Here is a 57671-nt window from a genome sequence, read left to right as displayed (position 1 = left end):
GACACCGACAAAGTCTTACGTAACGTATCGGTTTTAGGGTCGAACGTAGCCTGCTGATTGGGCGTCAACAGCACCGATTTTCGCGGACCAGAGAAGCGCACTTTACCTGTTTTGACCGCTACGTTCACGTTGGCGTCGTATGCCCGTACGTTAAACGATGTACCAAGTACCTGCACTACAGTCGATTGCGCCCTTATTCGAAACGGATGCTCGGCATCAGGTGTTACGTCGAAAAAGGCTTCGCCCGTGAGCGTCACCTCGCGTGTGTCGCCCGTAAAAGCGGTTGGATACCGTAGCGTAGACTGTCGATTAAGTATAATTTGTGTTCCATCCGGCAACGTTTTGCGGACCCGCTTGTCAGCTGCTACCAGCATGCTTATTTGTTCAGCCGGGTATCGCTGACTCATGTAGCGAAGCCGGTAGACTAACCAGCCCAGACTCATAACCAGGACAAATACGGCAGCAATCCGAACCGCTGTTTCACGCCAGTTTACCGACTTTTCCTTTCGGGAAACAGAAAGCGGTTTGATCAGGGGTCCAGACTCATCTAACCGAACACTTTCATTCATTTTATGGCGCACTTTGTTCCATGCGGCATCCGTATCAACCGGTTTGGCAGTAGCGCGCGACGCTTGCCAGATACGTTCGAATTTGTCAAAGTCATCATGCGTAGGCTCCTGCAAACCAGCTTTTTGACTGATAAGCCACTCCCGTACCCGCGCCGATTCGACTGGGTCGGTTTCGCCCGCCAGAAACTTGCCCAGCAAGGCATCGTCAATGGGTTGTTGGTCAGCCATTTAATTAATGAAGAATAGGGGTAACAACCAGGACACATTGTCCATCAGCCATTCTACACGACTCATTAGTAATACAATCGGCAGGTAGTCGCTTAATTCGGTACGTAAAATACGTAATGCTTTTCCAATCTGATTCTCAACGGTTTTTATTGAAATTCCTAATCGCTCCGCTATTTCACCATATTTCAACTCCTCAAACCGACTGAGTGTGAAGGCCAGCCTGCATTGCTCAGGCAATTTCTGAATGGCCCGCTGCAATTGATTCGCCAACTCATCGCCCATTAATTCCTCCACGGGTGAATCGGCGATAGCTTCACCTCTATATTCGACATATTCCCGGTGTTCGTTGCGAACGGCGGCATGTTTCAGTCGATTCAGGCAGCGATTATGTACAGCCCTGAACAGATATGACTTCAGCGAAACGCTAATTATCAATCCGTTACGTTTCTCCCAAAGCGCCAGAAACATAGCCTGCACTTCTTCTTCAGCATCGTCGGCATCGGGCAGCAATTGACGCGCATAGCGGCATAACGACGCATAATATTGTCGGAATACAGCTTCGAAGTCGCGTTCGCTACCTGCCCGGATAGCCTCAATGACGTCCTGCTCGGTTGGGGGCACGAGTTGAATAGTATAGGTGGAAGGAGGTTGCAAAGCTATCATTTTCGCCGAACATCCGCTTGCTCAACTGGATGACAATTCAGGATTGCTTTACCCCTACGGCTGTGAAAATTTATTGTTGATTAGGCCCCGACAGGCTCTGGCCGTCGGAGTCGCGTTAGCGACTGATTGGGTAGTTACAACCCATCCGGCAACTCCGACAGCCGGAGCCTGTTGGGGCCTTTCTACAACGTTAGATGCTGCGATCGAACCGTTTCACCGTAGAATATGGTCGCCTGCCGGTCAAAGGTTTCGGTAGAATCGGTGGTCAGGAAGATGCGCTGACCGTTTTTACTGCACTCCGTTTCTAATTCGGGGTGACGTTGCAGGTAGTCGGCCAGGCTGTCGGCCACGATACGTCCCTGACTTAAGATGGTTATATCGGCTGGAGCCACCTGCTGAATTTTGTCGATCAGTAATGGGTAATGCGTGCAGGCCAGCAGTAATGTATCTATGCTGGGTGATTGCGCCATTAAGTGGTCGATGTGCTGCTTCACAAAATAATCGGCTCCGGGGTGATCGTACTCGCCATTTTCGACCAGCGGCACCCACATCGGGCAAGCTTCCTGAAAGACCTTTACCTCTGGAAAAGCTTTCTCAATCTCAACAAGATAGGATTCGGACGTAACGGTTCCTTTCGTGGCCAGCACCCCCACCTGTTTAGTCTGCGAATAATGCCCAATGACTTCCGCCGTAGGACGTATCACACCTAAAACGCGTCGACTAGGACCATCAATCCGGGCGTCGGTCTGGCCGGGGAAAAGTTTCGGTAAATCGAGTTGCTGAATGTTACGTAACGCTTTCGCCGAAGCCGTATTACAGGCCAGAATTACCAACCGGCAGCCCCGGTCGAATAAATGCTGAACGCATTCGAGGGTGTAATGGTAAACCGTATCGAACGAGCGTGTACCGTAAGGCGTTCGGGCGTTATCGCCTAAATAAATGTAGTCGTATTGCGGAAGTTTTCGGACAATTTCACGTAGCACTGTTAGGCCACCATAGCCCGAATCAAAAACGCCGATGGGCTGTGCAACTGTATCGCTCATTTTTTACTTGCGGTCTTTTTTGCGTCATCCAGCATTGCATCCAGCGCCTTTCGGTCGTAAACCGTACCGCGTAAAATAACAGTATTAATTGCCTGCGTAGCCCGAATATCCTGCAATGGATTTTTAGTAAGCAGTAGGATATCAGCGCTTTTACCAGCGGCTATATCACCAAACAACGCTTCTTTTTTCAGAAACGTCGGCCCCGGCAAAATAGCCGATTGTAAGGCTTGCAAAGGTGTAAGACCTGATTTAACGAACAACTCAAGTTCATGGTGCAGGCCCAGCCCCGGATATACGAAGGAATTCAGAAAACCGGCATCGGTTCCGGCCATAATGGTTACACCAGCTTTATGAAGTAACGGTAATAATGAACTCGATTTTTCATAAACCGCGTGTCGTTCGGCAATGGCGTCGGGCTTATCCTGAGCCGCCCGATTCACGCGCCAGGCGTATGTATTTTTCAAACCCTGACCAATGTATTGCAGATACGTATCGTTCTGGTGATTTTCCTGATCGAGATAAGCAACCGTCCGGCTGATGCTGAGCGTGGGCACAACGAACGTACCGTTTTTCGCCATACGCTGGTAAACGGCAATCGCCGTGGGTTCGTCGAAACTCTGCATAATGATAGGTGTTGCTACGCGATTGGTCAGCGTACCTGATCTGATTTTCCCAGCCACCTCTTTATCGCGGGATGAACCGGCTTTCAGTACGTAACTCATGTGCTCAACCGACCCCAATCCTGCCGCCGAAACCTCGTCCATCGTGAGCGAATACGGTACGTGCCCTGACGTTTTCATACCCCGTTTTTTGGCCTCCTGCAAAATATAGAGATACGTATCAGGCTTGATGGTATTGTCGGTAATCTTCACAAAGTCAACCTTGATCTTTTGCAGTGAATCAAGCATTCTGTCAACCTCGGCGGGTGTACTAACCTCAATATCACCGACCCAACTCGACTTATACCCTTCCAGTTTCGGACCCGACGTAAAGAGTGTGGGACCAGCCAATTCGCCATCAGCGATTTGTTTTCGCCACGTCAAAACCGATGGACTCAGATCGGCAGCGGCATCGCGAATGGCCGTTATACCGTGGGCAATGTAGAGCAGCAGCAGATTTTTATTTTCTTCAATCAATGTATCGCCCCCGCCGAAATGAACGTGCATGTCCCACAGCCCCGGAATGATGTATTTCCCCGAAGCATCTACCACCGTTTTCGCCTGAAAATTTTTCTCCTGCGACGCATCGTACACCCCGATAATGGTCTTCCCACGTGTTGCGATCAGTTTGTTTGTCAGGATTTTACCTGAACGAACGTCGATCAGATTACCCGATTTAATCAATACGTCAACTGACTGCTTTTGCGCATAGGCCGCATGAATCAAAACTGAAAGAAGAAAGCAAGCAAAAACTGGTCGCATGATACGTCTGCTTTAGACCGGGCGAGTTTTAGGTGGCCCCGACAGGCGCCGGCTGTTGGAGTCGCTAATGCGACTAACTATAAACCATCCGGCAAATCTGACAGCCGGAGCCTGTCGGGCCCAAAATCACGGGCCAGGCTTGAGCTTGGCCCAGACAAATCGTTTATTACCCTAGCAACTCTTTCCCCTGCGCCAGAGCCGCGTCCAGACCTGATGAATCAGAGCCACCTGCCGTAGCGAAGAAAGGTTGTCCACCGCCACCGCCTTTTATATTTTTGGCGAGCTCTTTCACTACCTGTCCAGCGTTCAGGTTTTTGCTCTGAATCAACGAATCGGGCAACATGACCGCTAGTTGGGGTTTACCGTTGATATCGGCCCCCAGCACTACAGCCAGATTATCGACTTTGGCTTTCAGGTCGTAAGCCAATTGCTTAAGTGCATCGGCTGTCGGTACGTCTACGCGCTCAACCAGACGCGAATGCCCGTTTACGGTTTCGACTTTCGCTAGAAGCTGGTTTTTCAGTTGCTGAACTTTCTCGTTCTGAAGCGCTTCAACCTGTTTCTGCAACGCGCTACGTTCTTCCAGCAAGGCTTGTACGGCTTTCACTACGTCCTTTGGCGCTTTGAGCAACTCTTTCAATTCGCTCACAACGGCCATTTGCTCATTCACCAACGCTTCTGCACCAGCCGACGTTTTGGCCTCAACCCGACGAACACCCGTCGAGACGGAACCTTCGCCCGTAAATTTGAACAGCCCAATATGCCCCGTTGCCGGTACGTGCGTTCCGCCACAGAGTTCAACCGAATAGTTCGGGTCGAACGTAATGACGCGGACAAAATCGCCGTATTTTTCACCGAACAGAGCTGTTGCACCTAACGCTTTAGCCTCTTCGATTGGTACGTTACGTTTCTCATCGAGTTTGATGTCTTCCCGAATTTTCTCGTTGACGATACGTTCCACTTCGGCCAGTTGCTCGTCGGTCACTTTGCTGAAATGCGAGAAGTCGAAACGTAGCGCATCGGGACCAACGTACGAGCCTTTCTGTGCTACGTGTGTGCCCAGTACGTCACGTAGCGCCGAGTGCAGCAGGTGTGTAGCCGAGTGGTTGCTGGCAATCAGGCCACGACGCGACGTATTGATGACCGCGTATACTTTATCGGCTTCCGTTAGCAAATCGTCAATACCCGTTACGTCCTGCACGATGTGAATGCTCAGGTCGTTTTCTTTTCTGGTATCCAGAACGGTCAACGTACCGATTTGGTCAGAGCCGTTAAACAATTCAAGTACGCCCGTATCACCAATCTGACCGCCTGATTCAGCATAGAAAGGCGTTTTATCAAGCACTACCTGCACCTGCGTCCCCTGTTTGTTCTGAATCTTCCGATACTTTACAATTTGGGCATACGATTCAGGCTGATCGTAGCCAACGAACTCGACTTTATTATCTAACTCAGCCAGTTCAATCCAGTCGCCAGCCGAAGCAGCAGCATCTTTCCGCGAGCGAGCTTTTTGTTCCTGAAGCGCTTTCTGGAAACCAGTTTCGTCAATGCTCAAGCCTTTTTCACGAGCAATCAAAGCCGTTAAGTCAGCCGGGAAGCCGAACGTATCATTGAGTTCAAAAACCGTTTCGCCAGGAATTTCTTTTTTACCATCCGTTGCCAACTGACCGATGATCTGATCGAGACGACCTAAGCCAGAACCCAGCGTGCGCAGGAAGGCAATTTCTTCTTCCCGAATCACCGTAGCCACAAAATCGCGTTGGGCGTTCAGTTCGGGGAATACGTCGGCAAACTGCATGGCCAAAGTAGGCACGAGTTTGGTCATGAACGGATCGGTTAGGCCGAGGTACGAATACCCGTAGCGAATAGCCCGACGCAGAATCCGGCGGATCACGTAGCCAGCTTTGGCGTTGCTCGGCACCAGTCCATCGGCAATGGCGAACGATACGGCCCGGATGTGGTCGGCAATTACGCGCATGGCTACGTCTGCTGAACGGTCCGACGCATCGGCCATGCTGCCGGTATATTTTTTGCCCGAAAGCTCTTCGATTACGTGAATCGTTCCCGAAAAAACGTCGGTGTCGTAGTTCGATTGTTTGCCCTGAATGGCCATGCACAACCGCTCGAAACCCATGCCCGTATCGACGTGACGAGCAGGGAGTTCCTCCAGCGAGCCATCGGCCTTCCGGTTGAACTGCATAAATACGTTGTTCCAGATTTCGACAACCTGCGGGTGATCGGCGTTGACGAGTTCCTTGCCGGGTTTCTGCGCTACGTCTTCCGCCGAACGCAAATCGATATGGATTTCGGAGCAGGGACCGCATGGACCCGTATCGCCCATTTCCCAGAAATTATCCTTTTTATTCCCGAGAATAATCCGCGATTCATCGCCAATGATTTCTTTCCAGAGATCCCAGGATTCCTGATCGAACGGTACGTTGTCTTTTTCGTCGCCTTTGAATACCGATACGTAAATCCGGTCTTTGGGCAATTTATAAACCTCCGTCAGCAGTTCCCACGACCAGTGCAGCGCTTCTTTTTTGAAATAATCGCCAAACGACCAGTTGCCGAGCATTTCGAACATGGTGTGGTGATACGTATCAAAACCCACGTCTTCGAGGTCGTTGTGTTTACCCGACACACGCAGGCATTTCTGCGTATCGGCCACGCGCTTGGCCGGGGGCGTGCCATTGCCCAGAAAAAAATCTTTAAACTGCGCCATCCCTGAGTTGTTGAACATCAGCGTCGGGTCGTTTTTGGCAACGAGCGGAGCCGAAGGCACAATCAGGTGTTGTTTGGAGCGGAAGAAGTCGAGAAAATGCCGACGAATTTCGGAAGAAGTCATTTTTTTCAGTCGTTAGTCATTAGCTGTCAGCCGATAGTCATAAAACGCTTTAACTAACGACTAATGACTATCGACTACTAACTAGTCTTGCAAAATTACGTGAAAACTTGCAGGTTTGGCCGAAGCTAGGGAAGTTTGTACTATGGAAGGTTCGGGTAAACTGTATTACGGGATTAAAGAAGTTGCCGAGAAATTCGGCATCAATGCGTCTAAGCTTCGGTATTACGAAAAAGAATTTCCTACGTTCCAGCCCAAAAAAAATCGCGCCGGTGACCGGGTCTACACACAAGCCGACATCGATCATCTAACCGAAATTCTGGATTTAATCGACCGCCAGAAATTCACGCTTCCGGGTGCCCGCGAATTTCTGAAACAACGCGACGCCCGTCGTCAAGAAGCCGCCCGCTACGTTGGCAAACTCCAGAAAATCAAATCGTTTCTGGAGCAAATGCGCGCCGACCTCGACAAGCCCCAAGAGGATTCCGGGGATGAATCTGAATAAGTTATTTACAGTTTACCACCCCAAGCTTTCCTGTTTTAGTAGGAGTTAATGTAGGCTGACGCGAACCGCTTTTAACTACTTCTCTCTAGAGAACGTAGCGTCAGTTTGTTTCCTGTTAGTTGCTCAGTTTCACTACGATTTCAGATAGGTAAAATCGGCTATTTCAGCCTTTTAGGGGTACGTATCAGAACATCCTACTCCTTACCCTTATGAACCTAAATCTGAAAGCTCAGGCTACTAATACCTTCGACGCCATTGTGGTTGGATCGGGCGTTAGTGGTGGCTGGGCCGCTAAAGAACTTACTGAAAAAGGTCTTCGTGTACTTATGCTCGAAAGGGGCCGTGATCTTCAGCACATTACAGGTTATACCACCACTATGAAAGCGCCCTGGGAATTTCCTCACCGGGGACGTAACATTCTGCCAACAGATAAGGACCCTGTCGATTTCCGGGTTCGGCCGTACAATGAACAGGGCGGTGAATTTTCTTTCGATGATCGGAACGCGCCTTATAAAGAAATTCATCCGTTTGCCTGGTATCGTCCTGACGTACTGGGCGGTAAGTCTATTATGTGGGGGCGTCAGAGCTACCGATTTAGTGAGATGGATTTTGAATCCAACGCTCGCGATGGTTTCGGTACCGACTGGCCGATACGTTATAAAGATCTAGCCCCTTGGTACAGCTATGTCGAGCGTTTTGCGGGAATTTCGGGCGCCAAAGAAGGCCTGGCGCAGTTGCCCGATGGTGAGTTTTTGCCGCCTATGGATTTAAATTGCGTAGAGCAACACGTTCGCAATCAATTGAAAACCAAGATGAATCGTGTACTCACCATTGGCCGTACGGCCAATTTATCGAAAGTAAATCCAGTGCATACGTCCGTTGGTCGGGCTCCGTGTCAGTACCGGAACAAGTGTGCGCAAGGATGTCCCTACGGCGGGTATTTCAGTACGTTATCGGCAACGTTGCCAGCCGCTAGAAAAACCAATCGCCTTACCGTCAGGCCAGATAGCATCGTTTCGGAAGTTTTGTACGATGAGAAAACAAAACGCGCCCTAGGCGTTCGGGTTATCGATTCCAAAACGCATCAAACGACGGAGTACTACGCCCGAATTATCTTCCTGAATGCATCGGCGATGGCTACGAATTTTATTTTGATGAACTCCGTCTCGAACCGTTTTCCAAATGGATTCGGGAACGATAGTGGTACGTTGGGTAAATACATCATGGATCATCATTTTCAGGCGGGTGCCAATGCGCAGGCCGATGGAATGGGTTTCGACGATAAATATTACTACGGACGCCGGGCCAATGGCATTTATATTCCCCGTTACCGCAACATCGGTAACGACAAGCGTGAGTATCTGCGAGGTTTTGGCTATCAGGGTGGTGCGTCGCGTTCGGGTTGGCAGCGGCTCATTGCCGAAGCTGGATTTGGCGCCGATCTAAAAGAAAAAGCGGGTCAACCTGGCCCCTGGAATATGGGGATTATGGGTTTCGCGGAGTGTTTGCCCTATGAGGATAACAAGGTGACTCTCAATCGGGAACGACTCGACAAATGGGGGTTACCGACATTGACATTCGACGTAAAATTCCGCGAAAACGAGCACCTCATGCAGAAAGACATGATGAACGATGCCGCTGAAATGCTTGAAGCGGCCGGTCTGAAAAATATTACTACGTATAACAATCACTCGGTACCTGGTCTGGCCGTTCACGAAACGGGTGGTGCTCGTATGGGTCGCGATCCGAAAACATCGATTCTTAACGCACATAACCAGGTTTGGGGCGCTAAGAATGTATTTGTTACAGACGGAGCTTCGTTTGCGTCGGTGGCCTGCCAGAATCCGTCGCTCACATTTATGGCCCTCACGGCGAGAGCCGCTGATTTTGCCGTGAGCGAGTTGAAAAAACAGAATTTATGAGGCAAGCCTATCCGCTTTGCCTCGTTTTTTGGCTGGTATTTGCGGGTAACGTACTAGCACAAACAAAACCGAACCTTCCAGCAACCAGGCCCAACATTGTGCTAATTGTAGCCGACGACCTGGGTTATACTGATCTGAGTTATTATGGCCATAAACGCCATCGTACACCCTACCTCGATTCGCTGGCTCGGCGGGGGATTCGATTTACGCAAGCCTATACGGCCAGTCCGGTCTGCTCTTCTTCGAATCCCTCTGATTATGCCCTGGCCAAGGCATTTTCCTCAAAACAAAACCTGCAACAGGTAACTCATCAATACAGATTATACCCCTACCCTTCTCGATGTGCTGGGCCAAGCTCATAACGTAGCACCCGACGGATAGAGCTTTCGTCCGCTACTAACAAATCCGGAAACCAACTTCGATCGGGGCGCTATTTTCTGGCATTACCCGCACTTCAGCAACCAGCTTGGCCGTCCGGCGGGCGCTATTCGACTGGGCGATTGGAAATTGGTTGAGCATTATGAAACGAATGCTCTGGAGTTATTCAATCTACGTAATGACCTGGGCGAAACCCGTGACCTAAGCCGCCAAAATCCGTCCAAAACTGCCGAACTGAGTAAATTACTAACGCAGTGGCGCCAACATGTAGGAGCTTCCATGCCCGTACGAAAAAAATCGTAACAGGCAACGTAACGCGGACAGTCGAACTTTCTACTACGTTCTGGTTTACAACTTATTACGCTTTTCGTGTCTACTGAAACCCAGCATCAAATTGCCCTGACCTTGGTTCCGGGTGTCGGGAGTATTCTTATTCGTCAACTGGTAAGTTATTGTGGTTCAGCGGCTGACGTCTTTCGTTCACCCTTATCCCGGCTGGTTAAAATACCAGGTATTGGCGACATAACGGCCCGGGCTATTTTAAAATCCGGTGCGTTATCCGAAGCCGAGCGTGTCATAAAAGAGCTGGAAAAAATAGACGCTACGTCTCTTTTTTATACCGACAAGGCGTATCCGAACCGCCTGAAAACTTTGTACGATGCTCCAGCGCTCCTGTATTTTCGCGGCTCCGGTGACTTAAATGCGAATCGTACGATTGGGCTGGTCGGTACGCGGCAGGCTACTGATTACGGGCGACGTATTACGGAGCAAATTATCGAAGCGCTGATCCCGTTCAACGTAGCAATCATTAGCGGGCTAGCCTATGGCATTGACATTGCTGCGCATCGCGCCAGCCTGACTAACAATTTGCCTACTATCGGGGTGATGGCCAGTGGATTAGACATTATTTACCCAAACATACACCAAAAAACTGCCCAAGAGATGCTTACCATGGGTGGTCTGCTTACGGAAAGTCCTCCGAGCACAAAACCCGACGCTCATCTATTCCCGGCTCGCAACCGCATTATTGCGGGTCTGAGTGACGTAGTGGTCATCGTCGAAGCAGCAGCAAAAGGTGGGGCGCTTATCACGGCTGAGTATGCCAACAATTACCATCGCGATGTATTTGCCGTGCCGGGGAAATTAACGCAGGCTTTTTCTGCGGGTTGCAATAAGCTGATTCGGGAGAACAAAGCGCAGATTTATACAAAACCCGGTGATATAGTTGAAGCCCTCAATTGGGATAAGCCAGAACTGCACTCGCCAAGATCGGCGAATCAGTCTGTCAATCAATTTATTTTGCCAACTGATATTACGGATGAAGAAAGCCAGATTATAGCCATACTACGTAACGTAACGGATTTACATATTGATGAATTGAGTTGGCAAAGTCAGCTTCCAATGGGAAAACTGGCCTCGATCCTGCTCAACCTGGAATTTCGTGGTTTTGTGCGTTCGCTACCCGGAAAGAAATACGCTGTCGTTTACGTTTAATGGTTGCTACCCACTAATTAATATGGTATTTTCGAGGAAAAGTAGTACCATTCTAACCACCAAACTAGACTATTGATATGGGAAAAGGCGACAGAAAATCTCGAAAAGGTAAGATTTCAATGGGTTCCTATGGAAATACACGCCCCCAAAAACCAGTTAAACTAGTAGCGCCTAAATCGAAAACTACTCCGACTGCTACGTCGGGTAAGAAAGTTAAAGCGTAACAAAAAACGGTGCCGAGGCACCGTTTTTTGTTACTACTTAATTTTAAATTAATCGTCAACGTGTTTTAGCCTTCGACGGTTTCGAGGGTGATACGTCCTCAGGTGCAGGCGGTATTACGGGGTCGGGTTCAACTGTTGACTGCTTATTTCTACCACGGCTTTCCTGAAAGATGACGAAACCAATTAACGCAATTAGTAATACGTTGCATATCAGGTCGATTGTGTCGCCTAATCGGGCTAGAGGTGGATCGAACCGGAATTCGATTGTGTGTTTGCCGGCGGGAATACGTAGTGCTCGCAATACGTAGTTAGCGCGGAGGTGAGGAGCTGGTTTTCCATCAATAAACGCCTGCCAGTCTTCGTCACCCCGGTAGTAAATCTCCGAAAAAACGGCCAGCCCGTCGCGCGTAGCATTTGCGGAATAAATCAGTTTGTCGGGTCGGTAACTCGTTAGTTGAATGGTGCTGCCCGTATGATCGAGTTGAGCAGGCAGATTACCTAATTGGGAGACAAATCGCTTATCAACCACAACCGAATCGCGCGGATTCAGTGTTTTCATAGCTGCCATTTCGGCATCGGCATCAGCGACCTGTATTACGTTCCCAACAAACCAGGCCGCTCCCAGGACTTCAGGGTTCGGAATGGGCAACGGCCCCGTCGGTTGCTGCGGATTATTTGGGTCGGGCTGACCAGGCTGAATTACGTATTTCGCGTTCAGCATATTTAAAATATGCAACGTATTAGTTTGGAACGCATAGTTAATCAGCTCGTTATAACGGCGCAAACGGGTAGTATTGTACCCACCAATTGATCGGTGGAAGTACGACGCTCGGTTACTTTCCATAAACGAGCCCGTCTGGTCGAAAACCCGATAACCAAGCGTCTTATCCTGAAGAATCTGTTCGTCAGCAGGCGTTGGTTCAAAAATGGTTGTAACCTGCGATTTAGGGACAAAATCGGCGCTGTTGAGGAAACGTTTATCGACGGCAAACAAATCGAAAACAACGATGGCAAACACCACCGGATAAAAAATCACCGTTTTAATTTTGTTGGTAATAAACAGATAAACAGCGCCTGCCGCTAATAAAATCAGAATAATTGACCGGAATGCGTCGTAACGCATCAGGCTCTGGCGGTCGCTGATGAGGGGCGCCAGAAAATCTTTGGCTGCTTCGCCAAGCCCTGTACGAGCCAGCATATCAACATCGTTTGGCCGCTGAAACGCCAAGAAGGCGCTGCCCATAACGGCAATTATCAAGGCTAAACCTGCCGTTGCTCCTACGCTAATCAACAGTGGCTGCTTGAGTTGGGCGAAGGTCAATTTCTGATCGACAATTGCCTGAATTCCCATCGCTGCGCCAGCGGCCAGAAATAACTGAGCCAGACAGAGCGCCATAGTCATCGCTCTGAATTTGTTTAGATATGGTAGGTAATCGAATAACAGCTCATTGAAAAACATGAAATTCTTACCCCAGGCAAGCACAATCATCAGCACGGCTGCACCTAGCAACCACCACTTAATATTTCCACGAATGACAAACATGCCCAGCACAAACAGGAAAAGCAACGCAGCTCCTGCGTAGGCAGGCCCGCCCAGAATTGGCTGATCTCCCCAGTAAGTTGGAGCGCCTTCCTCAGCAAATTGTTTAGCCGCCGACGGGTCGATGCCCCGATTTACCAACGCTTTGTAAAATTCAGAATCCGTACCTAATCCACCGATAGAGCCACCACCGTATACGTTTGGAACCAGTAGTGTCAGGGTTTCGGCCTTGCCGTAGCTGTAGAGAAATGCATAATCTTTATCCAGTCCCCCTTTTGATTCACTCGAGGGGTTTCTACCATCGGGATTCGTTGTTTTGGCAGTTAGTTCCGATTTACCACGTATTGATTCTTTGGTATACTGATTTAAAACCAGGAGTCGTTTACTGAAACTACCAGCAGCCAGCGCTCCGGCCAGCAATAACGTAGCGAGTCCAAAAAGCAGTTGTCGGGCCTTACCTTCTCTCATTAACGTAACACCTTCAACAACGACGTATATGCCTACCGTCATGAACAAATAGTACGTTATCTGAATATGGTTGGCACCAAGTTCCATGCACATAAAGAAGCCGGTCAGGGCGGCCCCCAGCAGATACCGACCACGTAGCGCCAGAACAACACCGGCCAACATACCGGCTCCATAACCTAGGGCAAACAGTTTTGATACGTGCCCCGCTTCCAGACTGACTACACTAAACGTACCTAGCGCATACGCAGCTGCCCCCATTGCCGAAAGCCATGGATTACAACCCAACACAACCAGCAGTATATACATGCTCAACATTACCACAAACAGTATGCTGGCCGTATTGGGCAGTACGTTAACGAAGCCAGTAAAAGCCTTATAGACAAGTATATATGGATAGTGAAAGTCAATCATATAGCCCGGCATACCACTAAAAACCGCGTCCGTCCAGAGGGGTTTTTCGCCAGTTTCACGGGCAAATTCCCGGATTTCATGAGCTGCAGCCGAGGCCTCCTGCACATCGTGCATCGACAACGTTTTGCCCGACATTACTGGCAGAAAATAAATTATAGCCAGCACAAACAGCCCGAACACAGCAAATAAATGTGGGCGTATTCTTTGAACTAGGGTTGGATGATTCATAGAAAGTTAATAGCAACGCAGGCCAAAGATAAGGCTTTGTGTTGAAACGGATAGACCAGTCGGCTGATTGTTCCAAAAGTGGCTCCATAGTGACTAAAATGGTTTTAAACATAAATCCCACCGACTAAGTCACTCTTTATGACGATTTGTGCATAACCCTCTCAAATCTGTATTAATTTATAACTTTTCCGGGATTCGATTGCTGAATGAACATACTATATTTTGAATATTATTTAGTTGAATAAAGTAAAACACTTACTCGATATTACTTGTAAACTGAGCCTATTGATCAAATTTGCCCCAGAAAATAAGTACTATTATTTATAAATATATGACTACAAAACCAGAACATTTTATGTAAAATAAAGCTAAAAAAGGAGTTTTCTATAGTTACTTAAATGAATTTTTATTAAATATATCGTTTACAGAAAATATATATAATGTCAAATTAATATAAACATCAGTCAGTACAATGTACCCCGAGTTAAGCTGATCGACTAGTCTTTATTTACTATTTGGTAGGTTGATTTCCTTGTGTATTATCACTTTTACAACCTACCGTTTAATCAATTTTGCATTTTACCTAGTTCGCTACTTTTTTAAAGTTGAGTTCAGTGCAGCAACTTTTCATATGTAGAATATCATAATACAATACTTTGAATTTCAGAGTTTTAATTTAAAATCCACTTATTTTCTGCCAATAAACTGTTTAAATAAGGGCAGTATACATGAAAACATAATCATCATGCCAATCATATGTTTTTTTAAAGTGAATTGTAACCTGGGAATGTTAGCGTAGTCTAAATTTTCAGAATCTAACCCATAAATGATTTTAAACAGGCATCATGAATACCAAACACAACCTACTCATAGTGGATGAAAATCCCTACGTGGTTGACATCCTCGCTCAGAATCTACGAAATGAATTTACCATCACAGTAGCAACGACAGGCCAGGAAGCAGCACGGTTATTAATTCAGGGAAATCGATTTGATTGCGTACTCACCGAACTGAACATACCCTTTTTTAGTGGTATTGAACTAACAAAATTCATTCGTACGAGTCGCCTATTGCATCATCTACCAGTAGTTATCCTTTCTAATGCACCCGATAGCAGTACACGCATCGAATGTTTAGAACAAGGCGTTGATGATTTTATTTCGAAACCATTCAATCCGCTGGAAGTAAAAGCTAAATTGAATGCCCTCCTACGTCGGGCTGTCGCCACGGAAGAAGGTCAGAAGAGTCCATCAAGCCCGCAGACCGCGCCAGTCAATAAACCGCTGTGGCAGCAACGCTCACGTATTTTATCGATGCTTTTAGGTGATTATTCGCTCTCACAAAGCGCATGATCGACTGCACCAATTACACTATCTCCCTACATAGCACCACCAATTACCTGAATTCCGGTATCCTGATACGTTAGGAATCCGCAAGTCATTGATGTTTAGCTAGGCAGTGGACATTGACGCAGCCTATCAATAACTGCTTAGTTAAGCATCAACCCTTTAGTACCGAAGTATCCCGTAGTCCCATAAGTGTAGAATTTTATCGACAACTACAACCTGAACGCAACAATGCCTGGGTTAAGTGTTTTGCTGGTGGTCGAAGATGAACTAATTGCCAACCGAATTATCAATATGGTCGGCCCGGCTTGCCATATAATTCGATTTAGTTACGCAGCAGAGGTAAAATCCTGGTTCATCGGAAACCCCGGCATCAGTTTGGTCATTGCCGATAAGCTTAATGAAAACAGCACAGTAACCATGGTGCGTAGTAATCCAGCTTACGGACTCACGCCCATTTTGGTTACCTGTCTTTCTAAGGAAACTCAAATACCAAAAACTACAATTATGGACGGCGTAACGGATATGCTGGTTATCAACGAAGATAACTACGCGATACAATCGAAACTCAGCTATTACCTCAAATTAACCAATCGGATGCAAGCGTACGGAGTAAGTAATTACATCTATACCGTTAATCAGTTTAAGCTCCCCTGGTGGAAACGGATGATTGACATTTTGGCGTCGTCGCTTATCCTGCTTATTCTCTCGCCGATTCTGCTGGTGGTAGCCATTCTAATCAAGCTGGATTCAAGAGGGCCTGTTTTTTATAAGTCGAAACGGGCGGGGGCCAATTACTACGTATTTAATATGTATAAGTTCAGAACGATGGGCGTGGCTGCAGATCAGCTCATCAACAACATGGCTTCGCATAATATATACGCTACCGAATCTGAATCTACCCCTATCTATCAAACCACAGAATTTTTGTGCAGTGCCTGCCGGGCACAGGGCATTGGTTGTCAGACCTTACTTTTCGACAAAGATCAACCCATCTGTGAGAAACAATATTTGCAGGACAACGAAAAGTCGGCCAAGTTCATGAAGTTCCGCAACGACCCGCGTATTACACGTTTCGGTACGTTCTTACGGAACAGCAGCATTGACGAATTGCCGCAACTTTTCAACATCCTGCTTGGGCACATGTCGCTGGTCGGTAATCGGCCGCTCCCTCTCTACGAAGCCGAAAAACTCACCTCCGACGAATTTGCCCGTCGCTTCGCTGGACCCGCCGGACTTACGGGTTTATGGCAGGTTAAAAAGCGCGCCAAAGGTCAGGCTGCCATGTCGGACCGGGAACGGACTTTCCTCGATATTGAATACGCTAATACGTTCTCGTTCAAGACCGACGTATACATCATGTGGCGAACGATTTTCAGTTTATGGCAAAAGGAGAACGTATAAGCGAAGGAGTGGTTCCGGCGCTGGTATCGATCATCACGATCAACTATAACCAGGCCGAAATAACCCGCCAGTTTCTGGAATCGACCAGACGACTGACGTACCCGAATTACGAAATCATTATCGTGGATAATGCGTCGGCTGAGCCGCTCAGTTCCAGCATTGATCTGGGCTCCTATCCAAAAGTCCGGCTGATACGTAGCGAAACCAATCTAGGTTTCACGGGGGGTAATAATCTGGGGATGGCCGAAGCAGAGGGAGATTATTTCTTCATTGTCAATAACGATACAGAGGTCTCTGCTACGTTGCTTGAAGAACTTCTGAAGCCATTCGAAACTGATGAGACGATTGGTGTTACGTGTCCGAAAATCAAATTTCACGCAACGCCAAAAGTATTGCAGTTCGCGGGTTATAACCCGATGAATATGCTCACCGGTACGGCAACTGCCATCGGCTACAACCAACCCGACGAAGGGCAATACGATCTGCCGCACCAGACGTACTTTGCACACGGTTGCGCCATGATGATACGTCGGTCGGTGGTGGAGCAGGTGGGGCGTTTTGCCGAGCGTTTTTTTCTGTATTACGAAGAACTCGACTGGTCGCAACGGATACGTAACGCGGGTTATCAGATTTATTATCAACCTACTGCTACCATTCTGCACAAAGAATCAGCTTCGGTTGGTCAGCAAAGCACGCTGAAGACGTATTACCTGACCCGCAACCGAATTCTGTTTATGCGCCGTCATTGTTCGCCCTTCCAGCGGCTGGTCTTTTATCTTTACTTCACTACGTGCGTGTTTCCCAAACACATCATTTCGTATCTTGTCAAAGGGAAAATTGAACACGCCCGGGCTTTTGTCAACGGAACTCTCTGGAATCTGAGGTCCCCCAGTGTATCGCCCGTTTAGCATCTTTAAGCATACATCACATGACGCTTTTCTATCAATTGGTTGGGTGGACGTTTTTTCTCCTGGCCTTTCTGGTTTTCTATACGTATCTGGGTTACGGAATCGTGGCCTGGCTGCTGGTCAAGCTGAAAGGTAAGCAGGTAACTGCTCCTGCTACGTCGGAGTCGACATATCCCGACGTAACGATGATTGTGCCCGCCTACAACGAACTCGATTACCTACCGGCTAAATTGCAAAATTGCCTGAATCAGGATTACCCCGCCGAACACCTGCATCTGTTGTTCGTGATTGAAGGCTCAACCGACGATTCGGCTGCTTATCTGGCTGAACGGCAAAAGGACATTCCTAATCTGAAAATTATTTCAGGAACGCAGCGGCTCGGCAAAATTGTGGCTATGAACCGCGCTATGCAGCAGGTCAGCACACCCATCACCATTTTTACGGATGCCAATACGCAGTTGAATCGCGAAGCGGTGAGCCGCATTGTGAAGCGTTTCGAACCCGCCGACATCGGTGCCGTAACGGGTGAAAAACGGATTCAACTGGAAGGCGAGGAAGCGGCTGCTGGCAGTGGCGAAGGGCTTTACTGGAAATATGAGTCGTTCCTGAAAAAGCTGGATGCTCAACTTCATACCATTGTTGGAGCTGCCGGCGAATTATTCGCCATCCGGACAAGTTTATACGAACCAGTTGAAGCTGATACGTTACTGGATGATTTTATGATTTCACTACGTATCGCCGGTCGTGGATACCGGGTCGATTACGCGCCGGATGCTTATGCGCTGGAGCGGCCTTCGCACTCGGTCAGCGAAGAACGTAAACGAAAAGTACGGATTGCTACGGGCGGTTTTCAGTCGATAAAACGATTGGCTTATCTGCTGAATATTTTTTCGTACGGCTGGCTCAGCTTTCAATACGTATCGCACCGGGTGCTACGTTGGGCTGTCACTCCGTTCTGTCTGCCGCTTTTGTTGTTGCTGAATGTAATCATGCTGACGCAACCTGTTACGTCCGAAAGTATGCTGACACCATCATTCTGGCAATGGCTTTTTGTCGGACAACTTGTTTTTTACGGTATAGCCATTATCGGTTACGTATTAGAGAACAGGCAAACTCGATTTAAGCTCACCTTTGTACCTTTCTATTTTGTCTTCATGAATTGGTGTGTGTTGGCCGGTTTTGTGCGCTTTTGCAATGGTAACCTATCGGGTGTGTGGGAAAAAGCAAAGAGGGCATCTTAATTCCCACTTATTACGTAAGTATATTTACTGATCAGGCTCCTTAAATTCACTCAAATCCTATTAAATTTGACTGTGAATTTATTTACGCACTCTTCATTTAACAAACTTCAAGTTTCCAAGTTGACAATAAATCATGCACCAGCTTGATCAACCTATTTCCCTAGCTGAGCAATGGCGCGAAAAGCCGTGGTTTCTGACGGTGGTAGGTGTCTTGCTGGCTTTACTAGCCGGCTGGGTAATTGGTGCCTGGGGTATTTTAGGGGCGATGGCTACAATTGGTATACCTGTAGCCTTGGCAGTCGGTATCAGCGTTTTGCTAGAGCCCCGAATAGGGTTGTATATTTATTTACACCTCAGCTTTCTGATTGGGTTTACCCGTTTCTTACCACCCAACTTATCTCCAGGCACAGCCCTTGATACAGTGCTGGTACTCACCTTGTTGAGTACGTTTCTGAATGGCAAACGGATGACTTGGAAACGGCTTCGCGAACCAATATTTTGGCTGGTCATCGTCTGGACATCGTTCACTATTCTCGAATATTTTAACCCTGAACACCCCTACCCAGCGGCCTGGTTTTATCATGCCCGCTCCTTTTCGCTAAGCTGGTTTATCGTGGCTATCATTGTGCTCGTAAACCCGATCACCAAATCCGATATCCTATGGTTTTGCGGCACCTGGCTCGTCTGGTCTTTTCTCGGGGCTTTGTGGGGCTTCAAGCAACAGTACATAGGACTCGAATCGGCCGAAATCCGTTGGCTGGCTGAGGGTGCCGACCGTCAGCATATTCTTTGGGGGCAGCTTCGTAGCTTTTCGTTTTACTCCGACGCCGGGCAATTTGGCTCTGAAATGGCCGGGGTTACGCTCCTGGCTATTATTTTCTTTTTTGAAACAAAATCGTGGTTACTCAAAGCCATTTTCGCGCTTCTGGCGGTCATTCTCTTCTGGGGATTTGCGCTTTCCGGAACGCGGGGAGCTCTCTTTGTCATTATTGGTGGCTACCCGGCGTATTTGGTTTTGAAACGTAACATCGCCCAAATTATTCGTGGCGTAGTCATTGCTTTGCCCGTACTTGGCATACTTATGTTCACGTACATTGGCGATTCAAATTACCAGATATACCGGATTCGCACGGCACTACGTCCTACTAAAGATGCTTCGTTTCAGGTACGACTCGACAATCAACAGAAATTACGTAATTATCTGAAAGATAAGCCTTTTGGGGCGGGCATTGGTACGTCATCGGGAGCGGGGCAGCGTTTTTCGCCAAATCACTTTGCTGCTCAGATTCCAACGGATAGCTGGTACGTTCAAATCTGGATTGAAACGGGCATCGTTGGCCTAACGATTTACCTGACTTACCTCGCCAGTATCATATTGCTGGGAACGTATAAGGTCTGGCAATTGAAAGACCCGTGGACCATTAGTATAATGGTGGCCCTTCTGGCTGAATTTATCGGCATCTGCGTCGTAAGTTATACAAACCCAATTTTGGGGCAGTATCCGACCAGTACGTTGCTTTTCATTACGTCAATTTTGTTCACCACCTGCGAACGCTGGGACACTCAAAAGCAAACAGCATGAGAATCGGGATTGAAGCACAACGGCTTTTGAGGCCCCACCGGCATGGAATGGACATTGTAGCGCTGGAAACCATACGGGCGCTGGCCGATTTTCCGGAACACGAATTTGTGGTTTTCGCAAAACCCGATTCCAATCACGACGGGCTTCCCAACGTACCAAATATTCAATTCGTCGAGCTAGATGGCGGGCCGTACCCGGTCTGGGAACAGTATGCGCTTCCGAAAGCAGTAAAGCAATATGGCGTTGATCTACTGCATTGCACTGCCAATACGGCGCCACTACGTTGTTCGGTGCCGCTGGTGCTGACGCTTCATGACATTATTTTCCTCGAAAATCAACCGCTACTACGTGGCAGTTGGTATCAGCGTTTTGGCAATCAGTATCGACGCTGGAACGTACCGCGTGTAGTAAAATCCAGTGATCGTGTCATAACGGTATCCAACTTCGAGCGGCAACGTATCATCGACCATATGCACCTGAATCCCGCGCAGGTGGTCGCTATCTGGAATGCCGTTAGCCGACAATTTCGCGTGATTGATGATACCGGTCAACTGGCCGAGGTTCGGAAAAAATATAATTTGCCCGAATCGTTCATCTTTTTCCTGGGCAACACTGATCCAAAGAAAAACGTGGGCGGGGTATTGAAATCGTTGTTGCTGCTTAAACAACGTGGGCAACTTTCGCTGCCGGTCGTGATTTCCAATTTACCCCAATCGTCGCTCGATACGTTACTGAACGAAATCGACGGCCAATCGTTGGCGAAAGATATTGTTCTGTGCGGGTATATTCCCAACAACGTGTTGCCGTTGGTGTATAATGCGGCTACTGTGTTTCTGTGCCCGTCGCTACGTGAAAGTTTCGGCCTGCCCATCCTGGAAGCAATGGCTTGCGGAATACCCGTTCTTACATCTACTACGTCATCGATGCCGGAAGTAGCGGGTGACGCGGCTCTCCTGGCCGACCCAACATCTCCCGAAGACATGGCCAATCAACTGCTACGTTTATTAGCCGATAAAGCGCTACGTGCCGATTTACGAGAAAAAGGTTTGAAGCGAGCCGATTTATTTTCCTGGCATGCAACGGCCAGCCACTTACTCGACGTATATACAGCGTCGTTGGATGCTTCCCGACGTTCATGACTTCTGACGCTAACCGCCGTTTACCTTTTTCTATGAAGGACTTCGACAGTATAATTTGTGTTGGTCAGACCACCTGGGAGGGTGATTATCAGAAGGCTGTAGTACAGTTAATGTCTGAACTGGCCGCCCGCCATAAGGTGCTCTACGTCGATTATCAGTATACAGTTAAAGATTGGGCGATGGGGCTTTTGGGGCGTCAGCCAATGCCCCTACGTGCGCCGGTACGTCTGACCAATCCACTCACCAAAAAAACCCTCGAAGATGGCAACGAAGCGTACGTCTGGGCGCCACCGCTTATGCTGCCTGTGAATTTTCTGCCAGTTAAACCTCACGATTTCCTGCTACGGTTGAATGTTAGCCGCTTGACAGCCGGGCTCCGGCGGGTGATGGATAAACTCGGCATGAAAAAACCACTGGTTATCAACGCCTTTAATCCCGTTTTTGGTTTACCCATGCTGGGAAAGCTAGGGGAGTGCGCTACTATTTATTACTGCTTTGACGAAATAACGGCGGCAAGCTGGATTAGCCGTCATGGTCACCGCTACGAATCGCTTTACCTGCCGCTCGTCGATGCCGTGGTTACTACGTCAGAAACGCTACGTCGATCGAAATCGGTGTTGCAGCCGAATGCGTTCTGTGTGAAAAACGGCGTCAATTTCGATCTATTCAATCAGGCCCATTTTCTGGCGCAGCAAGAGCAGCCAACCAAGCCTATTGTGGGCTACCTGGGCACAGCCGACAATCGTATTGATCTGGAACTGGTCGAGTATTGTGTGCGCAAAATGCCCGATGTTACTTTTCAGTTTGTAGGCGAAGTAAAATCAGTGGCGCTGAAAGATGTACTCTCAGCTTACCCAAACGTGGAGTTTATTCCTCCGCATCAACCGCCCCAGCTACCTGCGCTGCTTGCCCGAATGACGGCAGCTATAATTCCGTTCGTACGGAACGAACATACGTACACCATTTACCCCTTGAAAATCAACGAGTATCTGGCGGCAGGATTGTCGGTTGTGTCAACACCTTTTTCTATTCTGGATGATTTTGAAGGCGTTGTCGAACTGGCCGATAATCCGGAAAATTTCGCTAAGGCGCTACGTCACGCCTTATCGGATAACACTACGTCCCGCATCGACGAACGTATTGCGATGGCCAAAGCGAATTCCTGGGAAAAGCGGGCGGAAGAATTTGAAGCGGTTATTCAGGGAATGTAAGGATTTTGCTACGTAAAGTTGCTGATAACAATTAAAAGCACTTTCGTATAAGCAAAAAAAGCTCCTTAAAACCAGGAGCTTACCGCTTGAGGATCAGGTCGCTTAGCGAGCCCGCATCCGGTAAATAGTACGACCGCGCAGGCCGACTATTGGACCACCTACTTCAATAATACGAGGCCGGGGTGGGCGGTTTATGTGCAAAAAGTTCGTTTTCATTAGTCCAGTTGTTGTTTGTGATTGATGGTACAAAGATGAAGCACAGCTCAATAACTGAACTACTGAATTAGTACTAAGTGTCGGTTTTGATTGATGAAGCAACACAAAATGCCGATAAAGGGCGAAAACAGCTAATTGAACTATTCTAATTTTTTAAGATTAAAATAGGTTAATTTATAATAATAAAAGGAGTTTTGTAACTTTTCGATGTAGGATTTCCAGTAGTCGCTATTAATAACGCGTAAAAAAGAAAGCCAGACAACACGAAGTCACCTGGCTTTTGCTTTCTCTCTGTGTGCAGCTTCTAACTCGCGTTTTGAGTGAGTATAGGCTACTTCGAGCGAAATACACTAGTTAAACTAGGTTGGTAGAAAAATGTTTTGAAATTGTTGTTGATTATCGCTGTAAACAGAAATTTACCATTATTGCAGTATTTACAGAACTTAATACGCTTATTCTATACAGGCAAATCAGCTGATTTCTTGGCACTTACCCACTGTTCAACCTGCGCATCATAATATTTTAATATCCTGGCTGGATTACCCCCAACTATCGTATACGGTGATACGTCGCGCGTAACCACACTGCCGCCAGCCACTACAGCGTGGCGCCCGATGGTTACCCCAGCAGTTATCGTTACGTTGGCACCAATCCAGCAATCATCTTCAACGGTAATCCGGTGCATAGTTACTGGTTGGTCACGAATGGGTAATTTAACGTCTTCATAAACATGATTCAGGCCAGATAGAACGACATGTTGCGCCAGTATTACGTTGTTGCCGATGGTTACCGGTCCAATCACTACGTTCCCAATTCCTACTAACGTATTATTACCAATTTCCACGCTGCCAACGCCATTATTGATGACACTGAAATCGTCAATGATGCTACGTTCACCCAGTCTGAAAGGATTAAAAGGCAGTACGTCCATCCGTACACTCGAACGTACAATTGAGGTTCGATGACGCTGATGCACAAATGGATTTACGAACCAGTTTACCCATCGACGTGGGCGTGCCTCACCCGAAGGAATCAGCAGACGGTGTACGAACTGCTTAAGGGTCGGTCGGTCGTCGATGTATTTTTTCAGCGACATGGTTTGGAGGAGTCAATCCGTACGAGTATTCCGCTTATCGGGTTAATTCTCAGTACGCTTATTTAAATGAAACTGATGAAAATCGAACGCTTTTAATAATTAGCGCTCAGGTAATTGAAAACCTCCTGCGTGTTTTTAGCGTGAAGTATTTTCGCACCCGACAGCGCCGGAAAAATAGTCGCGTATTCGTTAAAATGATGTTCCATGCCTCCGCCTGGATGCGATAGAATGATATTAATTCCTTCAAAGTAACTGGCCAGGGCAGCTGTTCCACCATGCATGGAAATAAACCGATCACTGTTAGCGTATATCATCAGCTGGAGGTGATTAAAGTTCGAAACTTTATCTTTATGCCTCTCATACAAGTCGCTCATTAGCAAAACTTCCGGGTGATTTTTCCGCATCCAGTCATGCTCATTTAAATCCATAATTTCGCTATTATCAACCACAATCTGGGTCGACAAAGGGCGATTATAAATGATCTGGTATCGCGATTTGTAGGTCGAAATAATTCGGTCCAGAGTTGGTACGTCCAGAAAATTAATGGGCGGTTTATCCCATTCAATGTTATACTTATTGGCGATAATCAGAATCGGCTTGTCGTATACGAACAGGTCGTTTTTGTAATGTGCTTTTAAGGGAACCCGCTTCCATTTTGAAAAACTAAACGACGGACTGTGTGTCATGTTTGGCACGTCATAATAACCGTACCCACTCTCCCAGACTCGTTTTTCGTATTTCTCGACGTGGTTTTCGCTGAAAAAATAAAACGGTTTTGTATTTGTACTCGATACCGTTTTTTCCAACGTACCGTTCAGATGATGCCAATAGGCGAAAGGCAGAACATACCGTAATTCCTGGTCGAATTCGCCGTGAAAGTCAATAACCTTATACGGCTTTTTAGCAACATAATCTTTGGCCCAGAATTGAAATTGATTCAACCGACAATAATAGTTGTCACGAATAAAGTAGCGCAAATCGCGTCGTAGCCTAGGATATTTCAACGTAGCAACAACGTAAAGCGCTTTCAGCATGAACTGCTGCATAACGTCAAGAGATCTGTTCGATGGGACAATATCGGCTTGCACTAGGTTTACCATTTACAAATTATGAAACAAATAATATATCCCAAACACCACATTCTTTTCTTTATTTTGACGTATAGTATTCTAAATAGCCACTTGGGATAGTATAAAATTTAGGGAATTTTAATCTCGGGTTATACGCTACTGCTGATAAGTAATCACTATCCGTTGGAAAGCTTAATACAGACCAGTCGATGTTCATTCCTAATACGTCATTTTTCACTGAATGGATGCCTTTTACTGAAGGAATATTCGCAAAATCATCATCCAGCCCTTTACCAGTAGCCTTAATCAAGGCTTCTTTTCGCGTCCATAGCTCATAAAACTGCCGACGGGAATTTTGAGTTTGAGCCAAATATTCCTGCTCCACTCGACTAAAACTCTGCCCACTGATGTCGTGCCACGAGAAAGTCTTGTTAATTATCTCGATATCAACCCCAACGTGCGCCCGCGCAAAGGCAAGCAGCACCCACTGACCCGCGTGCGATACGTTTATATGCCAGCCTGTTTCTCCACTTAATTCCGGTTTTTTCGTAGGACCAAGGCTAAATTGGATGCTTGTTGGCGATTGGTCAGTATACTTTCCGGCTAATACCCTAAGCAGGCTTCTAGCATGTACGAATCGCTGTCGGTCCTGTTCCCAATAGTAACGTTCGGCCCTTAGGCACTCATCAGGCGATAAAATAAACTCCCAAGACCACATTTCAGGCGATTCCTCAGGCAAGCGAAAGCGAAATACTGCTACGTCATCATTAAAGCGACAGTCCGTTTCGTCAAGCCACGATACGTATTCTACTTGCGCGCAAGAGACGGTTGAATACTGCATTATATTTACTTATATTTAAAAGTAATTAATTAAATATTTACTCAATTTATAATTTATTGATAATTAGACAATTCCAATAAGTAACTGGTGACCACTTTAGAGACCGGTAGTCTAAATGCTTATTATGCGTTCTGCTGCCCATAAATTTACTTTAAAGCGTCTTGCATTGCCGGGTCAATTCCGGGTAGCAGCAGGATTATTTGTCTGGCTTTTTATAGGCTGTCGTTTATCCGCATTTTCTCAGCGTTGTGAAGCACCTTCCAGTGACTTAATTATCAATCAGTCATTTGGGTCGATCCAGCAAAACATATCCCTAACTAGTTTAACAGCTTATTCTTACGTATCGTCCGATTGCCCGGAAGACGGTCAATATACCATCTCAAGCACAGTCGACGGCACTTGTTTTAGTTCGTTCTGGCACGCATTACCCGAGGATCATACCCCCGGCGACGTAACCGGAAGGTTGATGATTGTTAACGGAGCATTTGAAGCCGGCGAATTTTATAAACAACCTATTGCGGCTGGTTTGTGTCCGGGTACAAGTTATGAATTATCACTTTGGGCTGTAAACCTAATTAAGCCCGGTGTATGTCAAAATTCTGTGTTACCAAACCTGACCATACGCGTCGAAACAGAGGATGGAACGCTGTTAAAGGCCATTGGTTTAGGAACTATAGCCGAAACGCCGACACCAATCTGGAATCAGTATGCTACCGTTTTTACGGCTCCTATGACAAATGAGCGTGTAGTTATTAAACTATTGAATCAGGAAGGTGGCTGCGGCAACGATCTGGCGATCGACGATATACAGCTTAGGCAGTGTAGCGCCTGTATGCCCGATCCGATATACGTACCAGACGTCTTTACACCTAATAATGATGGTGTAAATGACGCCTTATCTGTATTTCTTAATAACGTTGCTTCGTTCAGTTTGAAAATATACAACCGATGGGGCAGTTTGCTATTTATGAGTTCTGACCCGGAAAATAAATGGGATGGCACCTTCAATGGTAATCCCTGCGCCACTGGCGATTACGCCTGGGTAATTTCCTATAAGTCAGCTCGTTCGGTCGGTACAGAAAGCGATTATGTCCGGACGGGGCGAGTACAGCTCGTACGATAAATTGTTTTTCATCATCCGAAAAATTACCCTTAAATCGGCAACACATTGGTAGGAATTACATACAAAGCATCAGCTAAAGCTAAAAAAGTCCGTCAACCTAGTACTGAAATGAGTAATACCCAGAAAGCAATGAACGGTGGGAAGTGGATTACGCTCTCCACGGCCATTTCAACCTTATTTCAATTTCTACAAGTTGCCGTACTCGCCCGCATTCTGGACCCCGCCGATTTTGGTATTGTGAGTATCAGTAACTTGATCATCTCGTTTTTCCAGCTTTTCTCAAACATGGGGTTTTCTAATTCCATTATCTATAAGCAGGAAAGCGACCGTAATGTACTATCTACACTCTATTATCTGAACCTCATAGTTGGCGTCGCTTTATACGTACTGATGCACCTTAGCTCGCCATTTATTGTAGCTTTCTACCATGAACCAAAGCTTGGACACGTACTGAATATCTCCTCATTTTATTTTTTGGTAGGCTATTTTGGACAGTTATACATGTTTCTGCTTGAAAAAGAACTTCGGTTCCGCTCGGTAGCCTGCATTGATATAGGGGCTAGTGTAATTGGCACGATAACCACAGTTACACTGGCTTATAGTGGCTATCACGAACTATCACTGATTATAGGTACGTTGGTGACTCAATCAATCAAGTCAACCTTACAAATTATCTTCGGTTTTTCGCTGTTCAAACCAGCCTTATATTTTAAGTTAGAGGCCATCAAAGATCACCTTCGGTTTGGTTTGTACAACATGGGAGAAGGTATTCTCAGCTTTATCCAGTTCAATTCAGACAACATTTTTATAGGTGGTATGCTCGGCGTTAAAATGTTGGGTTATTACACCATTGCCTATCAGCTCTCGGTTTTCCCAATTACCAAGCTCAATCCAATTATTTTACAGGTTGCCTACCCGATTCTGGCGAGAATGAAAGACAACAACGCCGAACTCAAAAAATCTTACCTGAAAATTCTGGATTTTATCAGTTACTGCAACATGCCGCTACTGGCCGGTCTGTTCATTACCGCCGACACCGTTGTTCCGATGATCTACGGACCTGGTTGGGAAAAGACAATCGAATTAATTCAGTTTTTCGTATTTGTTGGTCTTTTCGCCTGCCTGAGCCATCCGCTGTATACACTTGCTTTTACGAAAGGAAAGCCCAGCCTGTTGTTTTATCTGAACCTGGGAACGCTGGTAATAAAGATTCCTATGGTTTATTTATTCGGTACGTACTGGGGGGTAACGGGTATTGCCATCGCGTTTGTGCTCTCTACGTTCCTTAACATGGCGGCTAACTTCGCGATTGCTCATTCGTTAATCGGCGAGTTTATGGGCAATTTCCTGAAAAACTTTGCTAAGCCATTCCTTTTCTGCCTGATTATGATTGCGGTTATCTGGGCTTACAAAACGTTGGTTGGTAACCCTGGAACAGTTAATACTATCATAGAAATCTGCCTCGGGGGCGCTACGTATGCCGTTCTTACGCTCCTTTATAAACTTTCGTTCTCCGAATTAAAATCGTATCGACAGGCGCTGTAGGCTTCAAATTGCCTACAGCTTCAAGCAGATTGAAAAGTTCTACTTTAATGATCAGTTGCTATCTTGTACCAAAACAAGCATTACACTATGAAAACCAGCTCATTATTCCTGACTGTTTTATGTCTTAGTGTTATCAGCAGCTTTGCTCAACCGATTCATGGCCATTTTGCGATTAAGAATGTCCAGACGGGGCTTCTGCTTCGGGTGCAGGATGCGAAAAAAGCAGATGGTACGCCCCTTGTCGCTTATTCGCCAGTGAACTGGAAGTGCGTTACCTGGGATTTTGTCCACATTGAAGCCAATACGTATCAACTACGCAATTTATTTACCAGCAAAACATTTCAGCCAGAAACTGGCAAAGCAACTGAGGGCGCCAAGCTAGAACAGCAGCCGCTAGTCAATGCCCAGGTAAATCAGGAATACGAGTTTATTCCCTCTGGTAAAGACACATACCGAATCAAGCTGAAAGGGTCGGATTTATATATTACTCCAGCTGATAGCCAGGGTTCTGTTAACTCCCGAATTATACTGGCTGGCAAATCCTCATCAAAGGCCCAGTTATGGACGATTTATGAGCAAGACCCTCAGATATAGTTTGCTTTTATTAAGCTGGCAACTACATTAACGTAACGATCCAGTTGAATTACGTACTACGTAGTATAACAAATCAGGCTCGCCCAAATGCAGTTAACTTTGGGCGAGCCTGATTTGTCTACTTTCTAATAGCTTACTATAGAGCTACTTCATAGTTTTCACGTAGCACACTAACTGTTATCCAGCGCCTTTTGCAGTGCTTCGGCAAATACCTTATCGTTGGGCGGAAGTAGCATCATTTCGTGGTCGCCGGGAACGCTGTGGACGCGTACTCCTTTTAAGGCGTATTTTTTCCAGCCCAGAAACTTATTATCATCCACAAAGTACACGCGCATCTGCGCCTTAAACAGGTCGACAATACCATCATAAGGGCGCATTTTGTAATTATAGAAAGCAATTTCGTGCTTTTCCATAATCGCATTGAGTTGGTCAAACTCCTTCTCAACCACCGGCGGTTTCTGCAGACCAGTCGCTAGTAAAAGTGCTTTTACCTGCCGCTCTACGTAGTGCTGTTGATACCGAATAGTGAGCATCGGATGACGAAACAGCGACTTCGTAATCCATAACATTTTGGGAAACTGCCGGAATATTTTCCGGCGTATCCAGCTAAACATATCCTGACGGCTATCCGATTCTTGCGCGTTCGTATCGAACATGGCCAACAATTTCACTTCCTTACCCATTTCCTTGAGCTGGCGCGCCATCTCCAAGGCTACGTATCCGCCAAACGAGTAACCCGCAATAGCGTAAGGCCCATCGGGATTCTGCTGCATCACTTCTTCCAGATAAGCCGATGCGATGGCCTCCATATTATCAAGTGGTTCTTCCTTCCCATCCAGCCCACGTGCCTGCAAACCGTATATGGGTTGCTCCGGATTCATGTAATTAACCAATCCACTGAAGTTCAGGAGATTTAGACCAATTCCATGAATAATATAAATAGGAACTTTATTTCCTTGCGGACGGATAGCCACCAGCGATTTCCACGTAGTGGGTTGCTCTTCAGTCTGGACAAGCTGCGCCAGCTTCCGAATGGTTGGGTATGTGAGCAGTGTCGACAAAGGCAGGCGTCGGCCGGTTTCCTTTTCGAGCTGTGTCATCACCTGAACGGCAATCATGGAATGACCACCCAGCTCGAAAAAGTCACTGTCGATACCTACTTTCTCCATCCCAAGCCCTTCGGCCCAGATGCGGGCGATCAACTTTTCGGTGTCCGTAACTGGTTGGGCAAACTCCCCTTTTTCTGAGGTGAACGAATCTGGTTTAGGCAGCGCCTTTCGGTCAATTTTGCCATTTGGCGTAACCGGTAATTGCTCCAGACTGACGAAATCCGATGGAACCATGTACGTCGGCAATACGTCCTGAAGCTTGATACGCCAGGTGGGTACGCGTGCTAAAAAGGCGTCAGCCGTCAGGAAAGGGTCGGTCACCACGTAGGCAACCAGTCGCTGATCACCAGGGCGGTCTTCGCGAGCTATTACCACTACGTCTTTAACACCCGGTTGTGTCACCAGCGCATGCTCAACTTCGCCCAGTTCAACCCGGTAACCGCGAATTTTTACCTGCTGATCGATACGTCCCAGGCAATGGATTTCGCCGTCACCCATGAATTTACCAAGGTCGCCCGTACGATACATCTTCGTCTTTTTCGACGTATCAAATGGGTTCGGCACGAATTTCTCCTGTGTCAGTTCCGGGCGGTTGAGATAGCCACGCGCTACGCCATCTCCAGCTAGATAGATTTCGCCAACGACTCCTTCCGGTAATGGATTCAGTTGTTCGTCCAGAATATAAACCTGCGTATTCTGAATCGGTCGGCCAATGGTAATGATTTCATCAGTAGCCAGGATCCGCTTTCCTGTCGAATAGATGGTTGTTTCAGTAGGGCCATACATGTTCCAGAGCGAATCACAGCGGGCTATAACCTTCTGCGCCAGATCTTTCGACAGTGGCTCTCCGCAGCAAAGAATTTTCAGCGGTAATGGCTCTTCCCAACCAGCCGCCAGCATCATTTTGTAGGTTGCCGGTGTTGCCTGAATGATCGAAATCTGCTGTTCTTCCGACACGGTAAGCAAAGCTCGGCCATCGCGAGTCGTTTCCGAGTCGGCCAGCACCAACGTAGCACCAACCAACAGCGGCAGGTATAATTCCAGACCGGCAATGTCGAACGAGATGGTTGTTACCGCCAGCAGCCTATCGTCTTCCGTGATTCCTGGCCAAGGAATCATGCTGTACAGCAGATTCACCAGATTGCGGTGTTCTATCAATACGCCTTTCGGCTGGCCTGTTGATCCGGATGTATACAGAATATACGCCAGATCGGATGGCGAAACGATACGTTCGGGGAGCTCTTTTGAGTATTCATCGAGCGACTTTAATACGTCGTCGATGAGCAGAACCGTCGTCTGATTCGTCAACCGCCCACCTGCCTGATACGTAGCACCGTTCCCTACATGGTATTTTGTCGACGTAATGAGCATACTCGCCGACGAATCGGCCAGCATAAACGCAATTCGGTCGTGTGGATATTCAGGATCAATCGGTACGTAGGCAGCGCCCGCTTTCATCACCGCCAGCAACGTAATGAGCATTTCGGGCGTCCGATCCAGCACAACGCCAACGACGCGACGTTCTGTACCCGAGCCAACACCATGTTGCTGAATGACATGCGCTACCTGATTGGCGGTCTCATCCAGTTCGCGATACGTTAACGTGGGGCGTTGAACATTTGGATTGGTGAAAACAAGCGCTGTTTTGTCAGGATATTGTTTTGCAGCCTGCGACAGCAATTCGGGCAGGGCACTATCTCGCGGATAGTTAGCTTTGGTATTATTCCACTCCGCTAACTTTTTCAACTGTTCGTGCTGATTGGTCAATTGAATTTGCTCAATCAGTATATCCGGTTTACCGACCAATTCTTTCAAAATATGGACGAATTCGGTCATCATCCGGTCAATCGATTCTTCTTTAAATAGTTGATTATTATAGGCCCACTCAATAATCATGGGTTCGCTGGAGGCACTAGTCGGTACGTTGCCACTGATATTGACAAATAAATCGACAGCGCCAAACTGGCGAGGGTTACTGATGAGCTTATACGTAAGTCCATAGAAATCAACACCATCGTCCAGGCCCATATCTACGTTAAAAATAACGGGAACCAGCGGCACCCGCGACGGATCACGAGCGATGGCCAGTTTGTTGAGCAGGCTGCTGAACGTCAGGCGCTGATGTTCGTACGCGTCCAGTACGGCTTCTTTCCGGGCTTTTAAAAACTGGAGAAAGCTTTGTTCAGGCTGCGGGAAACTACGTAGCGGCAGCAAATTTACGCAATGCCCCACCAAATTTAAATAGCCCGTTGCCGACTGACCAGCGGTAGGAAGCCCCACTACAATATCGCTTTGCCCAGTAAGCCGACATAGGAAAACCTCGAACGCAGCGAGCAACGTTGTGACAAAACTACAACCTGCTTTCAAGCCCATTTGCTTGACTGCCAGTGCCAGCGAGGCATCAAGTGGGTAATCGATGCGGCTGCTGTCGTAGGTACGTAACGCCGGGCGCGCAAAATCGGTGGGCAAATCCAGCACGGGCACACTCCCGCGATATTGATCTAACCAGAATTTCTCAACTTGCCGGTGTTCAGCGCTAGCCATAAACGCCTGCTGTTCAAGGGCATATTCGCTGTAATGGGGCGCTTCGGATAGACTAGGCTGAATTTGCTGAACGTAGGCCGAATAAAACTTACTCAGATCCTGTAAAAGAATACCCAACGACCAGCCATCGCAGACGATGTGATGGCCCGTGAGCGTAAAGTGGTGAACCTTGTCCGATAATTTAATGAGGCTGCCTTTTATGAGCGGTCCATTGATCAGATCGAACAAAAATAGCGCGTCCTGCTGAACGTATTCCTGAATGAGTTTTTCCTGTTCAGCGGTGGTTTTTGAAGAATAATCGGAATAAAGCAGTTTGGAATCGAGCGCGTCAAAAACGCACATCTGCTTTCCATCGGCACTGAAAGCCGAATGGAGTGCTTCATGATGCTGTAACACGGCTTGCCAGGCACGATCAAACACCTGACGGTCTAACGAACCCTTGAATCGTAGCGAAACAGATTCGTTAAATGCTCGGTTTGCGTCGTCGCCCCCAAACAGACAGGTTGTCCATATTTCAATCTGCGGCTCGGTCGACGGGGCCAGGCGTACAATTTCAGGTCCAGCAAAGGGATCAAAATCAACAGCAACAAGATTTACGTTCGTACTATCTTTCACCATTCGTAATCTGCTTTAGTCAACCTGTAAGTACTTACCGGGCTGATCAGGGTTAGGAACAAACCAAGCCGGGTTTCCAGCTCGATCGCGCCCTAATCGGGCACCTAAAACCGGTGGTACGTTATCTACAAAAGTTGAGCCACTTGCTTTTTCTCCATCTGATTTAGCTGAATTTCCGTTGAAGAAACCAGCTTCGATCATTTCGTTGATGCTGTTGGTGAAGTGCTGAATAATTAAATCGATTTCTGAGGTTGTATGGACTTCCGTTAGAAAACATGGGAAGCCATCCCAGATATGTATTCCCTTTTCACGCATTAAAGTAAACAACAACTCACCACAAACCACATCTTCTTTAAACTTTATTTTCCATAAAGAGCCAAATTGGGCTACAAATAAAGGAAGCTGATGGTGTTCAACTACTGTGTTCAGTGCATCGGCCAGTCGTTTCGTTTTTTTCGTAAGCTGTTGCTGTAATTCAGCACCTGCCTCTTTCATATACGTCAACGATGCTTTAGCGGCTGCCAGCGCCAGTGGATGCCGCACAAACGTACCGGCGAAATACGTAACGCCTATTTCCGGCACCGACGTATCACCGAATTGCCAGAAGCCGCCATCAAGCGCATCCATAAATCGCCGTTTACCAGCAATCACGCCAATCGGAATACCCGCGCTGACCACTTTACCATAGGTTCCAAGGTCAGCCTTGATACCAAATAAGGCTTGAGTGCCACCCGGATGGGTCCGAAAACCAGTAATTACTTCATCGAAAATCAGCGCCGTTCCCGATTCTAACGTAATGGTTCTCAACTGCTTTAAAAACTCAATGGGCACAAACTCGGGCCGCCGGCTCTGAACAGGCTCAACTAATACCGCAGCCAGTTCGTGCGCCCGCTCTCGAATAATGGACAGACTTTCCTCGGTGCCGTAATCCAGAATCAGCATGTTCTGCACGGCTTCGGGCATAATGCCCGGGGCTGCTGGAAACGATTTCAACTTTTTGGTACCACGTACCAGCACCTCATCGACAATGCCATGATATGACCCCGAAAAGGCCACAATCAACGAACGGCCAGTAACAGTCCGGGCAATACGCATGGCCCCTAGTACAGCTTCTGATCCCGTATTGCAGAGCGCGGCCCGGTCGGCGCCGGTCAATTCACAAATTAATTCGCTTACCTCGCCTGCCAGTTCGTGTTGTGGCCCCACTTCGTAACCATGCTCGATTTGCGCGTGTAAGGCTTCCTTAATCCAGTCAGGTTGGTAGCCAAACATGTTCGAACCAAAACCATTCAGGGCGTCGATGTACTCGTTTCCGTCGATGTCCCACAATCGACTACCTTTTGAGCGATTGACGACCAGTGGGTAGACCAGCTCTTTGGTTTGCGGCCGAAATCCCGACACTACCCGCGGATCGGCCATCTGCGAACGGTGTTTCTGGGCGTAGGCTTTGCTGCTAGCCGTTTTCTGATTATAGCGCTCGGTCAGTTGGTCGATGAACTCCTGTTGCTTAGCGGGCAAACCCGAAGCTTGCCGTTCGATACGTGCCGTAGCCCCAAAAGGCTTTTTTAGCTCAGCTTTTTCCTCGACACTTAAGTCCGACGTATCACTGACTGGCTTTAAAACAATCTTGGGTGACGTACCATTTTTGACCGGCGCAACTGACGTAGTAGCTGGCGCTTGCACAGGTGCAGGCTGCGGTGTTCCACCCTGTAATAGAGCTACCTGCCGTGCCAGCAATTGAAGTTGTTCGGCAATGAGGCTCAACGCCGAATCCCCACCAACAGACGTAGTATTTAGAGCAATGGGTGCAACGGGCATAACAGGCGCCACCGATGGAGTGGCTACTGCCGTAGGCTGACTGGCTTCCGCCGGAATCGTTTTGTCCAGATAATCAGCCAGTAATGCTGTTGAAGTATATTCGTTCGTTAACTGCCGGAATGTAATCGGCAAACCGAATTCTTTTTTCAACGTTAACGCCACCTGAGTCAGCAGAAGTGAATCCAGACCGATTTCCAGAAAACTTTTATCGGCTGGTACGTCCTGCATCTCAATGCCCGACGCTTCTTCAAGCAGGTAGTTGATTCGATTAATTAGGGTGTCTTTTCTCATAATGGATAACGGGGTTGGCATACCCGCAGCCATGAAGTTGGTGTTCGGTACTATATTGGTGTGGTTTGCCGCTGCTACGTTCGTCACCTCCGTTGCTGGCACGTTACTTGACGACGTAGCGGGTATTCTATTGACGGGATCAATCCAGCAGTACTTTCGGTCGAAAGAGTAAGTCGGTAAGCTTAGTTTCCGGCGGGATTGTTCGGCATAAAACGCCTTCCAATCGGGGTTGAGACCGTTTAGATAAAGCTGACCTAACGTAGTAAGCATTGACTGCCGGGTTGTTGTCCAATCGGGTTGGTTGACCAGTCCACCCAGCACTGTAACAACTTTTTTACCAGCCATTTGACGAGCCAGAGTAGCTGTTACTTGGCCCGGACCAGCTTCCAGCAACAGCGGATTTTCGAGTGTAAAAATTGTATTGAGGGCGTCTGCAAAACGGACTGTCGAACGCAGGTGCGTGGCCCAGTAAAGCGGGTCGGTTGCCTGTGCATCCGTTAGCCAATCGCCGGTTACAGTCGAAACGACAGGTTTTTGTGGACGACCCAGCGAAACGTTAGCTACTACGTCCGCAAATGCATCGACAATGGGGTCCATCATGGACGAATGAAAGGCGTGACTAGTTACTAATGGCTGATTCGCTACGTCCTGTTCGTCAAGAAATCGAGCGAAATCGGCAATGTGTTCGTCGGGGCCCGCTACCACGCAGAGCCGCTGGCTGTTGATGGCCGCAATCGACAATGTTTCAGGCAAAATGGCTTCCACTTTCTGGGCCTCCATTCGCACCGAAAGCATGCTACCCCGCGGTAGTTCGCTCACCATACGGCCCCGAGCCGTAATCAGTGCTAGCGCATCAGCCAGTGAAAAAACACCAGCCAGATGCGCAGCCACAAACTCACCAATACTATGTCCGCAGAAAATGGTCGGTTCAATGCCCCAACTCATCCAAAGTTTAGCCAGCGCATATTCCGTCACGAACAAAGCAGGCTGGGTATAGCGCGTATTTTTCAGGAGTTGTTCGGCCTCAGAATCAGCTATTTCCGGATACATTACCCGACGAATGTCTTTATCCAAATGCCCTTTTAGCAATTCAGCACAGGTATCGACGGCGGCCCTAAATATGTTCTCGTTTTCGTACAAACCACGACCCATATTCAGGAACTGGGCACCCTGTCCAGGAAACATAAACACAACCTCATCCGGTTGTGCCATTACCTGAGACGACCGCACAGCAGGGCCGTCCTGAGCCAGCAATTTATCGCTTAATTCCATGGCGGTAGTCGCTACCATGAATCGGCGATGGGCAAAATCAGTGCGAGTCGTTTGCAGGGTAAAGGCTACGTCTGCTATGTTCTGCGCCGGATTGACACGTAGCGTATCGGCCAATTGACGACCATAGGCATCGGCACTTTTCGCTGACTTCGCCGACCACGTAACAAGCTGTGGTAGTTCTGGATTCTCAACGGAGGGTGCTACGTTACTAGCAAATTCTTCCAATACTACGTGAACGTTGGTTCCCCCTACCCCGAACGAACTAACCCCCGCTCGCCGTAGCGTGTTCTCCTGACCACTACGTAGCGTCCAGTCAGTGAGCTGGGTATTCACAAAAAACGGGCTGCTGGCAAAATCAATCGCCGGATTCGCTTTCCGGTAATGCAGCGATGCAGGCAATTGTTTGTGATAAAGTGCCAACGTTGTTTTGATGAAACCCGCTACACCCGCAGCCTGCGTCAGGTGCCCCATGTTGCTTTTGATGGAGCCAATCGCACAGAATTGCTTTTCGGTTTGTTCGCCAAAAGCCTGCACCAGCCCGTCGATTTCGATAGGGTCGCCGAGAGGAGTGGCCGTTCCATGAGCTTCTACGTAGCTTATTGTTTCGGGCGAGATACCAGCATCGGCAATCGCCATGGAAATCGCTCCGGCCTGTCCTTCAGCACTGGGTGCTGTAAAACTGCCCTTTCCGGCACCATCGTTGTTGACGCCGATACCTTTAATGACCGAGAAAATTGTGTCGCCATCGCGTTGGGCAGCTTCCAGACTTTTCAGTAAAACTACGCCTGCGCCATCGCTGAAAACGGTTCCCTGCGCATCGGCATCGAACGACCGGCAATGACCGTCCTCGCTGAACATACCGCCTTCCTGATATAGATGTCCGCTACGTATTGGTGTTGTAATACTCGCGCCACCCGCCAGCGCTACGTCGCACTGACCGTCGCGGATACTCTGAACGGCCTGCGTAATTGCCAGCAACGACGTAGAGCAGGCCGAATAAACGCTAACTGCCGGTCCTTTAAGGTTCAACTGGTAAGCCGTACGCGACGCAATGTAATCTTTCTCATTCAGCGTCATTACCTGAAACGCCCCAACCTGATTCACCAAATCAGTGTTTCCCAGTACGTTGTTCAGGTAATATGTATTGTTGCCGCAACCTGCAAACACGCCAACCCTCCCATGAAAGTGCTGCGGCAGATAACCTGTTTGCTCAAGCGCTTCCCAGGCGATTTCCAGAAAAACGCGCTGTTGCGGGTCCATCAGTTGTGCCACTTTAGGCGAGAGGCCAAAAAACGACGCATCGAACTGATCAGCGTTGTCGATGATACCCCGTGCTTTTACATAAGATGGATCATTTCTGAGAGCCGCCGGAACAGCGTCATCGAGCTCGTTTTCTGAGAAAAATCGGGTTGTTTCCTTCCCCTGTTTCAGTACGTTCCACAGTGCATCAATGGTGCTGGCACCCGGAAAACGACCGGCCATACCAATCACGGCAATGTCGCCCTGCGCGGTTGCTGAACGTAGCACTGGCGAAGGCATTACGTCGCGAGCAGGTTGTTCATCAGTTGGCTGTAGGTAACGTACTATGCCCGCTACGGTCGGAAACTGGTAGAGTTTTGTAACTGGCAATACGTAGTGCTGACCAGCCAAACCAGCTACGGTTTTCTGAGCCAGCAGGGAGTTTCCACCCAATTCAAAAAAGTTATCATCCAAGCCGACTTTATCGAGTTGCAGCACCGTACACCACAATTGAGCCACTATCTGTTCCAGTCGGGTTTTGGGCTTGCGGAAAGCAACTGCCAGTTCAGGGCGTTTGCGTTCGGGCTCTGGGAGTCGCTTTTTATCGACCTTGCCGCTGGTAGTTTTAGGCAACTCTTCCAGCCACACAAATGCCGACGGCATCATATATTCTGGCAAACGGGCTTCCAACGCCTGCCGAAGTGCTAGCGTATCAGCCTGTTCCGTTGCCGAAACGAGATAAGCTACCAGTTGTTTTGTTCCATCAACGCCCTCACGCGCCACCACAACGGCCTGTTTTATGCCGGCAGTATGATTAATGACAACTTCTATCTCACCCAATTCAACCCGGTGTCCCCGAATTTTTACCTGATCATCGCGACGCCCTAAAAATTCAATAGTCCCGTCGCTTAACCGCCGACCTAGGTCGCCAGTACGGTAGATACGTATCGAATCCTGACCAGTAACCGCTAATTGAATGAATTTTTCGTTCGTCAGCGTAGGGTTATTCAGATATCCTTCAGCCAGACATTCGCCACCGAAACACAGCTCGCCAACTTCGCCATCAGGCAGGAGATTTAGTGCTTCATCTACAACATGAACCGTTACGTTGTCGATAGGGGCACCGATGGTGGGCAAGGCAGGCCATGTATTTGGCTGACCATCTAGTTTCAACTGCGTAACAACGTGGCATTCCGTAGGGCCGTACTGATTAAACAGCTTACAATCGGATAGATTTGAGAAGAATTCAACAAGCTGTGGAGTGATTTTTAGCTGCTCACCCGCCGTCATAATTTCCCGCAGAGCATTCGGAAACCGTTGCGTACTTACAGCCGCTTCGGCCAGATATTGAAGGGCCACAAACGGCAGAAACAAGCGATTAATAGCCTGTTCGTCGATGAAACGTAGCAGTGCCGTCAAATCGAGACGTAGCGTTTCATTGATAAGCAGCAACGTACCACCCGTACACAACGTAGCAAAAATTTCCTGAAACGATACGTCGAAACTCAGTGGTGCCAGTTGCAAGGTGCGCGTATCGATATTGGCTTCAGAATGTTTTTCCTGCCACTGCAACAAGTTCAGCAACGGACTATGGCCCATGCAAACCCCTTTTGGCTTACCCGTTGAACCAGATGTATAGAGGACATAAGCAAGTTCGTTTGGAGACGTAGCGACTTTGCTTGCATACTGGTATGAACGGTCAGAAATTACTACGTTAATCTCCAGATCAGCAAAGAGTTGTTCGTCCTGCGTAGTAGCGAGGCAGGTGGTCAGTCCAGAATCAGCAATAATTTGTTCCAGCCGGGAAACCGGGTAAGCCGGATCGAGTGGAAGGTACGCTTTTCCAGCTTTCAGAATCGCCAGTACACCGACAATCATTTCCAGACTGCGGGTAGTGCTTATGCCAATGACAGTAGCTTCGGGAGCCGTATGCAGGATAGCCTGACAGAGTTCGTCGGCCCGTTGATTGAGCTCGTCATAACGTAACGAACGATCCCCTGAAACAACGGCGATATTCATTGGATACGTAGCGGCAATTCGCTCCACCCATTCGTGAATATACGACGGGCTGGAACTACTCAATCCTATGTTATTCTTGACCTGCATAAGGGTAATTAACTGAGATTCATCTACTCAACTAAAACCATGAAATAATCAACCCACCCAGGGTAGGCTAAACAATTTCACCTAAGAAGGCTACTGGCTGTTCGTCACTCTATTACGTTACGCTGCGATTGCAAGGTGCGCTCCTGATGAGTAGCTGTTGGCATGCCATCGGCCCGCCGGGGCACATCAACGTAGTTTCCTTCAACCCGATTTAGTACTGTTAATATGGGTTGATTGGTAACGCGCACGTACATACTCAGCAATTGCTTTTCGGCCCGTGCCCAGGGACTATTAGCGTCTATTATAAATAAAGATAAAGCACTGCTTTTGAGCAGATAAACAGGGATCTGATTGTTGATCAGCGCTGGAATTTCCAAAATAATTCGATCGAATTGAGATGCTTCGAACCCATGACTGTAATCGATGAGGTAATCGATACCGGTTACGTTCATAAAGTCGGGACGAACAGTATACGGAAAAAACGTAACTCCATGACGTCGTTCTATTTGTTCTTTTCCGGTTACGCGGGGGTAACAATAAGCAACCTGCTGATCAGCTTTTTCGTAAAGTTCGATCAACCCATTGGATACCCAGGATTTTCCCTGTTTCGACCGAATACTGAACAACGTAATAATTGGCGGATACGGTTTGGTGGTGTTCTGGGTAACTTCAATGTTAATAGCGTTGAAGAGTTGTTCAAACATACTCTTTGCGGCCCGTGTCGCTTTCGTATACACCATCGGTTTACGTACCGTCGGGAACAGCGCCGTAACGGGCATACCAATCATCGACTCAGCTTGCTCCGGCGACTTGATGCGTTTGTCCATCCAGAAACGTAGTGCCGTGAGTAACAAGGCAATAAACAAGCCTACGCCAAAACCAACGGCAATTAACTGAAAACGCTTCGATGGTTTGGGCAGTAGCGGAAAATCAGGAGCATCCAGAATCTCGAGCGTACCACCAATCGATACGTCCTGCCGGCGCGTCCGCGATTGCTCTACGTTGTTCAACAAATCCAGATATTCTTTTTCAGCAATTTCCTGATCCCGTTTCAATTGACGGAGTCGCGTGCCCAACGGACCATACGAGTCCGCTTTGGCTTGATAATCATTCATTTGCTTCTGGTACAATTCCAGCCGCGCCGACGATTCTTCATATTCCAGCGACTTATTCAATCGGTCGTTAGCGACGGTTTGATTCGGAACCGCATCAGACGCGTTGGCGACGGCATCATACTTCTGAGCACTGATCTTTAAATCTTCCGATGCCTGATTCACAGCCGCTTGCAATTGAGTAATCACATTTCTCGGCTGTCCGTACGCTTTGGCATTAGCCAATTTATTTTCGGCTTCTGTCAGTTTTTTCTGTTTATCATTCAGGTCGTTATTCGCCACACGAACCGTACTTTGCTGCCCCGCCCGCTTATTGAGCGCATCCAGCGCGGCTTTGGCGGCATTTTTACGTAACAGTTCCTGGTTGTACTCGTGACTCATCGACTCCCGCGCCGTAGCCATGTTACGCGCTTCCTCATCGTAATCAAGCACCTGGTGTTCCGTACTAAATGCCCGCAGGTTTTCTTCTGCCTGAGCAAGTTTATTTTTGGCTTTTTCCAATTTAGACTCGTAATACCCTATAACTGAGTTAGTTTCAGAGGTTTTTAGAGTCGAATAGCGTTTATTTAAAATGGCAATGGCGTAACGTAGCGTGCTCTGCGCAACGGCCGGATCATCTGCTTCATACTCCATCAGCAGAATATCATTCGTGTTTTTACGCGGAGTTGCTTTAATATCTTCAGCCAGATTCTGCACCGAATAATACGAATTGGATGTGAGCAGCAGGGCTTTCACTGGATTGTCAGAGGGTACCTTAGCCAGACTATCAATGGTATGACGTAGCAAGGTCGAGTCAGCAGCGATATAAAACAGGTTCTCCCAAGCCGGCGTAATAGCCTGATGCAACTCCTGGTAACCCTTCGGGCCAAGCACCAACGTATCAGGCTGGCGCAGGCGCAGGTGGTCGGTCAGCAGTCCAATACCGATTTGCAGAACGGTCTCCCGCGAACTAAGCGTCGTCAGAATATTATCAATTGCACTGGCTGACCGGTCGTTAAACATGCTTTGCTTATCCGACAGCAGCGAATACCCCGATACCAGCCCCGTGTATAACGTAGCCTGCGATTTATAGACTTTAGGCTCGTTTCGGGTAGCAAAAAAAGCAGCCGCAGCCGCCACAATGGGCAGCAAAATAAACCAGAGCAGGTGCTGTTTCAGCAGACGAAAAAATACCTCAATAGTCATACGGTTAGTTATTACGTTTCAGTCGTTGGATGGGTGAGCCTGTTAACGCTTCAAAATAATGAACATTCTTTAAAAAATCACCCTTCGACTGCTCGGAAGATGTCTTAGCCTGCACATAACGGCTGGTAATTATTGAAACAGCATCAGCGGTAACAGTTCCTTTCTGTAATTCAGCTTCAGCAACCCGCAAGGCAGTTAGAGAAGCCTGTTCATCCATAAGCCGTATTTTCAGCAGTTGCTGCGCCGTGATCATATCCTGGTAAATGGCGATCAGTTCCCGCTTCAGTTGCAGTTCAATCACCTCTTTCTGTGTAACAGCCGCTTTGTAATTTGCCTGTGCCACTCGTATCTGGTGCTTCCGACCAAAGAGTTCATAAACCGGCAAACGTAGATCAACTCCAACACGATACCCATTAGCAACCTGCCCAAGTATATCCTGCCCTGAAATTCGGTTAGACGTTCCTATAATCGACTGATCTCCAGTTGAATAGTTAGCAAATCCCGACAAATTTTGCAGTATCTGTACTTTAGCTACTGAATGGGCAGCATCCAGGCCATTGACCACTTCATTTTGATATTTAATCAGTGGAGAATGCGTAACAGCAACTTTTACAATTTCATCGAATGGTAACAACTGAACAGCGATGTCCTGATTGATATCAAGGTAAAGTGTATCCTCAGCAAGCCCCGACGAGGCTCCAAATGACACAAGACCACGAGCTCCCCTTTTTTGCTGTCCATGACATATTGTTAACGACAAAAAGCCAGCTAGAAGCAGGCAATTAAACCGACAAAAAACAATACTTTGAAATTTATTAAAACTCGAATTCATTCTTTATAAGTTTGCCAGAGTATCTATTCCTTGTGAAAGCAGTCCTGTGCGAAGTTACTGTTTTACAGAATAAGACAAACTGCTATTTACTACGCAACGAAATCACTCCCCTCAAATCATTTCGTTGTTAATAAACTTTTGACTCAAGCTTACACGTTTTGTCACAACTGCGACAGGTTTTGATTATTAGAATATGATTAGAATATGAGTAAGCTGCACATAAAAAAAGATCCGCCGTGTGGGTCGCATATAATACATTTCGCGGAAATGTTATATACGACCCTCACGACGGCTATACTTACGCAAAGGTTACTATCTGTTTATGAACCTTGTGGATTTGGACTTCCGGTATGAGGAGTGTGCATAAATCGTTTGAAGGCTTTGCGCATATTTAGCAGGGCCCGAACGAAACTAAAAAGCACCATCGGAATCAGGAGGAATTCGCGGACACTAACCCGTTTCCACAAGTACGCTGGCACCGAAATAATAAGGCTTACGCCAAGCACCAGCGCAAAAGTCAGCGGCAGTTGCCAGAGTATTGAAACGCCCGTAAATAAGCCAATGAATAAACCGAGCAGCAACATACCCAACAGCAGAATTTTGGGTAATACAACAGCTTGAAGTACTTTGAAACCACTGGCAAATTTTCCCCTTGCTACGTCCCGGATTCCTTGCCCAAAATACAACGTAACAAACTGCCACTGAGCGGCAATCCAGCGTGTACGCTGATTTTGAAACACTGCTCGATTCGCCACTTTCTCATCGTAAATGTAGGCGTGTTCCAGATAGGCAATTGTATGGCCGCTTAGCACTACGTTGGTTTCCAACTCTTTATCATAACCACCCATAGTACGCTGAGTAGCCATTGCTGACTTCATCAATGCGGGTTCGAACGCCATCCCCGATCCTATCGTAGCCGATGACAAACCCAGAACACGGGTACCTTTCCGGAAAATATGATTGTTAATTTCTTCACTGACAGCGTCAAGAATGGCTACGCTTGTATTAATGTTTTTGGCAACCCGGTGCCCCTGAACGGCTTTCCAACCCTGCGCAAATGCTTTGTTGATGCGGCTCAGAAAATCCGGTGCCATATGATTATCAGCATCTGAAACAACGAGGATATCATATTCTTCAATTGGTAACCTTGATAAGGCTGAATTGATGGCTTTCGCAACCGTCGATACTTCGAACGATACTTCCAGCACTTTAATTGGTAACGTAGCTAGTTTGGCGAGCGTATCGGCCTGAAAGGAATCAGCAATCACAATCAGATCGAATCGATCGCCGGGATACTCCTGTTTTAGATTATCAGTTACCGAATCAATAATAACCGCGTCTTCCTTGTAGGCTGGAATCAGCACACCAATTTTTCGAAAAACTGATGGTTCAGGCAACGTATCGGTGTCGTCGGCCCGACCTAATCGGCCTGCTATGGCAAACACCGCCCAATACAGTACGTTAAGCGAAATAAATCCTAAAAAAATCAGATAGAGGCCATAAAGAACAATCATAACTCAAAGAGCAACAGAATTTTAGCAAACGTAAAGAACCGGTTTGTTCTAGTTTTTATCGGATGAGTATCAGGCTACCAACACCTTGTGTAGTGTTATTTTGCCAGAAACGTATATCTATTTGACCCAGATTTAGCAATCAAGTCACACCGGCCGACGCAACCCTGTACGCATTATTCGCGTATATAAAGCATGCGCTATATTGTTGTCTTTGCTCAGCAGGAAATCGGTTATGCCGTCGGATTTAATGAAATCGTCGACGCCATCGATTTTTTATTCTGGGGCTACGAAGAGTACGATTTGCTTCCTTACGGTATTTATGACGCGCTGACAAATCAGGTTATGCCCTACGAGCATCGGGGCGAACGAGTAGTAGATATTGATGACCAGGTAATCTGTAGAATTGCTCTCGATTACCTCAAATCAGCTATTCGGCAAACTACGTAATAACAGCATTTTCGCGTTCAGAGATGCCCGTGCCCAGGACATTATCAGCCTATTAATGCTTCTTAAAAATGGCGTCTAAATTCCCGATTCGATATTGAAGTACGATTCAAACGAATGACTATCAATATTCAGAAAAATCGTCCCGTGATCGGGATGAATCAACGTAATATAAATGCGGTTGTCGCGAATTGCATCAATAATTCCCTTGGTACCCGTCGGAATGGTTTCGGGTGCCGACGACGTAATGATAATAATATGTAGCTGTACGGCATCGCCAAGGGACTTAATCACCCAATTGGTAGTTACTTTATGGCCAGTTTTAGGATTGATGAATGCCATGGCTAGGGAGATAGGATCATAAACGGTTTATTATCAAGGCATAAATATAAAACCTGTATTTGTAAACCAATTTTCCAATGAGTTATCGGCGTTACAGTTCGAAGATTACACTAGCTACGTTTACGGAAATTCACTGTTCCTGAAAATAAGGAAAGCGGATACACTTTATACAGTATATCCGCTTCTTACGTGTGCCTCAATGATTTATACGGCCAGAATATCTTTTTCTTTGGCTACAAACGTATCGTCGATGCGAGCGATGAACGTATCAGTCAGTTTCTGAACGCGCTCTTCCCCCATTTTTACAGCGTCTTCCGACACCCCATCTTTCACCAGTTTCCGAATATCTTCGTTGGTATCTTTCCGAATATTACGAACGTTGACTTTAGCCGTTTCTACTTCCTGCTTCACTTTCTTAACAAGGTCGCGACGACGTTCTTCGGTCAGGGGTGGAATATTCAGCCGAATAATTTCACCATCGTTGGTTGGCGACAGCCCGAGGTTTGAGTTGCGTATGGCTTTTTCAACTTCACCAATAAGTTTTCTCTCGAAGGGCTTAATGGCAATGGTGCGGGCATCAGTCGTATTCACCGAAGCTACTGTATTCAGGGGGGAAAGCATTCCGTAGTATTCAACCTGAATACCATCCAGCATACTGGCACTGGCCCGCCCGGCCCGAATTTTTGTCAGTTCGATGGATAAATGCTTGAGTGCCTTCTCCATCGTATCTTTTGCATCGTCGAGAAATAACTCGATCTCTTCCATCTTTAGCTTAGTTAGAAAGTTTTAGGGTTGTAAAGCTGTAGGACTGTAAAGTTAAAGACTTGAATAGTTGTAAGTTCTAAGCTAAACTTCGCAACACTATAAACTTTAAACTTTACACCAATATAACTTTATAACGACGTGGTAATCAACGTTCCCTGATCATCGTCACCTTGAATCAGTTTGAGAAGACTACCCTGCTTATTCATGTTAAAAACAATAATCGGTAAATTGTTTTCCTGACATAACGTAAAGGCCGTTAAATCCATTACGCTCAGTTTTTTTTCATAAACGTCTTCGAACGTAATCGTCGTGTATCGCGTGGCCGTTTTGTCTTTCATCGGGTCGGCCGTGTATACCCCATCGACTTTCGTGCCCTTGAGTACGACGTCGGCTTCGACCTCAATGGCACGTAATGCCGCCGTTGAATCAGTTGTGAAGTAAGGGTTACCCGTTCCAGCACCGAAAATAACAACACGGCCTTTTTCGAGGTGACGTACCGCCCGGCGACGGACGTAGGGTTCGCAGACCTGCTCCATTTTGATAGCCGACATCACGCGAGTGTACATACCGTGCTTTTCGAGTGAACTCTGAATAGCCATAGCATTGATTACCGTGGCCAGCATCCCCATATAATCACCCTGTACCCGGTCAATACCCGACCGTTCGCCTGACACACCCCGGAAGATATTTCCACCCCCTATAACAATGGCAACCTGAACTCCCAAATCCACCACCTCTTTGATTTCCTTACTGTACTGTTCGAGTACAGCCGGGTCAATATTGTAACCACTAGGCCCAGCAAGAGCCTCCCCACTCAGCTTGAGCAGGATGCGTTTGTACTTTGTTTGTGATGTCATGAAGGGAAATTTTGCGGGCAAAGATACAGAAAAACCGGGCAAGGAGGAAAGCAAAGTGACAAAGTACGACAAGTCAATCACCTGTCGACACTCTATCTGGCCAGCCTATTCAGGCAGATTTCCAAAGTTCTTTTATCAGATTCATATCACGTTTCATTGCGACAAATAGCTCATTATGAGGAATAGACAGCCTGGTTGCGCCATGCTCAGCCCCACCCATTGGGTACTCGATATGTAGCGTAATAGGCACGCGAATATTATTCTGTTTCAACGTAGCGAAATACGTCTTAAAGTCAATCATCCCCTGCCCCATCGGTACATCCTGCACCACCCATTTAGACGGTCCGCTTCCGGTTGATTTCCCCCAATGAAAATCTTTAAGCGTAATGGCTTTAAGCTGCGGCATCACCAAACGAAGTCCGTTCGGCCATGATTGTCCGCCTTCTACTATAGCGTGTCGAATGTCGTATTGAACGCCCATGTGAGTTGAGTCGGCCGTTTTGAGAAGTTCCCATATTTCCCAGACAGTCGAACCTACCAACAGACCTGCATGGTTTTGGTAACAGCCAGTTAACTGAAGCGTTTTATTCAGCTCGGCAAGTGACCGTATTTTTTCGCCAAACGAACGTATTGATTCTGGAATCGACTGCTTCTGGTCATACTGATACCAGACCATCCGATACGTCTTGAAGCCCAGTTTGGCAGCCGTTTTCAGTAATTTACTATCGACAGGATTGGCCGCATCACCCACCGCCGTAGTCATCAGATTAGGAGCGAGGTTAACTTTTCGAAGCGCGTCAACGGCTTTCGGCAGATCATCTTCTACCCGCTCTGGCAGTACGTGTCCAGCCGGACGAACAGTTAGGTCGACACCCGCGAAACCCATATTGGCTGCGGCATCAGCCATATCGGCATAGTTCAGAAACTGAAGGTGTTTCGAGAAAATATGAATGTCAGGCACCGCTACGTCGGCAGGTTTAGTCTCCGTGGGGAACGTAGCAGGCAATAGCGGCAGCACAGCGGCAGTCTTCGCTGTTTGTTCCAGAAATCGGCGTCGGGAAAGGGATGCTTGCATAGCAGTAAGGCAGTTGCTTACTAAACCATTCATCAGGCAAATTCTACCAATACCTGCCCTTTTTCAACGCGGTCGCCTTTGCCTATCCGAATGCTTTTTATGATGCCGTCGCCGGGCGATTTCAGTACGTTCTCCATCTTCATCGCTTCCAGAATCAACAGACTATCGCCTTTGCTGACCGTATCGCCGGCCTGAATGCTGATACCCACAATCAGGCCGGGCATAGGCGCTTTCAGATCGTTAATTCGAGCATTGGCAGCACTGCTCATGCCCATTTTTTCGAGCAACAGATCGAAGCGATCTTTTAATTGAACCTGATGCAAATGGCCGTTTATTTTCAACCGAACCGATTTTTCCGCTACGTTCAGTTCCAGTATTTCAGCCGAATACGAGCGGTTCTGGTGGAGAATATGAAAGCTACGTTCCGATAGTTTCACCAAATCCCAATCAAAAGACGTACCGTTAAGTGTAGGGCCGTCGGGCGTGAAATCAATTGTGAACGGCTGGTCGTTTAGGGTTGTCGTGTACATAAATTGTCAAATCGCTACGTATAGTCAGAAATAGTCATTTACAGCCAGGACGGCTAATTATTACTACAGCGCCAGGGAGTATCCGATTATAAGACTGTGATGCAAAATTTGCATTTATTTTGCTGAGACTGCTTATTCTTCGAAATCAGTCCCACAAAATAAATACCAAATCCTTCTGGCCATTTTTCAGCAATTACCCGATCACATAGATACGTATAAAATTGATGTTTGCCGCAACGGACGCTCCTTTGTTATCAAATTGGCCTAACGAAAAACCAGCTTACTAATCCATTTTATAAACTTACAGCTTCTGACAAATAAAGGTTATCAGTATTAGGATCAGGTAACCGATTTTACAAAAAGACTACCAATTAAGTATTCTATATATTTCAAAAGAAATATTTATTTTGGCATATTGACTTGGGAACGGCACATACTTTGTCAATCTATGGCGATAGATACGTTTTGCTCACCCGTGATTGTACTGCTGTATGAGGCAATTTTTACTGTTCCTGTTTACTGGATTTGTTGTTTATTCAGTAAACGCTACTCCGTTGGCTGTCAATTTTACCTCGCCTGCTAAAACTGGTCTACTATCTATCGCATTACGAAATTCAAGCAGCACACCGCACACAGTTCGCAAGACTACCAAGCTTCATTCGGAGAACTCAATACGAACAAAGCGAATAGCGAACGGGCAGCGGATCAGCCATAATGATCCACGTAGTATGTTGGTGATTGCTCCGTTGCCAATTCCCAAACCGCTGCCCATTAAGAAACCCTCAGGCCCAGATCCAATTCGGTTTCTGATGCAGGCGAATAAACCGAACGTAGCAGTCGGGGAAGAATTTGAGATTACCATTACGGCTGAGTTATTGCCCATTCTACCTAGCCAGATATTTTTCTTTGAGGCTCAGCGGTCATTCAGTCTTCACGTGCTGATGCCAGAAGGATTTATTCAGACAGGAGGTAACTATTATAACGGCATAACAGGCAGGCCAACACTCAGCGAAAGCGTAAAAATTACGCTTAGCGGTTATTTTCAGCATAAAAATTCACCTGATTTCTGCTTCCGATTACTTCGTAGAACGGCACAACCGGAACCAAATGAATTATACAATAAGGTAGGTATGTTTTGCCTGCCGGTTACCGCTCTTTCTCCCGTTGCTCGTGATTCGAGCAATGTGAAAGCAAGCAGCGGTGCCAGAGCTGGTACGGGCAATCTAATTGGCAATCTGGATATTGCTAATTGCAGCTATTTTAAAGGCTGGATACTTGATCAGGGAAATCCCGGTGTTTCTCAGTACATCACTTTATCTATTGATGGAACCCAGTATGGCCCAATCCTGGCTGATTATGAATGGCCCGCCATTCGGGATGGTAATTTCCCCAATCATCCTTACACCAAATACGGTTTTCTATGGCCTGTTCCAGCCAGCCTGAATGATGGGCGTATTCATACGGTCAACTTATTTGCCACTGCCACTGGTAAACAATTCGCTACTACCGTATCAAGCTTTGGATTGGGAGACCTGACTATTACTGCTAATGTCCCTCCAAAGAGCAAGTCTTTGCGATTGAAAGCGTCAGCAACTGCATCCAGGGAGGTGGTAAATTATAACTGGCAAGGGCCAAATAATTTTACATCCACTCTACAAAATCCGTCTGTCGGCTCTTTAACCACGGCTGTAAATGGCTTGTACAGCGTAACGGCCACTACGCCGAGTGGATGTTCTGCTTCGGTGAGTGCGAACATTAAGGTGCCTATTTATGAAGGGCGGCTCGATGAAGTGTATTGTGATTTGCTCAAAGGCTGGGCTCGCGATGTGACAAATTATCAGCAACCCACTCGGGTGTACATATACATGAATGACGCGCTTGTGGATAGTGTGGCGACAACGCTGGCCCGGCCCGATGTGGGGTCGGCCGCTACGTATGGCTATCAATGGTCAGTGCCAACGCAGTATCGTCAGGGTACTCATAAAGTGCAGGTGCGCGATCTTAATGGGTATCCTTTGCTGGTCAGCGGAACTGCCAACACCACGGCTACTATCGGCATTAACTCACCCATATCTACGCTACCTCCCCCTGCGGCCTGGGTATTTACCGATGGGCTGATTAGCCGTCAAGGTAACTCATATACTCTCTGCGAGGGCAGCGGACTGGGCCTAGGCCGGGACGCCAACACCCCTGGCACGCCCACCTGGAATGGCCCTGGATTAACGGCCACCCCGCCCAACGTAGATATACTCAACATGAACGCCAGCCGACAGGGTATTTACATCTATCGCTCGGTCATGGCAGATGGTTGCACGCAGTCTACCAGCGTGTCTGTAACCATTGCGGCTCAGTATGAGGCTAATCTGGAGGATGTCAACTGTACTTTTATCAAAGGGTGGCTGGTCAACCAACTGTGCCGGGATAAAGCCGCGACCCTGCAAATCCGAATCGACAATATCGTTGTTGCTACCCTCAAAACGGATCAGAAGCGAACCGAGGTCCGGGATACTAAAGCACCCGGTTCAAGCTTTGCCGACTACGGATTCAGGTGGGAGATGCCCGCTCAGTGGCAAGTAGGCAGCCATACCCTACGTATTACCGACCTAAACAACAATGACCTGGTGCCACCTCGCACGTATGGGTTAAGCCCGATTATTCCCTGGGTATGGGCAAACGGGCAGGGAGCCCGTAAGTTATTCTCCTATACCATTTGTGAGGGTAGTTCAATAGGTCTGGGCCAGGACGCCAACACCCCTGGTACGTCCACCTGGAGTGGGCCGAGCCTGACGGCCACTGCGCCTAACGTAGATATCCATAACATGAATGCCAGTCGGCAGGGTACCTATACCTATCGCTCAACCACAGCGGATGGCTGCTCACAGTCTACCAGCGTTTCTATAACTGTTACTACGGTCCCATCTCCCTCGGTGAACAACGTTACTATCTGCGCTGGAACATCTGCCACGCTATTGGCTAGCGGTTGCGCAGGTACAGTCAACTGGCTCTTCACCAACGCGACGGGGTACAACTTTACAACTCCAGCGTTAACGCAGACCACTACGTATTCAGCTACTTGTACGCAGCAGAGTTGTACATCTCGGCCTGCGGCAGCTACAGTGACCATTCGTACCCCATTGAATAAACCCGCTCTGTCGGCTAATCCAGGCACGATTTCTTCGCCACGTTCCGTAACTCTGAACGCTACGGGTTGCGCCAACCTCACGCAATGGCAGTGGGCAGCAGGGACTGCCAAAGGCACTAACGTAACAGTAACTGTTGGCCAGACAACTTCATTTACGGCACGGTGCCAGAGCCCCGACGGCTGCTTCAGCGACCCGGCCTGGGTAACCGTCAACTACGTTCCTGTCCCGATTCCCACCGTTTCTGCATCGACCACCCTACTCTGTGGCGATCAATCCGTTACGTTACAGGCAGAAGGTTGTCCTAATGAAACAAACATCCTTTGGTCGAATGGAATGACGGGATCCCCACTGACGTTTGTCCCGACATCCACTACGTCCTATTCAGCCAAATGTATTCTTGATGGAAATAAGAGTAATTCTTCACCAGCGGTACAGGTATCGATACGTCCGACCCCAACGATTACCGGTGCTTTGAATTACACAACTGGAGAAACCATATCTCTAACTGCTACGTCAGCCGGTGCAACGAGTTACAGTTGGCGGGGTTCTAATAACTATGCGTCAACCGGGGACATTCTTCGGATTCTGGGTGTCGGCAACACCCATACTGGTTCCTATACGGTAACGGCCAATTACTCGGGTGAGGGCTGTATGCCTTATGCAGTGGCACAGATTACCGTCAATAAGCCGACGCTCCGGACAGGAACTATCACACCCTCATCTGTCTGTGCTGGTAGTACGTTGGCTATACCTTTCGTTTGGGCAGGCAACTTTGGCCCTGGCAATACATTCACCGTCCAGCTTTCCGACAGCAGTGGCAACTTTGTCAGTCCGATTTCAATTGGTACGGGTTCGACAAGTCCCATTAACGTAATGATACCGGCTGCTACGTTGGCGGGCAGCAACTATCGTATTCGGGTGGTGAGCAGTGATCCGGTACTGACCGATACCCAAAGCCCTGCCAGTTTGACCATAGGCGTTCCGCCTTCGGTGACGGCCAGCAGCAATAGCCTGGCAGGTGAGGTGAGTTGGGGCGATTCGCTACGGTTGAACGTGCGCGGAGAAAACCTGACAGGAGCAACGTATCAATGGAGCGGGCCCAGCTCATTCAGCAGCACCCAGGCTAATCCAATAGTACCAAACACTACGTTGGCAAACAGTGGTACGTATACAGTGGCTGTTACGTCGCCTGGAGGCTGCTCTGCCACGGCTATAACAACCGTTGTGATAGGCAATCCACTAACCGCAACGATTAGTGGCAACCTAAGCATTTGCGCCGGGCAAAGCACAACCCTGACCGCCAGCGGAGGCAGCCGCTATCGGTGGTCGACCGGGGAGCAATCAGCGACGATTGTTGTTGCGCCAACGAGCGCAACAGTCTATAGCGTAACGGTAACCAATGCCAATGGGGCTTCTGCGACCGCTACCAAAAATGTAACTGTATCCAGTGCGCCTTCGCTGACCATTACCGGGAAAGCCAACCTGTGTGCCGGTGAAAGCACTACGTTGACGGCGAACGGTGCCGACAACTACCTCTGGTCGACGGGCGATATTGGTAGCCAAATTGTCGTTACGCCCACCCAGAGCACTACATCTAGCGTTTGGTCGATGGGTGAGCAGGGCTGCCTGGGCGAGGCAACAGGGGTGGTTCAGGTCACTTCCTTCTCGATGACAGCCAGTGGTTCGGCCAACGGCCAGTCCTTCACCAGCAGCAACAAAGGCCAGACCGCATCGCTTGCCCAGGGTGCCACCGTGGTGCTGTCGGCTGCGGTGGACGGCGTGTCGCCTAAAGACTTGATTTATAACTGGTCGGGACCCAACAATTTTACCAGTACAGCAGCAAAGCCATCTTTCCGCTACACCTCGGAGGCCCAGATGGGCACCTATCAGGTGGTGGCTCAAACCCCCGAGGGGTGTACGTCCGGCGCTCGTGTGGGCATTGGTACAGCGGAGGACTGTAATTTAAGCCTGGTTGTATATAACAAGGCTAATCTGAGTTCGATTATCTCTAATGAGCAAAAGCTCTCTATCTATGGTTGCCCGGGTGAATACACGCTCTGGAACGGAACCAATGGCACCGAGAACAGCAATGGAACGTATACCTGGGCCGATGGTGAAACGGGCCGGGTAGAACGGGGCAGCCTGGGCCAATGGTCGGTTTACGTAACCCCACAAGCGACAAAGACCTACATCGCTATTTGCACGCTGGCGTCGGGTAAAATATGTACCACTTCGGCCGAGGTAAAGGTATCGTCTGCCGGTTGCGCTAACCTGCAAATTACGGCCTCGGCTACTACGTATCAAAAAGGTGATGTCATTACGTTAACGGCGGCTAATTGTGTAGGTACGTTAACCTGGTCGCAGGGGTTAGGCAGTGCCAGCAGTGTGAAGATTTCGCCTACCAGCGATCTGATTGTTTCAGCCTATTGCACAAGTGAGACGAAGACCTGCTATTCAAATGCCATCCCTATCCGTAATCTGAGTTGTCTTAGAGCGATTTATACCAACTGGACGGGGTTCAATAATACGGTTCAACTCGGCTACTACGGCTGCGAAACCGGGCAGGTAAACTGGTCAGTCAAAGGTACATTATGCAGTGCAACGTCTTCGAACGGGTTTTATACACTCGAAGGAATTACGGGGGAGGTAAGCGTATCGGCCACCTGTAATCGGGCTGGAGAAGCGACCTGCCCAACCCTGGTAAAAACCATTAATGGCTCTAGCTTAGTCAATTGCGCCAACTACTACGTGCATGTGGAAACCGCCAGTGGTACGCCGGTAAACCTGCTTGGCATAAAAAGTGGCCATCTGTTTACGCTGAAGGATGAGGCCAATGTTTCGCTCACGGACACACTCCAAAATCCAGTCTATGTGCCCGTTGCAACGAAGGAAAAGCTGTACACGGCCACCTTTCCAAACGGATGCACGTCGTCGGTGAAGGTGACCCCAGCTACTTTCCAGCTCTATTGGAAAGAAAACATTGTTTACAATGGCAAGTCGGGTGAGTATGAGGTGGGGACTGGCGATCCCTGGGCGCCCAAAAAAGTAGTTGAAAGTTTTGACTTATCTGGGTACAAGCCTTATAACGAATATTACGCTATAGACCTGCAATTGACGCCGGTCTGCCCAGGCAAGATCATCTGGACAAGCAGCGCTGAACCAACGGGAAGCCAGACCACCCGTATTCTTTCGCTGCGCACCAGTGAGTTTCTGTCCGATCCGAGCACTACCAAGTTCACGGCTCCGCAATATCACCTCTTCCCGATTGTACCCACTACGTATTACGCGGCCTGCCAGGTTGAGCAGGACGGCACAACCGTTACGTATCCGGCGGTGAATTCGAAACAACTCGTTATTACGTCAAATTCCTGCCTGCAGATCGCCAATCTGAAAGCAATCATCAGCCAAGGCGAGTCGGTGCAGCTAAAGGTATCGGGTTGTCTGGGTATGGTGAACTGGTCGCTGGCGGGCGTAAGCGTGGGCCAGGGTACTACGTTGACGCATACTCCTTTACCCAATACGGCACCGGCAACGGTTGAGTACGTGGCCAGTTGTAGTAATCCGGTCTGTTCGGAGAAAGCCAGCGTACGGGTCAATACGTGTTTACTTCGGTTGACCGCATCGAAAACAACCAGTAAGGTTGGTGAATCCGTGGAGCTAACGGCTATGGGTTGCTCAGGCGGGTCAGTACGCTGGAATTCGGGCGATGTCGGCACGCAGATTACTGTCGGACCGATGGAAACCGCTACGTATACGGCTAGCTGCGTAGTGGGAGGCAACACACTCTGTAGTGACGCTATTTCTATTACGACTGAAAATGAAGCTCCCGATAAAGAAGAATGTCCAGCCTTCCAACTGGTTAGTTCAACGACATCCATTGTTCGCTGCAGCAACCGGCCAGTGGTGATTACCCCCACCGGCTGCCCGGCGGGTGGTACCATTACCTGGAGCGATGGCAGCGTTACCGGGCCGGATACGCCCTATAAAATCACCTTGTCCGAAACGGCTACCATTGGGGCAACCTGCCGGACCCGCTACAAGACGGAAGCTAGTCAGGAAGTGACCATTACGGCCCGGGAGCCCGAACTAACGGTGAGTGGTACGCAGGTGACGCCCGGCTTTCCGGCTATTCTGCGGGCTTCAGGTTGCTTCAACGCGGGTAATTGTCAGCCGGGAACGTATCGCTGGCTAGACGAAAATGGTAATCTGTTACAGGCAGGCAGTACCATGACCGTCACCGTATGGCAGCCAACGACTTACAAGCTGACCTGTAATAATTCGGCACCTACGCCCGTTCGCCTAACGCTAAAACCCAATTGCGCTATTCCGGGACCGATTATGAACGGCAGCCGGAATATCAGTACAACGGAGTATTTCGTCAGCGCAGCCTGGTGCGACGTGACCTACCCGATCCGTTGGCGAAAAGCCTCGGGGAATAGTATAACGGAGTTGTCGGCCCGTAATGACACGCGAAGTTTTGTCGTGACACGGCCTGCTATGAAAATAATCTATGGCTCTAACGGGGACGTGTTTGCCACTGAACCTCAGTCCGACGCGTATTACGTGAGTTGTGTACAGAATGGATCACTCTGCGTATTCCTGGCCGGAACTGCCGGAAGTTATGACCCCTCTTTTCCAGATTTAGACTATGTACCGGCTCAAAGTGGCCCTGTAAACACGCCAGGCCCCTGCGGTTCGCTGATCAACTATGAAAAAGGGGGGATACCGGATAAATATGCCCGCAATCCTGGCGACATTGAGCAAGTCTACCTGCTCTACACCGACTGGTGCCCCGGCCAGTTAAAATGGTTCCAGCAGGGCAAAGAGCTGACCAGCTTACGATTTGTAACGGTAAGCGGCCCACCCACCCAAACCTTTACCTACCTCTGCACACTGACCAATGGACAGCCCTGCTCGGGCGAATTCCAATTTGAGCAGCAACCGGGGGGCCGACTGGCGGCTTCCACTCAGCTCTTATCCCGAACCGTCTCCAACAACTGCTCAACCCCGGATATAGCCCTCAAAGACGCCATGGAGGTCTATCTGGCCCAGATGCTGTGTCAGCTCAGTGAACTCTTCAAGGACCAGAACGGACACTTTTCCCGGGAGCTGGCCCTGAGCTATGTTCAGAAACTAATGGCCCAGATGCAATCGTCGATTCCCTGGGTGACCTTGAGCTTCCCCACCGATCTGACCCCGGTGGTGGATGCCCTGCAGGCGGGTCATTGTGAGCAGGCAGGAGCCTTGCTGGCCAGTGCGATGGGTGGCCAGGTGGCCAAAACGACCTACAACCAGCTCATCCTGCCTACCTACAGCCAGGTGATGGCCGACCTCACCCGCTGCGAGGCCCAGCCCGCCCCCACGGCGGTGGAGGAAACCTTGTCCACCAACGGACGTATGGCCGCCCCCGGTATCGACTACAGCCGCCTGTTTATCGCCCCCGACGGCCGGGCGGTACGTTTGCCCAACGGGGCCAGACCCCGCTTCTTTAACTTTGGGCCTGGCTGGGCTCAGCCGCCTGCGGGCACCCTGCAGGGCTACGTAACAGCCAGTGGAGATACCTACTTTGCCGAGATTATAGGACGCTTTGTGGGCTATCGACTGGCTAAAGTGCCGCTGTGTCCCG

Annotated in this window: 36 protein-coding genes (1 of these 36 running past the window's edge); 17 read left to right on the top strand and 19 right to left on the bottom strand. The window is 48.1% G+C overall.

From position 1 onward, the window contains the following. The 5 genes from ACYVF1_RS30995 to alaS form a co-directional block, all read right to left on the bottom strand. Positions 1 to 797 carry the 5' portion of a FecR family protein gene (locus tag ACYVF1_RS30995; protein ID WP_461086391.1) on the bottom strand. 256 nt of this gene lie to the left of the window's left edge, so only the first 797 of its 1053 coding nucleotides appear in the window; the start codon lies at positions 795 to 797; the stop codon falls past the left edge of the window. Continuing rightward, complete coding sequence (locus ACYVF1_RS30990) at positions 798 to 1460, bottom strand: RNA polymerase sigma-70 factor (RefSeq protein WP_461086389.1); 663 nt, start codon at positions 1458 to 1460, stop codon at positions 798 to 800. It lies immediately after the preceding gene. A 182-nt stretch (positions 1461 to 1642) separates the two neighbouring features. After that, positions 1643 to 2503 carry a glutamate racemase gene (murI, locus tag ACYVF1_RS30985; RefSeq protein WP_461086387.1) on the bottom strand — a complete coding sequence of 287 codons (861 nt, stop codon included), beginning with the start codon at positions 2501 to 2503 and terminating at the stop codon, positions 1643 to 1645. Continuing rightward, positions 2500 to 3924, bottom strand: coding sequence for an amidohydrolase family protein (locus ACYVF1_RS30980; RefSeq protein ID WP_461086385.1), 1425 nt, complete (start codon positions 3922 to 3924; stop codon positions 2500 to 2502). Before ACYVF1_RS30980 ends, murI begins: the two co-directional genes overlap by 4 nt. Before the next feature lie 166 nt (positions 3925 to 4090). After that, positions 4091 to 6769 (bottom strand): alanine--tRNA ligase, encoded by a 2679-nt coding sequence (alaS, locus tag ACYVF1_RS30975; RefSeq protein ID WP_461086383.1) that lies wholly within the window; start codon positions 6767 to 6769, stop codon positions 4091 to 4093. Between the two features lie 142 nt (positions 6770 to 6911). Here alaS and ACYVF1_RS30970 point away from each other — a divergent pair, with 142 nt between their 5' ends. The 5 genes from ACYVF1_RS30970 (at position 6912) to ACYVF1_RS30950 (ending at position 11289) form a co-directional block, all read left to right on the top strand. Further along, on the top strand, positions 6912 to 7271 hold the full coding sequence (locus ACYVF1_RS30970) for a MerR family transcriptional regulator (protein WP_461086381.1): 360 nt from the start codon (positions 6912 to 6914) through the stop codon (positions 7269 to 7271). Between the two features lie 209 nt (positions 7272 to 7480). Continuing rightward, on the top strand, positions 7481 to 9193 hold the full coding sequence (locus ACYVF1_RS30965; RefSeq protein ID WP_461086379.1) for a GMC oxidoreductase: 1713 nt from the start codon (positions 7481 to 7483) through the stop codon (positions 9191 to 9193). Beyond that, the gene (locus tag ACYVF1_RS30960) at positions 9190 to 9555 is read left to right on the top strand and encodes a sulfatase-like hydrolase/transferase (RefSeq protein ID WP_461086377.1); all 366 of its coding nucleotides are present in this window, start codon (positions 9190 to 9192) and stop codon (positions 9553 to 9555) included. The genes ACYVF1_RS30965 and ACYVF1_RS30960 overlap by 4 nt, the downstream gene beginning before the upstream one ends. A 385-nt stretch (positions 9556 to 9940) precedes the next feature. Then, positions 9941 to 11065 (top strand): DNA-processing protein DprA, encoded by a 1125-nt coding sequence (gene dprA / locus ACYVF1_RS30955; RefSeq protein ID WP_461086376.1) that lies wholly within the window; start codon positions 9941 to 9943, stop codon positions 11063 to 11065. A gap of 77 nt (positions 11066 to 11142) precedes the next feature. Beyond that, entirely contained in the window at positions 11143 to 11289 is a 147-nt protein-coding gene (locus ACYVF1_RS30950) for a 30S ribosomal protein THX (protein WP_461086374.1), read from the top strand. Positions 11290 to 11344: 55 nt separating this feature from the next. On the opposite strand, the gene ACYVF1_RS30945 is transcribed toward ACYVF1_RS30950, so the two are convergent. Beyond that, on the bottom strand, positions 11345 to 13936 hold the full coding sequence (locus tag ACYVF1_RS30945; protein ID WP_461086372.1) for a hypothetical protein: 2592 nt from the start codon (positions 13934 to 13936) through the stop codon (positions 11345 to 11347). 845 nt (positions 13937 to 14781) lie between these two features. On the opposite strand from ACYVF1_RS30945, the gene ACYVF1_RS30940 reads away from it, so the two are divergent. From ACYVF1_RS30940 to ACYVF1_RS30910, 7 genes are all read left to right on the top strand, one after another. Continuing rightward, positions 14782 to 15288, top strand: coding sequence for a response regulator (locus tag ACYVF1_RS30940; RefSeq protein ID WP_461086370.1), 507 nt, complete (start codon positions 14782 to 14784; stop codon positions 15286 to 15288). A gap of 225 nt (positions 15289 to 15513) precedes the next feature. After that, positions 15514 to 16686, top strand: a complete 1173-nt coding sequence (locus ACYVF1_RS30935) for a sugar transferase (RefSeq protein ID WP_461086368.1) — start codon at positions 15514 to 15516, stop codon at positions 16684 to 16686. Further along, a complete protein-coding gene (locus ACYVF1_RS30930; protein ID WP_461086366.1) occupies positions 16665 to 17594 on the top strand; it encodes a glycosyltransferase family 2 protein in 930 nt (309 codons plus the stop codon). Before ACYVF1_RS30935 ends, ACYVF1_RS30930 begins: the two co-directional genes overlap by 22 nt. 20 nt (positions 17595 to 17614) lie before the next feature. Beyond that, the gene (locus ACYVF1_RS30925; RefSeq protein ID WP_461086364.1) at positions 17615 to 18835 is read left to right on the top strand and encodes a glycosyltransferase family 2 protein; all 1221 of its coding nucleotides are present in this window, start codon (positions 17615 to 17617) and stop codon (positions 18833 to 18835) included. A gap of 133 nt (positions 18836 to 18968) precedes the next feature. Continuing rightward, positions 18969 to 20417 (top strand): O-antigen ligase family protein, encoded by a 1449-nt coding sequence (locus ACYVF1_RS30920; RefSeq protein ID WP_461086362.1) that lies wholly within the window; start codon positions 18969 to 18971, stop codon positions 20415 to 20417. Further along, a complete protein-coding gene (locus tag ACYVF1_RS30915) occupies positions 20414 to 21556 on the top strand; it encodes a glycosyltransferase family 4 protein (protein WP_461086360.1) in 1143 nt (380 codons plus the stop codon). Before ACYVF1_RS30920 ends, ACYVF1_RS30915 begins: the two co-directional genes overlap by 4 nt. Positions 21557 to 21588: 32 nt before the next feature. Further along, positions 21589 to 22767: a glycosyltransferase gene (locus ACYVF1_RS30910; protein ID WP_461086358.1), complete on the top strand. Its 1179-nt coding sequence runs from the start codon at positions 21589 to 21591 to the stop codon at positions 22765 to 22767. 673 nt (positions 22768 to 23440) lie between these two features. Here ACYVF1_RS30910 and ACYVF1_RS30905 read toward each other — a convergent pair. The 3 genes from ACYVF1_RS30905 to ACYVF1_RS30895 form a co-directional block, all read right to left on the bottom strand. Continuing rightward, entirely contained in the window at positions 23441 to 24079 is a 639-nt protein-coding gene (locus tag ACYVF1_RS30905; RefSeq protein WP_461086356.1) for an acyltransferase, read from the bottom strand. A 92-nt stretch (positions 24080 to 24171) separates the two neighbouring features. Then, positions 24172 to 25125: a hypothetical protein gene (locus ACYVF1_RS30900; protein ID WP_461086354.1), complete on the bottom strand. Its 954-nt coding sequence runs from the start codon at positions 25123 to 25125 to the stop codon at positions 24172 to 24174. 103 nt (positions 25126 to 25228) lie between these two features. Then, positions 25229 to 25990, bottom strand: coding sequence for a 4'-phosphopantetheinyl transferase family protein (locus ACYVF1_RS30895; protein WP_461086352.1), 762 nt, complete (start codon positions 25988 to 25990; stop codon positions 25229 to 25231). A gap of 124 nt (positions 25991 to 26114) precedes the next feature. On the opposite strand from ACYVF1_RS30895, the gene ACYVF1_RS30890 reads away from it, so the two are divergent. The 3 genes from ACYVF1_RS30890 to ACYVF1_RS30880 all read left to right on the top strand — a co-directional run bounded on the left by ACYVF1_RS30890 (position 26115) and on the right by ACYVF1_RS30880 (position 29252). Then, the gene (locus tag ACYVF1_RS30890; RefSeq protein WP_461086350.1) at positions 26115 to 27113 is read left to right on the top strand and encodes a gliding motility-associated C-terminal domain-containing protein; all 999 of its coding nucleotides are present in this window, start codon (positions 26115 to 26117) and stop codon (positions 27111 to 27113) included. 108 nt (positions 27114 to 27221) lie between these two features. Beyond that, positions 27222 to 28658: an MOP flippase family protein gene (locus ACYVF1_RS30885; protein WP_461086348.1), complete on the top strand. Its 1437-nt coding sequence runs from the start codon at positions 27222 to 27224 to the stop codon at positions 28656 to 28658. A gap of 87 nt (positions 28659 to 28745) precedes the next feature. Further along, positions 28746 to 29252, top strand: coding sequence for an RICIN domain-containing protein (locus ACYVF1_RS30880; RefSeq protein WP_461086346.1), 507 nt, complete (start codon positions 28746 to 28748; stop codon positions 29250 to 29252). 170 nt (positions 29253 to 29422) lie between these two features. Here ACYVF1_RS30880 and ACYVF1_RS30875 read toward each other — a convergent pair whose 3' ends face one another. From ACYVF1_RS30875 to ACYVF1_RS30855, 5 genes are all read right to left on the bottom strand, one after another. Then, on the bottom strand, positions 29423 to 33523 hold the full coding sequence (locus ACYVF1_RS30875; protein WP_461086344.1) for a non-ribosomal peptide synthetase: 4101 nt from the start codon (positions 33521 to 33523) through the stop codon (positions 29423 to 29425). Positions 33524 to 33535: 12 nt separating this feature from the next. Then, entirely contained in the window at positions 33536 to 40246 is a 6711-nt protein-coding gene (locus ACYVF1_RS30870) for an amino acid adenylation domain-containing protein (protein ID WP_461086342.1), read from the bottom strand. A gap of 104 nt (positions 40247 to 40350) precedes the next feature. Beyond that, the gene (locus tag ACYVF1_RS30865; RefSeq protein ID WP_461086340.1) at positions 40351 to 42543 is read right to left on the bottom strand and encodes a GumC family protein; all 2193 of its coding nucleotides are present in this window, start codon (positions 42541 to 42543) and stop codon (positions 40351 to 40353) included. Between the two features lie 4 nt (positions 42544 to 42547). After that, a complete protein-coding gene (locus tag ACYVF1_RS30860; RefSeq protein ID WP_461086338.1) occupies positions 42548 to 43252 on the bottom strand; it encodes a TolC family protein in 705 nt (234 codons plus the stop codon). A gap of 443 nt (positions 43253 to 43695) precedes the next feature. After that, positions 43696 to 44889, bottom strand: a complete 1194-nt coding sequence (locus tag ACYVF1_RS30855) for a glycosyltransferase family 2 protein (RefSeq protein ID WP_461086336.1) — start codon at positions 44887 to 44889, stop codon at positions 43696 to 43698. A 192-nt stretch (positions 44890 to 45081) separates the two neighbouring features. Between ACYVF1_RS30855 and ACYVF1_RS30850 the strand changes: the two genes are divergently transcribed. Next, the gene (locus ACYVF1_RS30850; protein ID WP_461086334.1) at positions 45082 to 45336 is read left to right on the top strand and encodes a hypothetical protein; all 255 of its coding nucleotides are present in this window, start codon (positions 45082 to 45084) and stop codon (positions 45334 to 45336) included. Positions 45337 to 45411: 75 nt separating this feature from the next. On the opposite strand, the gene ACYVF1_RS30845 is transcribed toward ACYVF1_RS30850, so the two are convergent. The 5 genes from ACYVF1_RS30845 to ACYVF1_RS30825 all read right to left on the bottom strand — a co-directional run bounded on the left by ACYVF1_RS30845 (position 45412) and on the right by ACYVF1_RS30825 (position 48902). Next, positions 45412 to 45675 carry a hypothetical protein gene (locus ACYVF1_RS30845; protein ID WP_461086332.1) on the bottom strand — a complete coding sequence of 88 codons (264 nt, stop codon included), beginning with the start codon at positions 45673 to 45675 and terminating at the stop codon, positions 45412 to 45414. 204 nt (positions 45676 to 45879) lie between these two features. Further along, a complete protein-coding gene (gene frr, locus ACYVF1_RS30840; RefSeq protein ID WP_461086330.1) occupies positions 45880 to 46440 on the bottom strand; it encodes a ribosome recycling factor in 561 nt (186 codons plus the stop codon). A gap of 128 nt (positions 46441 to 46568) precedes the next feature. After that, positions 46569 to 47297: a UMP kinase gene (gene pyrH / locus ACYVF1_RS30835; RefSeq protein WP_461086328.1), complete on the bottom strand. Its 729-nt coding sequence runs from the start codon at positions 47295 to 47297 to the stop codon at positions 46569 to 46571. A gap of 109 nt (positions 47298 to 47406) precedes the next feature. After that, entirely contained in the window at positions 47407 to 48372 is a 966-nt protein-coding gene (locus tag ACYVF1_RS30830) for a sugar phosphate isomerase/epimerase family protein (protein WP_461086326.1), read from the bottom strand. Positions 48373 to 48404: 32 nt separating this feature from the next. Further along, positions 48405 to 48902, bottom strand: coding sequence for an acyl-CoA carboxylase biotin carboxyl carrier protein subunit (locus ACYVF1_RS30825; RefSeq protein ID WP_461086324.1), 498 nt, complete (start codon positions 48900 to 48902; stop codon positions 48405 to 48407). 491 nt (positions 48903 to 49393) lie between these two features. On the opposite strand from ACYVF1_RS30825, the gene ACYVF1_RS30820 reads away from it, so the two are divergent. After that, positions 49394 to 57671, top strand: an 8278-nt coding sequence (locus ACYVF1_RS30820) for a hypothetical protein (RefSeq protein ID WP_461086322.1), incomplete at its 3' end; no start/stop codon positions are given.

This window comes from Spirosoma flavus, assembly GCF_054778555.1.
This window is presented reverse-complemented; position numbering and strand designations above follow the sequence as displayed.

Coding starts and splice junctions, on each gene's coding strand:
- ACYVF1_RS30925 (WP_461086364.1), top strand. CDS start 17,615: ATGACGCTTTTCTATCAATTGGTTGGGTGGACGTTTTTTCTCCTGGCC.
- ACYVF1_RS30870 (WP_461086342.1), bottom strand. CDS start 40,246: ATGCAGGTCAAGAATAACATAGGATTGAGTAGTTCCAGCCCGTCGTAT.
- ACYVF1_RS30950 (WP_461086374.1), top strand. CDS start 11,143: ATGGGAAAAGGCGACAGAAAATCTCGAAAAGGTAAGATTTCAATGGGT.
- ACYVF1_RS30945 (WP_461086372.1), bottom strand. CDS start 13,936: ATGAATCATCCAACCCTAGTTCAAAGAATACGCCCACATTTATTTGCT.
- ACYVF1_RS30855 (WP_461086336.1), bottom strand. CDS start 44,889: ATGATTGTTCTTTATGGCCTCTATCTGATTTTTTTAGGATTTATTTCG.
- ACYVF1_RS30865 (WP_461086340.1), bottom strand. CDS start 42,543: ATGACTATTGAGGTATTTTTTCGTCTGCTGAAACAGCACCTGCTCTGG.
- ACYVF1_RS30850 (WP_461086334.1), top strand. CDS start 45,082: ATGCGCTATATTGTTGTCTTTGCTCAGCAGGAAATCGGTTATGCCGTC.
- murI (WP_461086387.1), bottom strand. CDS start 2,503: ATGAGCGATACAGTTGCACAGCCCATCGGCGTTTTTGATTCGGGCTAT.
- ACYVF1_RS30890 (WP_461086350.1), top strand. CDS start 26,115: ATGCGTTCTGCTGCCCATAAATTTACTTTAAAGCGTCTTGCATTGCCG.
- pyrH (WP_461086328.1), bottom strand. CDS start 47,297: ATGACATCACAAACAAAGTACAAACGCATCCTGCTCAAGCTGAGTGGG.
- ACYVF1_RS30970 (WP_461086381.1), top strand. CDS start 6,912: ATGGAAGGTTCGGGTAAACTGTATTACGGGATTAAAGAAGTTGCCGAG.
- ACYVF1_RS30930 (WP_461086366.1), top strand. CDS start 16,665: ATGGCAAAAGGAGAACGTATAAGCGAAGGAGTGGTTCCGGCGCTGGTA.
- ACYVF1_RS30965 (WP_461086379.1), top strand. CDS start 7,481: ATGAACCTAAATCTGAAAGCTCAGGCTACTAATACCTTCGACGCCATT.
- ACYVF1_RS30830 (WP_461086326.1), bottom strand. CDS start 48,372: ATGCAAGCATCCCTTTCCCGACGCCGATTTCTGGAACAAACAGCGAAG.
- ACYVF1_RS30880 (WP_461086346.1), top strand. CDS start 28,746: ATGAAAACCAGCTCATTATTCCTGACTGTTTTATGTCTTAGTGTTATC.
- ACYVF1_RS30900 (WP_461086354.1), bottom strand. CDS start 25,125: ATGCAGCAGTTCATGCTGAAAGCGCTTTACGTTGTTGCTACGTTGAAA.
- ACYVF1_RS30825 (WP_461086324.1), bottom strand. CDS start 48,902: ATGTACACGACAACCCTAAACGACCAGCCGTTCACAATTGATTTCACG.
- ACYVF1_RS30905 (WP_461086356.1), bottom strand. CDS start 24,079: ATGTCGCTGAAAAAATACATCGACGACCGACCGACCCTTAAGCAGTTC.
- ACYVF1_RS30940 (WP_461086370.1), top strand. CDS start 14,782: ATGAATACCAAACACAACCTACTCATAGTGGATGAAAATCCCTACGTG.
- ACYVF1_RS30960 (WP_461086377.1), top strand. CDS start 9,190: ATGAGGCAAGCCTATCCGCTTTGCCTCGTTTTTTGGCTGGTATTTGCG.
- ACYVF1_RS30895 (WP_461086352.1), bottom strand. CDS start 25,990: ATGCAGTATTCAACCGTCTCTTGCGCGCAAGTAGAATACGTATCGTGG.
- ACYVF1_RS30875 (WP_461086344.1), bottom strand. CDS start 33,523: ATGGTGAAAGATAGTACGAACGTAAATCTTGTTGCTGTTGATTTTGAT.
- ACYVF1_RS30935 (WP_461086368.1), top strand. CDS start 15,514: ATGCCTGGGTTAAGTGTTTTGCTGGTGGTCGAAGATGAACTAATTGCC.
- ACYVF1_RS30980 (WP_461086385.1), bottom strand. CDS start 3,924: ATGCGACCAGTTTTTGCTTGCTTTCTTCTTTCAGTTTTGATTCATGCG.
- ACYVF1_RS30910 (WP_461086358.1), top strand. CDS start 21,589: ATGAAGGACTTCGACAGTATAATTTGTGTTGGTCAGACCACCTGGGAG.
- ACYVF1_RS30990 (WP_461086389.1), bottom strand. CDS start 1,460: ATGATAGCTTTGCAACCTCCTTCCACCTATACTATTCAACTCGTGCCC.
- alaS (WP_461086383.1), bottom strand. CDS start 6,769: ATGACTTCTTCCGAAATTCGTCGGCATTTTCTCGACTTCTTCCGCTCC.
- frr (WP_461086330.1), bottom strand. CDS start 46,440: ATGGAAGAGATCGAGTTATTTCTCGACGATGCAAAAGATACGATGGAG.
- ACYVF1_RS30915 (WP_461086360.1), top strand. CDS start 20,414: ATGAGAATCGGGATTGAAGCACAACGGCTTTTGAGGCCCCACCGGCAT.
- ACYVF1_RS30920 (WP_461086362.1), top strand. CDS start 18,969: ATGCACCAGCTTGATCAACCTATTTCCCTAGCTGAGCAATGGCGCGAA.
- ACYVF1_RS30885 (WP_461086348.1), top strand. CDS start 27,222: ATGAGTAATACCCAGAAAGCAATGAACGGTGGGAAGTGGATTACGCTC.
- ACYVF1_RS30845 (WP_461086332.1), bottom strand. CDS start 45,675: ATGGCATTCATCAATCCTAAAACTGGCCATAAAGTAACTACCAATTGG.